Source organism: Anaerohalosphaeraceae bacterium, from assembly GCA_037479115.1.
Classification (GTDB): domain Bacteria; phylum Planctomycetota; class Phycisphaerae; order Sedimentisphaerales; family Anaerohalosphaeraceae; genus JAHDQI01.
Window position 1 is genome coordinate 1 of record JBBFLK010000005.1, and the last position, 57,671, is coordinate 57,671.

Consider the following 57,671-nt stretch of genomic DNA (forward strand, 5'->3'; position numbering starts at 1 on the left):
TGACCAAAGAAGAATATGCATTGCGGGGGTACGATCTACCATGGCTTCCCTAAAATGTTTTTTTAATATTTTTAAGAAATGCCCCCCACTAAAAACCGGCTTTAGGAAATATCCAAATTAACTTTTTAAGGACAACAAATCTGTCCTAAATTAACAACTTCAAAAACTAATTTGGATACAAAAATGTCTTTTTCCACTGACAAGCCAGGCCGGCCAAATCCGGAAGGGTGTATATGTCCAGCCAGAAGGAGGCAAACGCCGCCAAGTCATACAAATCCACCACACAATCCGGCACCCCCGCCGGACCCGTCAAATCATATTCCCCCGTATGACTCAACAGACAAACCCCCAGCCCCGTCATCGCATAATAAACCTGCGCAACCTCCTCTATACTCAACGCATAATTATAAATCCGCACATCATCCAGATGCCCTTCAAATACCTCCCCACCCTCTATCCCCACGCCCAGCGTCAGCTGAGCCGTCGTATCCATCGGCAAACCATACGCCCCTTCCGTCCGGAATACCCCATCCACATACACCCGGGCCGAGGTGCCCGTATAAACCACACAAATATGCCGCCAGCGATTCTCCAAAGGAAGTCCGCCCTCTACTGACAGCAGCGTCCCTTCCGGCCAGGTCTCCATCTGAACATCCAGACCCGATGCTCCGCCCGACGGCCGTTTGGCCCATAGACTGAGTGTCATCGCACCCGTCCCGCCCGTCAGGTCCAGCGGCTCCGTCACCGCCCAGCCCGAATCCGCTCCGATTTCGACCGCGCCCTGCGGCTGCCCGTCCGCCCCTTCCGCAAACACCGGAACCCCAAAAGCCGATGCCGGACGTCCGGATACAGCGTCCACATACACCCCGCCCACATAGTCCGAGGCGTCCAGCGTCCAGTGCGCCAGCAGCCCCTCCACGGTCAGACGGGCCGTCTGGGTATTCTGGAAAAAGCCGGATTCATTGCCCACTCGACAGTAGTACAAACCTGCATCGGAAACGGCAACACTATGCAGGGTCAATCGTGAGGTATATGTTTGCCCGTTTGCGAACAGCTCAACAGTCGTATTCGGCAAGGCGGCCTCTACAGGTTCATCCCCCTGAAGGCCTTTTTGAAACCATTGAACGACCGGGGCGGTTTCACTTGTAAAAGTTGTCTCAAAAACAGCCGGCTGTGCTTCCCGAACCTGTACGGGGCTCGGATGAATCAAAACAACAGGAAGGCCGGTATTCAGATACGGAAGCGTCAGGTTCGTTCCGGCCGAAACATAAATATCATCCACACGAACCGGGCCGTAGCCGGTGCCTCGGCCGTACACCTTAAACGACTGAAGCGGACCAGAGGTGCTGTTTCGAAAGACAAAATCATCGGCACGCCGGTCTGCAGCGGTTGCTGCATTCTGACCGGTCGTCACATACACATCATAGGTATTGTTCAGATTGTTGATGACCAGCCAGATGTTGTACCAAATCCCCGCCGAAAAGGGATTCAGAATCGCTGTATTGACAGTGCCGTTGCGGGCGCGAAGTTCTCCGCCGACTACCACCACATAACACTCAAAATCATTCCAATCTCCTGTCGGAGCCGCCAGGCGGCTTAAGCCTACCGAGCAGTCCGGCTCCGTGCCGGCCGGTTTATACAAACGGAAAAAAAGCGTCGTTTCCGTATCGGCGGCGGGAACGGCCAATTGCCCCAGCGTGCGGTAACTGCCGTAGCTTTCCATATACCGATTGCCGCTGCTTTCCTGTCCCACAACGGGGCTGCCGCCCGTCACGACCCAGGGAGAAGGCAGAGCTCCCGTTGGATAGCTTTCAAAATTATCGAACAAGAAGGCACCGCCGGCCGGCCATCCGATAAACAGGAAAAGAATCAGCAAGCATTTTGTTCGTCTCATTCTTAACAACCTTTAATCGCAGGTTGGGTACAATGTACAAACAAGCCACTGAGAGGCCAATCCGGCCAAGTCCGGAAGGGTGTATATGTCCAGCCAGAAGGAGGCAAACGCCGCCAAGTCATACAAATCCACCACACAATCCGGCACCCCCGCCGGACCCGTCAAATCATATTCCCCCGTATGACTCAACAGACAAACCCCCAGCCCCGTCATCGCATAATAAACCTGCGCAACCTCCTCTATACTCAACGCATAATTATAAATCCGCACATCATCCAGATGCCCTTCAAATACCTCCCCACCCTCTATCCCCACGCCCAGCGTCAGCTGAGCCGTCGTATCCATCGGCAAACCATACGCCCCTTCCGTCCGGAATACCCCATCCACATACACCCGGGCCGAGGTGCCCGTATAAACCACACAAATATGCCGCCAGCGATTCTCCAAAGGAAGTCCGCCCTCTACTGACAGCAGCGTCCCTTCCGGCCAGGTCTCCATCTGAACATCCAGACCCGATGCTCCGCCCGACGGCCGTTTGGCCCATAGACTGAGTGTCATCGCACCCGTCCCGCCCGTCAGGTCCAGCGGCTCCGTCACCGCCCAGCCCGAATCCGCTCCGATTTCGACCGCGCCCTGCGGCTGCCCGTCCGCCCCTTCCGCAAACACCGGAACCCCAAAAGCCGATGCCGGACGTCCGGATACAGCGTCCACATACACCCCGCCCACATAGTCCGAGGCGTCCAGCGTCCAGTGCGCCAGCAGCCCCTCCACGGTCAGACGGGCCGGAGAGCTGGAACGCTGGACATTGCTTGCATTCGAAAGGCGGCAATAATAAAAACCGGCATCCGAAATCCGGGTCTCCGTAAAGACCAACCGAGCCGAATACTGCTGCGTCTGACTGTTGTAAAGGACTTCGGAAAGAATGCGTCCGCCGGCCGTATCCACCGGAATCTCTCCGGACGGGTCCGTTTTGTACCAGACAGCCGTCGGTTCAGTTTGGCTTTCAAAAACCGCCTCCAGCCCCGCATTGTTCGGCGCCCGCACCTGTATATCCGCGGGCTGGCTGATAAAAACCGGCGGCGGAGTTCCCGGCATAAAAAGCATATCCTGCGGGCTGCGGGCGATGGAGCTGATGCGGACTTCATCGACCAACCCTTCGAAGTTTTCCCCGGAAAAATCCCGCCCCTCGTTGCCGACGGCAAAATCAATCTGCGCCGTCGGGGACAGGTCCGCCGACATCTGAAAAGAAGCCAGCAGGTTTGCCTCCGAAGCGCCGGAATCCAGCCGGGTCCAGTAAAATTTCAGGTTGCCGGCCGTGCCTTCCTGACCATTGTAGGTCACCGCGGCGTGAAACCATTGTCCCGGGGCCCAGGCATGTTCCCCGGTGGTCGGCAAAGCCGCGGTAAAATTCTCCTGCGTGCCGGTCAGTTTGATAAACTCCAGCTGCCCGCTGAGATTGACCCGAAACTGCCAGCCCCTGGCCGGCTGTCCGCTGTCATCCTCTCCGGAAATAATCTGCATGTGGTTGGGAATCGCCCCGACGGGCCGAACGATTGCTTCGAAGGTAAAAGCCCCGTCCGGGCCGACAAAATTGCTGATTGCCACTTCATCCGCATAAGCAATCGGCTGATTGGCGGAGGTATTTGAAGACCCCTCATACGTATTCAGAGCCGTCCCGAATCCTTCATATGACGGTTCCATAACCGTCGCTCCGTAAGCCAGTGTTAAATGAATGGGATTGTTCGAAACGGCATCATTGGCATTCCCGTCAAAATGATACAGATGCAGCGTATAGACATCCGGTGTATAAGGCCCTCGAACGGCCGCTGTACAGGGTAGGGTCAATGTCAGCCCGATTGTCAGAATATTCATCAGAATATGCTTCACAGAATTTCCCCCACAGAATCAATCAGCTGCTTAATTGTTAAGCTGAAAATCCAGAACCCGCAGTTTGGTCGCCGCTCCGATTGAGGCGGGCGATTCCTGCATCATCACAGACAGAACCCCCTGTTCAAAACGGGTCTTATCGCCGAGGGCTTCATTGAGAAAATAGCCGGGCTCGACATGGATGATCTGCCAATCCGTCCACTGACTGGCCGCCGTAGCCGCCTGAATCGTCAGGTCGCCGTCAATGAAGTATATGCCGGTATCCGTCGGGTTGACCGTCCGCCGGGACTGATAAATCACAAACGCATCGCCGTTGGAGCGAATAAACAGCTTGGGGCGGCTGCCGACCTGTCCGGGCAGCTCATTGCGATGCCAGATGCCCTGGGAATCCCGCCAATAGTGGTAATAACGTCGAGCCCCCTGCGGCCCCCAGGTACTCCAGGTATATCCCTGATAGGTTTCCGGCGTGCAGTGAAACATCACCGTGTGAATCCGGCCCTGCGGGTCAACGGCCTGGGCCTGCTGGTTCATCATTCCATAATAGCGGTCCAGTGTGACGACCCGAATTCCCGGCGAATCCAGCAGGATTAACTGCTGGGTAGCGGAATTGCCGGTGGAGCGTCCGACGATTTGGAGTCCCTCATTGACCCAGGTCAGGCCAAGCAGGGTCTGAATCGGCTGCGGCCCCGTGCCGATTCGAAGCCCTCGGGCCGGTTCATTGTTATACCAGGTGAACCCCCCGTCCCTGCTGCAGGTGTACAGAATATCGTGATTGGCCCCGCCGGCCGTCTCCCGCCAGGTCCACGTCAGATGCAGCGTGCCGTCCGGTCCATAGCCAATCGGACCGTTCAGGTAAGGATTGCGAACCGTGCTGCTGCCGAGAGAATCCGTATAGGTGCCGGTCCGTCCGATGACCGTTCGAGTATTTGTCCACTGCCCGGTCGCCGCATTGTAATCCACAATTGCCCAGTCCCCGTTGCCGGAGCTGCCGATGCGGTATCCGAACTGCAGGTTGCCGTCCGGCGTCGGCCAGAACCGAGGATACGTCACTGTAGAGTAGGATTGGCCGGACTCGAGCGTGTTTCGAACCGGTCCAAACAGCGACGCACTCCAGGTCACGGAAGCCGGGTTTGTCGCGACACCGGCTTGAGACACGCGATACCGCAGAGCCGAACTGTGATGGTCGAAGGAAAGGTGAATCGTGCCGTCGTTGGGACAGATGCCCATCGAGATGGTATTGTGGGCATTCCAGGTTGTGCTGAGCGTATAATCCGTCAGCGTCAGGACCTGCCAGGGACCGTTGGGCAGCTGGCGGCGTCCCACACAAACATATCGAGAGCTGTTGTAGTACGTGATGTACTGCCAGCCGTTGAAGGTCATCAGGGCTTCCTGCTGAAAGGAAAGGCCGTTGATGGCCTGGCCGTAGGTGGCCGGGCTGCTGAGCGTCATTGCATTGGATGCGACGGTTGTGTCGCCGATTTTGGTGACACTCGGGAACGCCATACACAGCGAGGCTAACCCCCCAAAAAGAGTCCCCCAGAGCATTACATTTTTGGTACTTGTGATTGTTCGACGGTACATCAATTCACCCCCAGTTTATCGTTCTGTGTGATCGAAAGTCCGCGTTTTTTCACTTATTGGGCAGCCGCGGCAGCGGACTGGGCACACGATAGCCCCGGCTCCAGGACAGTGTCCACAAGACCTCCAGCTTCACCGTATCGGCGTGCAGGTCCCGGAAAATCAGATTGATTTGTTTGCTGTGCCGGTCGATGCAGAACCGCCGCATATTCTCACTGTTGGCAGGCAGCTGGGCGGCGGTGGAACCCTGCAGCGTATCCGGCGGCAGGTCGCTGCCGCGCGGCCAGCCGATGGTCCAGACACAGTCGGCAAACAGCGGAACCGTCGGCGAGATGTCCATCCAGCTTTTAAAGAAGTACGGCGCATACAGCGGATCATTTTCGTAATAATAATCCAGCCCGGCCCATCCGTTGATGCCGTAGCTGCCGATGGTGGAAACCCCCGTCGTGCGTGCCCATGACCAGGGCATCGTCGCCGTGCCGTACTGACCGGACGGATTGGCATACGGACCGGTCGGGTCCGCCTGATACTTATTATACGGAGCGGACGGGCACAGGAGCATATCAATCTTTTTGCCCTCCTGATACTGCTCGGCATAATAGACATTATCCGAATAGGGGGCCAGCTTGCCCATCCAGTAATCGTTGGTTTCCGAAGCATCTTTCCGAATAACAAAACGCTTGTAGTTGTGCTGCATGGCGTACAGTTCCATCGCCTTGCCGATTTGAGACAAATTGTTCCTGCAGACAATTTTTCGGCCCTGTTCCCGGGCCATCTTGAGTGCCGGCATAACAATCGATAATAACAAACCGATAATGGCAATCACAACCAGCAGCTCAATAAGAGTAAATCCGCTCTTTCTCTTAATCGTCTTGTCTGCCACAATGCGCTCCTGAAAAGCCTGAACCCCTGATTCTCTGGATTCCCGCCTTCGCGGGAATGACAATCTCACGAAAAGACTGTTTCACACGAATTACGATTTCGCGGAAATGATCCTTAGGATACTGAACTAAACGGTTTTGGCTTTCTCACAAAGGGCTGCGGACCGGGCCGTTCCCGGCCCGCAGCTGAAATTCTCTCTCTTCTTATCTCTTTCCGACAGTCTTACGAACGCTTGCGAGCCGCCAGCAGGGCGCCCAGTCCCAGCAGAGCCATCGTCGCCGGCTCCGGAACAACAACCCGCAGATTGTCCAGACTGCCGACCACACCGACTCCCCGAATATCGGCATAGAAACCTACCACCGTGCCGGCATTCGCATAAGCAGGCGTACGGGTTACCAGAACATTCCGATTTCCCTGATAGTACCAGCCCGCCTCATACTTATTTTCTTCTACACGGGCGATAAACAGGGTATCAATCGGAATATTGTTGGTCCAGTTCCCGGCCAGCGTATATTCCGTCGTCCCGTCAAAGCCGCGGGAGAACAGTTGGCCTGTGTTGCGGCGATACATGGCAATATAATCCTTGCGAACACCGGTCTGCGGCACTGTACCGCCGACATAAAGGCCGATATCCTGTGTCCCCGTTGCACCAACCACCACATCAACCTGGAGTTCATGCCCGACACCAAGGGTCAGACCGTTGCGAATGAAGGCAATCTGTTCAATCCCGTCATAGGTCGTTGTTTGAATCTGAAGCGTTCCATTCACAATCTGCCAGCTGCTGACGTTGGAAGCGCCGCCGTTGGCATCCAGGATTACCGTACTGGTATAAGCGCTTAAATCGCCGCTGAAGTCGTCAATCAGAATGGTCGTGGCCTGAGCCGCAAGGCCGAGCAGGCCGATGAGAGCAAAAACCAATGCTTTTTTCATCTTTCACATCCTCCACAAATTGGGTTCACTGAAACTTGTTCCACACTCCAAAGACATCCAACACTTCACACACACACTTCACACACAACACACTTCACACTTTTTTTGCGGTAAGCAGGGCCTCCCTCCGCAGGAGACCCTGCCGGGAAAACTCGATTGTTTACTGAAGACCGCTGGCCAGCCACTTCTGAACAAAGACCGCCAGGTCCGCCAGGTCAATGCGGCAGTACGAGGAGGCCGAATTGTCAAAGTTGAACTGGCTGCCGTCGAAATTGGGGTTCACACAGGCCGGCTTTCCGGTTACCTGTGTATAGGCGGCGGCAATCTCCTCCGGTGTCCAGGCGTAGTTGTACACCCGCAGGTCATCTATCAGACCGCCGTAGAAATTCGTCAGCACGTTCCGGTCGGCCATCGTGCGGGTCGCCCCCAACAGAACTCCCCGCTGCCAGGCCGCATACAGAGCCGGCGTGCCGAGGATGGTATCCTCCGCCACAATTCCGCCGTCGACATAAACCCGGCCGATTGTTCCGGCTTTCCAGACCACGGTAATCATATGCCACTGATTGTCCGTGAGCATATCAAATCCGGTCATCGTCGGACGACCCTGCACCGTGACAATTTCTTCCGCTTCGCCGCGAACATTGATGCGGGCATCCGCCGTCGTGCCGCTGGGCTCCAGAGTCATCGCAAATCCGGTGGTAATGCCGTCATTGTAGTTGGTCAAAAGTCCGCCGGCTTTGGAGGCCTTCACCCAGCAGGTGATGGTGCCTTCATCCAGCCCTCCGCCGATGCCGCCGGCCAATGGCCCGGCCTTCGGATAGGCCGATGTGCCGAAATCCACATATTGGCTGACGCCGTTCAGCTGGAGGGCATAGCCTCCCTGAATGCGGTCGGTCGTAAAGACCGGAACGGCCTGGCTCGGATCCGGCAGCGACAGGTCAAATGCCTGACCGTGGTTGCCTTCGCCGCTGGAGTCATTGAGGTTGTTTTCAAAGCCGTACGCCGCCACCAGCCGTCCGACCGTCAGGGAAACCACATTTGAATAAACATCGGGCTTCGGACCGCCGCCGCTTTGAGTCGCCTCGTTCCAGATGCGGCAGTAATAATGCCCCTGATTGGATACGGAAGCATTCAGAATCGACAGGGTCGGGGAATTGCCGCCGACCGGCGTATCCGAAGCGTCAATCTGGGCATCCGCCGAATAGTACCACTGATAGCTCACAGGCGATACGCTGAACACGGAAACACTGAAGGCCGGAGACAGCGACTGGCCCAGACGCACCGAGGTCGAAACCGGCTGCGTCTGGATAATCGGCTCCATGCTGATGGTCTCAAAAGTCCACGTCGGACCGACGATATTGTTCGGGTCGCCCGGCGGATACACGCCTCCCTGTCCGTTGTCCAGCCCATGTTCAATCTTCCAGACGTATTTGCCGCTGGCCTTCAGAGGCGGCGTGGGCATATAGGAAGCTGTCAGGCTGCCGCCGACCTGCTCGACCGCCGCCGTGTAATACAGATTCGGGTCTGTGGATGTGTTCTGATTCTTAGACAGATACACATAATGCTTGCGAATCAGCGGGTTGACCTGGGACATGTTGTTCGGGTTGACACCCACATTCCACGAAAGCACCAGGTCCACATCCCCGGAGGTGCCGATGGGAATCCCAACCTGGGCTGCATTATGGGCCGGATTGGGATTGTGCGGAGAAAATTCCGCCCGTACAATCCGCAGATTGTCCACGCTGCCGACCACACCGGTGCTGCGAACATCGGCATAGATGCCCACGACCGTCGCGGCATTCGGCGTTGCGGGCGTCCGGGTCACCAGGATATTGCGAACTCCGCCGGAATACCAGCCGACTTCAAAGGTATTGACGGCGACGCGGGCGATAAAGAGCTGGTCAATCGCCGGGGAAGCACCGCCCACCAGATTGTACTCCGTTGTCCCGTCAAAACCGCGGGAAAACAGCTGGCCGTTGTTGCGGCGGTACACGGCAATATAATCCCGGCGGACAAACCGCTGCGGAGTGGTACCGCCTACATACAGGCCGATATCCTGCGTGCCTGTATATTCGGGAATAACATCGACCTGAAGTTCATCACCGATTTCCAGAGCCAGACCGCTGCGGATAAACGCATGCTGCTCAATGCCGTCATAGGTGGTCGTCTGAATCTGAAGCCGTCCGTTGACAATCTGCCAGCTGCTGACGTTGGAAGCTCCGCCGTTGTTGTCCAGAATCACCGTATGCGTCCAGGCCCCCAAGCCGCCGCTGAAGTCATCAATCAAACGGGAAGGGACATACGCGGATGCCGCAGCAGCCCACAATCCTGCCAGCAAAATTCCAATACTTCGCTTCATCATACATCCTCCATACAAACAAGGTTATAATTCTTTTGCTCTATTCCTGCAGTTCAAGATACGGTTCGGCAAACAGTGTCCAGTCGCCGTTATTGGTTTTGTCGCGGCCCTGCGTCGTCGCCAGCGTCAGGAACTGGTCTTCGGGCCCGATGTCCACGGCAATCGAACAGGCCGGCTCGCCGGGTGTCATATTCTCCTGCGCAAAGCGCACCCTGCCGTCCACCAGCACATAAAAGGAGGCGGTCGGCTCCGGCGGAAAATGCGGGTACTGCTTCATAATCTCCCAGTAATCGCGATAGGTCTCCGACAATCCGCACAGGGCTGTAAACCGCCGGATATCCATCTTTGTATAGCTGCGAATCGCCTGAAGATTAAACGTCACCCCCTGATTGCTGCTCAGATAGATGGCCGGCCTGTCCGGTGTGCCGTATTCTCTGCCGTTCAGCCGCAGCTGATGACGGGGCACTTTGACCGTCAGGGCAATCTGATGCCAGGCTCCGTTGAGCACACCCAGCCAGTAGCGGCCGTTGGTCGGTTCAAAGTCAAACGTCAGCCCGTTGGAGTTGATCTGCGAGCGGCCGTTCGGAATAAAAACGCCGTCCACAAAAAGACTGGAGCGGACCGGCACATACTGTTTGGGTCCCTCCGCCGATGTAAACGTCTCCAGCAAATCAATCTTGCCCTGATAATCGATGCCGGCATTCAACCGGCCGGTTCCAAACCCGTTGCCGCCGCCGACAATATCCGCCAGATTGACGCGCTGCCCTCTCCAGACAAACTGCGTCTGGGGCTGAAGCCGGCGGACAAATCCCTCTTTCCTGAAGGCAACATCCTGCACTGTTCCGGCGGTATTGACGGCTTTGGCGGAGCCCTCCCGAACCTCCACCTGTGTCTTGGTTGTCCCGGCGGTGCCGGAAATCAGCATCGTTTTGCCGGACATCACATGCACTTCCATCCCGTCTGAATCGGTTTTGACTCCGAATTCCGTCCCCAAATCGATAATTTTGGAAAATGGCGTACTGACCGTAAATCCAATCGCTGTCTTGGGGACGGAGGCAAACAGCCGGCCGTGACGGAGCTCAATCTGGTCATCCGTCAGAACCGTAAATTGAGCCGGGCCTTCCAGCACCACCCGGCTGCCGTTGTCAAACCGAATGACGGCAATGCCCTCCCGCAGCCACACAGGGTCCATCTGGGTGTTCAGCCGCATTCCCTCCCGGATGCCCCGTTCCGGCGAATCCCAGCGGGCGTTCATCGTCTCTATGATTGTGGCGACCTCTCTGCCTCTTCCGGCCGGGGACAAAAACGCATAAGCAATCAAAAACACCAGCGCCGCCGCGGACAGCAGCAAAGCGTACAGGGAAAACTTGCTGACCGCCGTCGGCGCAGAGGATGCCGGCCTTCGTTCCGGTTCCGGCAAAACGGGGGCCGGTCTTGCCACCTCCACCGCCTCGGCCTGCTGCTCGAAGGCCGACAGAGCCAGCCACAGCGACGTTTCCAGAACCGGCGAAACTGTCTGCTCCGGCAAATCCACAATCGCAATATCGCCCGGCTGCGTCAGGGCGGAATACTGCATCATATATTCGACATAGTACTCCCGTGCCTCCGGGTCTTCCCGAAGCCATCGGGCCAGACGCTCTTTCTGCTCCGGAGTACTGACCCCTTCGAGCATCAGCACAATCAGTTCACTGAGCTGATATTCCGCAGCAATATCTTTCTTCATCGGAAACCCCACTGATGAATCGTCTGGTTGACGCAGCGGTGGAGCACAGTATGAATGCGGGCCAGCGCTTTATAAAGTCCCTGCACCGGCCGTTCAATCCGTTCGGCCAGCTCGGTAATCTTCAGCCCCTGCTCATAGCGAATCTCAATCAGCTTTTTGTCCCGCTTGTCCAGTTTCTTCAGGCACTCCTGCAGGGCGCTGATGCGAACCTTCATCTCGTCCATTTTCTGATGATAACAGTCCGAAATCTGCGTCAGGAGTGATTCATCAAACAGTTCTTCATCCCGGCTTTTGGATTTGAAATAATTCAGAATCTTAAACCGGGCGATTTTAATCCCCCAGGCCCCGAAGTTGGTGCCGCGTTCGAACTCATCAAACCGTTCCCACATCAGGGTCATCGTTTCCTGCATAATATCGTCTGCATCAGGACAGTTGCGGACCATCGAAAGAATATAGGCATAAATCACCTTCTGGCTGTTCATCAGCAGCTTGAAAAATTCATCACTTCGAGATTGTTCTCGCCTTTCGAGGTCCATAAAGTCCCTTCAGAATGGTCAGACCCCACCGATTCCCTAAATTATTTCTTCATTTTAAAAAACTGGAGGGTCGAATTTGAAAAAAACTCGCTAGATAGGCTGTCCAAGGTCCGATAAACGCAAAAAGGGCTATAAAAATGGGTCTATTGACCTAAAAAACAAGGTTAGTCCGGAAAAGTACCGAGCCGGAATGAAACTTTTTTTGAACAGCTGCTAAAGAAAAACCCTGAAAAATTACAAACAGAAAGGATTAGCTGGGTCGCTGCAGTCCAACCATTGACGCACAAAGAGAGCTAAATCGTCCAGATTAATTACTCCATCTAACGTCAGGTCGGCCGGACGGGTCGGCTGCGGGATAACCTGATACGGTTGTCCTTGTGCCAGGAAAAGCAGTTGTGCCTCCGTGAGGGCTGTATCATAAATTCGGACTTCGTCGATATTGCCTATCCAGTTTCGTGTGGAGGTTGCATTCACGCGGCTGCCTATATAAACCGGGTCGCTGGAGGTATTCACCGGCCCTGCCGAAGATTCGGCTTCCAGCCGGCCGTCAATATACAATTGAATCCGGCTGCCGGTATAGACCCCCGCAATATGATGCCATTGCCCGTCCAGAACCGGCGTCGTTCCGTTGGCCTGATACTCTCCGCCGCCGGCCTGATTGAAATGAAATGAAACGGAATTGGTTTCATTATTGCGAATCAGCCGCCAGGCATTGACTCCCTTGGTCACCACAGAGGCCCATGGGTCGGTCATTCCGCTGCTTTTGACCCAGGCACAGACCGTCGCCCCCGCTGACAAATGAAGTCCCGCACTGTTCTGGCAATTCAAATAGCTGGTTCCGGCGGCCCCATTAAAATACACCGACTGCCCCGCCCGTCCGGCGTCAAAAACCGGGCTGCCTCCTGAAACGGCATTGTACCCGTTTCCTGTCACATCCTGAAATGTTCCTTCCATCGGCCAGTAAGCAATCAGCCCGCTGGTCCCCGGGTCCGTCGGCTGGATGGTCTGGCGGTAATCCTCCATCCATTGACGAGCCATTTCCTGCAAATCATACAAATCCACTCGGCAGTCAGGCTGCCCCTGCGGACCGTCAAAATCGCAAGAATAGCCGCAGTTGACGGAGCGCCAAAAGGCACAATCGGGCGACAGGTTTGTATAGAACTTGACTTCATAAAAACTCGTCCAGGTCGGATACGGGCCGGTGTTGCCGTATCCGTTGATTCGGATATAGCGGGCTGTCGTGTCCGGAATATCAAACTCCTCCAGGCCGCGCGTGGTTCCGCTGCTCTGAGCCGATGAAATCAGCGGAATCCATGTGCTCTGGTCATCCGAGGCCTCCACGCCGAACGTATAGCGCCGCTGCTCGCCCAGATAAAAAGCAATGGCAATCTTCTCAACGCTCTGCGGCGAGCCGAAATCAAACAGAATCCAGGGATAATTATTGCCCGCCCAACGGGTAGTCAGATTGCCGTCCACAGCATTCTGCGGCGGATTGGCCGTTTCATAATGGCTGGCCGAAACCGCCGCCACTGCCAGTGTATTGTCAATCTCAAACCGCCAAATGCAGGAATCTTCATATTCCTGACCGCCGGAGACCCCCACCGCCCGGATTTCATTCTCCCCGACTTTCAGATGAATCGTTTCCTCCCACAGGAAAATATGGTCGCTGCTCGTGCGGGAGCCGTACGAGCGGCCGTTGACGAACAGCTCCACCGACTCACAGTTGGAATAGACCTTGACATATTTCGGGCAGGTGGTGCGAGGCGTAAAGCGTCTTCCGGTGATATAGACCATCGGCTCCGTCGTCCAGTTGGCCTTGTACCAGTAAAAGGCATCCTTCTTCAGCGTCCGGTCGCGGGTCACCATCCCTTTGTCATTCAGGCCGGGCTGGCCGCCTTCATTGCGGCTGTCCACGGCAAAATCAAACCCGTTCCAAATGGTCTTGCACCACAGAAACGGCCGTTCTTTCATCGCCTTCCAATAGATTTCGTGAAACGTGCATTGATACTCCTCCGGATGCCACGGACCGCCGGGAGAAGGCCAGGCGGCGTATTCCTCATGCTGATAGGGATTGGCGCCGGCCCCATATTCCATAATCCCGATTTTGTCGCCTGAGCGGCTGGAATGGATGCTGTCCGCCCAAACAGCAATATAAGAAGCAGGCGTGCCGCCGTACCAGCCGAAATACCGGTTGTAGCCCAGTGTATCCGCGATATACGACCAGGCCGCCGTATCCGATGTGTTGTTGTGAGCCACGGAGGTCAGGCGGGTCGGGTCTTCCGCTCTGGCCAGATTGTGCAGCTGCTGGATAATACTCTCTGAACCGCTGGTTGTCAGTTCGTTATAAAGCAGCCAGAAACACACCGATGGATGATTGTAGTTCTGACGAATCAGCTCCCGCAGCTGGTCTTTACAATTTTCAATAAATGCCGTTGTAAAAACCACGCTGTCCACAATCGGAATTTCCGTTGAAAGAATGATTCCGAACTCATCGGCCAGCTCATAGACCTTTTTGGCGTGCTGGTAGTGGCTGAGCCGAATCCAGCTGCATCCCATCTCCGCCATCAGCTGCATATCCTCCAGCCGGTCTTCATCGCTGATGGCCCGTCCTTTGTTTGTACGGTCTTCGTGAATGGCGACACCGTGCAGGTCCAGATACTCTCCGTTCAAAAAGAACCCTTCATCGGCATCCACCCGAAAGAAGCGGAATCCGAGCGGCTGGCGGACGGCATCCGCAATCACCCCATCCGCTTCAATCTCCGTCAGGACGGAATACAAATACGGGTCTTTTCGCCCATTCCACAGACGGGGCTGGAGGATTTGGGTATTCATTACGACCGTCTGCGTGGTTCCCGCCGGAATCGTCTGGAGCGACTGAAGCGTAACGACAGGATTCTGCTCGGCATCATAAATCTTTGCCCGCACCGTTACCGTTCGGGCGGCAGCGGCGGCATTCCGGACCAGCACCTTCACCTGCAAATCCGCCGAAGCGGCGCTGACATTGGTCGGAGTCAGATAAACCCCCGGCGAGGCATAATCCAAAAGCGTGATATGAACCGGCTCCGTAACCACCAGCCGCACCGGCCGGCAGATTCCGCCGTACTGATTAAAATCGCCCGACAGCGGGGCAATCTGGATGGAACTCGAATTGTCCGCCCGTACGGCAATCACATTCTCCGCACCGAAAATCACCTGATTGGTGATGTCAAAGCAAAAAGCCGCATACGCCCCCAGATGCGTCCCGACCAGCGTGCCGTTGCAATAGACATCGGCCTTTTTGCCCACCGATTCGAAATACAGATACACCCGCCTGCCGGAATAGTCGGCGGGAATCGTCAGGCGTTTGCGGTACCAGGCCGGACCGCGGTAATAATTGCTGCCGCCGTCCTGCCCGTCGAGGGCATTATAGGTATGCGGAACCGTCACAACAGACCAGCCGGAATCGTCAAAACCCGGCTCGGCCGCTCCGGCGGCATCGGCTCGGTAAAAACGCCAGGAGTCATTGATTGGGATGTCAAGCCGGTCCGCCCAACTCTGTTGAACCAGACCGCCGGCCAACACCACAGCCCAGACCTGTACCCATTTTCTCACAGGAGATTTTCCTTTCCGGGGCTTTACTGGACAGAGGGCGGATAAAGCCCTTCCGACAGCCAGTAATCCATGATTCCGACGATATCGTTTAAATCCACCACACAGTCCCAATTCAAATCCATCTCTTCCGGATACGGATTCATACAGCGGGCCGTCTGCTGAAACAAAGCCAGGATTTCCGCATCGGTCAGGGCATAATCATAGATTCGGATTTCGTCCATCATTCCCTGATAATACGCATCTGCGGACCAGTTGCTCCGGCCGATGTAGTTTTTCGTCCGCCGTACTCCCCAGGGCCAGGTGGTCGTACCGGTCTGAATAACTTGCCCGTTCTTGTAAATCTTCGCAGCACCGGAGGGATTCACGGTTGCGGCAAAAAACTGCCAGCGGTTTAATTCGATGGCGTTGGAAGCCGTGACCGTACCGTCGGAGGTATCCCTGCCGTAGACCTTAAACATCAGGTTATTGCTGGTTCCAACCCGGGCGAAGATAATATTGTTGGCCGCCTCCCCGTTGCCCAGGTCAATAAAGCGGGCATAGTTTTTAACGGCGGTCGGCCTGGCCCACAGGGCCACGGTAAACCCATTGTCAAACTCATCAAATCCGGCCGGCAGCTCGATGTAATCATCCACCCCGTCGAACTTCAGAGCCGTCCCCAGATTGCCGTTGACACGTCCGCTGTCAAAAGTAAAACCGCCCCTGAGAGTCCCGTGCATTCCCTTGCCGCTGGAGTCAAAGGCCGTGGTTCCGCTCCCTTCATCCAGCGTCCAGCGTCCAATCATCTCTTTGACGGTATCCTGAATGCGCTGCCAGACCCGCACCCAGTCAATCTTCATCTGAACCAGCGAACTGGTCGGTGCCGGCCAGGTAGCCGGATTGGGATTGGCCCAGACCTGGCCGCTCCAGTCCCCGCCGACATAGTAATCCAGAATCAGATACATGCTGCCGAAATTGTTGGAGGGCTCAAAATCATTCAGACTGCGGACAAAACTGTTGTTGAAGTAATACGCCACATACCACGGACGCCAGTCCAGCGCATAAATATTATATCCGGAAGACAGGTCGCTGCTCCTCCAATGCGTGCCCATGCTCGACTGGTTTGACCCCCAGTGTATATTGGAAATATAGCGGTACCGCTGATTGTTGTCGCCTTCCACATCATCCAGCGGAAACTCGGCGATATCAATCTCCGGCGGCCAGCCGTCCGAGAGCATCCAGAAATTGGCCCAGGAGCCCCGGGCACCGGGCATTTTAATCCGCGCCTCCACATATCCGTATTTGAAACGGAACTTGCTGTAGCCGGTGGAAATTGCCCCTGACGTAAACGAATAGCCCTGATACGATTCCGCCTTGGCCGTTATCGTCAGCACTCCGTCGGCCACTGTGATATTCTCATCCCGGTTGTAGGCAAGCCCCTTAAAGGTCCGCCCCCACGGGTGCTGGCTGATCCATTTGGAACGGTCCAGGGCGATTCCGTCAAACTCATCATTGAAAACCAGTTTCCAGCTGTATCCCGGTCCGGGCGGCGGGTCTGCTGGAACAGACAAAGAAAGCATCCCCAGCCAGAAAGACAGCCCCAAAAGAACCTTCCTCATAACCACCCCATCAAAAAAAATAGTTATGGCCAATAGCTGCTGCGCAGCCAGCCCAGTACAAACGCCGCCAAATCCTCCATATCAATCAGCCCGTTCAGCACCAAATCCGCCGGACGGGGTTCCGGAATAATCCGCAAAGGGCCCAGCCCCGCCAAAAAGCGGATATGCTCTTCGGTCAGGGGAATCGTATAAAGGCGAACTTCATCAATCCATCCGGTCCAGTTTCGCTCAAAAGGGCGGTCCACTCGTCCTCCAATCCAGACCGGGTCCGCCGTCCCATTCACAGGATTCGGGGTCGGACAAAATGCCTCCAGAATCCCGTCCACATACAACGCAATTCGGCTGCCGTCATAGACCGCCGCCAGATGATGCCATTGATTATCGAGGATAGGAGTTGTTCCGTTGGCCTGATATTCTCCGCCGCCGGCGATATTAAAATGGAAGGAAACGGCTCCGCTGACATTGTTGCGAATCAGCCGCCAGGAATTGATGCCTTTGGTGACAACGGAAGCCCACGGGAAACTCAGCCCTCCGCTCCGGACCCAGGCGCTGATGCTGCCGCCCTGCTGGAAGGTAATCGACCCGCTGTTCTGACAGGCCAGATAGGAAGAGCCGTTGAAATAGACGGACTGTCCGCTTTTGCCGGCATCAAAGACCGGAGTCCCCCCCGCAACGGCATCAAAGCCGTGCTCGGTCACATCCTGAAAGCTTCCCTCCATCGGCCAGTAGGCCAGCAGATTGGCTGTACCGGGGTTGATCGGCGTGACCGTGACGGCATAATCCTCCATCCAGTCGGCCGCCAGCAGGGCCAAATCCTCCAAATCCACCTCACAGTTGCCCGTGAAATCCTCCGCCGCTCCGATGCATTGAAGCGGCATCAGACGGAGATTGTCGAACCGGACAGTTCCCTGCCCGCCGGCAGAGGAAGCAGACGGATTGCCGATACCGACAGTCAGTTTCACAATCTGCGTACGGTCAATCCCATCAAAGCCGGACAATGGAAAGCCGAGCTCCATCCACATCGCCGTCCGGACAGCATTTGGCTCCGAAAGGGTCTGAACAGCCGTACGCCCTTGTGCATCCTCAAGCCGAACATAAACCAAATCCGGGGCATTATCGGCCTTTCCCCGCATCAGAAGCGACAGATACGCCGAACCGTTCAGGGTAAAGTCTTTGGGGGCGGCAAAAGCCCTTTGAATCTCGGAACGATACGGCGTCCGGTCGTTGCGGTAGGTCAGCTGCAGAAATTTATCCCCAAAAGTTCCCAAAGCAATTTCGGAAGCCGTGCCGTTGGCCGAGCCGTCCTGCCAGACGGCCTTGAGCTGAGCATCCGTCTGATAGGTCTCGAACAAATCAATCGTCGTCGGGTCTTTCTGAAGAACATATTTCTGAATCTCACTGCCGGCCAGCAGGTAAGCCCCAACCCCGAACACATCCGTCGTGGTCGCTGTGGTCGCCGTGGGCCCCACTCCGACCGGCTGCACCCAGCCCAGCAGCCCGTTAGGCTGCACGGCTGTCTTCAGGGCTTCCCAGCCGGCCTGAACGGCAGGCCAATACGTCTGCTCATCCAGAAAACCGTTGTTGATCCCCCAGGCGATTCCATAGGTAAAGAAGCCCGTTCCGCTGCTTTCCGGATTGTTATAGCGTTCCGGGCTGAGCAGGTCCGAATGCCAGAAACCGCTGGGCTGCTGAAGCGTAATCAGCTTGGCCGACATCTCCTGCAGCAGGGTGATATACCGGGAGCGCAGAGGGTCATTCAGCGGCAGATACTGAAGCGTTCGGGCGATGCCGGCCAGCACCCAGCCGTTGCCTCGCGACCAGAAAACCTTTTTGTCATTATAGCGAACCGGAATGAACGTAATATCCCGGAAAAACAGCCGCTCCTCGGCATCATACAGACACGCCTGTGTTTCCCCCCACATCATATGCATTAAATCCGCATAGGAGGGGTTGTTCAGAATCCGCCCGAGCCGCACAAAGGCCGGAGGGGCCATAAACAGGGCATCGCACCACCACCAGACGCTGCTGCCGGAAGCGACATTGCAGTAAAAATGCCGCGGGTCATTGACCATGATATCCGCCACATACTTAAAATGCGCATACCGCACCGGGTCGGGCTCATCCAGCAGATACAGCTCCAGATACGTCTGAGCACAGGCGTGATTGTCCGCATGGCGGGAATCGGAAGCCATTCGCCAGTTGTACTGCTGAGCCCACTGACGGCTCTTGTCCAGATACTTTTCATCTTTTGTGGCCTCATAGCAGGCCATCATTCCGGCAAACAGCGCACCGCGTTCCCAGCTGACGGAACTGTTCCAGGTGCTCTGGGTCAGCTGCCAGTCGGCGACTTTTTTCATCCACTGGATATATGAATTGGACAATTGGGAGGCGGGCCGAACCTGGGGACCTTCGGCATAGACGGCTGACAAGGCGAAAAGCGTAAAGAAAACTCTGCAGAACAATTTCATCTTCCAGAATACCCCCGAAGCAAAAAGCATGACAGGAAAGAACCGGAGTCCTTCTGCTCAAGACGGACTCCGGTTCATCATCTACGATATCACTCCTGCAACCGACGGTTAGGGATACAGCCCTTCGGCCAGCCAGCTGCGTGCAAAGGCGGCAAAGTCCGCCAAATCAATCCGGCAGTACGATGTGCCGGTGTTGTCAAAGTTGTATGCACTGCCTTCAAAGGAAGGATTGATGCAGGGCTTGATGCCGGTGGCGTTGTAGTACTCGGCGGCAATCGATTCGGCATCCACCACATAGTTGTACACCCGCAGATTGTCCACAGCACCCGCCAGGAAGTTCAGCAGGTTGTCGCGGTTGGACGAATCCCGGCTGGCGCCCAGCAAGACGCCGCGCTGCCACGGCAGGAAACGAGCGGATGTGCCGGCTGCGGCAGAAGCTACCTGCTGACCGTCCACATAAATCCGCAGCGTGCCGCCCTGCGACCAGGTGGCCCCGACCAGATGCCACTGACCGTTGTACATCTCGAATTCCGGACGGTTCGGACGCCCTTCGGCCGTCGCAATTTCCTGATATTCGCCCGCCGGACCTTCACCGCGGACGTTCAGTCGAGCATTTGGCGCTGTGTTCAGAGACAGACCGAATCCGGTGGTCGCTCCGTCATTGTAGTTCAGCAGAATCGTCCCCGCCGCAGAGGGCTTTACCCAGCAGAGAATCGTGCCTTCGTCCAGACCGCCTCCAACACCGTTGGTCAGCGGGCCGGCCTTCGGATAGGCATTCACGCCGAAATCCACATACTGTCCGGCGCCGTCCAGCACCACATAGGAACCGTCAATTCCGTCCACATTGCTGAACGTCGGCAGCAGGCTCGGATTGTTGAAGTTCATCCCGACACCGTGGTTGTTTTCCACCGCATCATTGAAGTTGTTCTCAAAGCGATACTCCGCCACCTTCCGTCCGACCTTCAGCCAGACTACATTGCTGTACACATCCGGATTGGTGCCGCCGCCGGAAACCGTCGCATTGTTCCAAATCCGCACGTAGTAGTAGCCCTGATTGGCTACAGAGGCATTGGCAATGGTTAAATTCGGCGAATCGGTTCCGACCATGGTATCTCCGCCGATCTGGTCATCCTCGGAATAATACCACTGGTAATGTTCCGGCGTCGTGGACACAACATTGACGGAGAAGGCCGGAGAAGCGGTGGCTCCGAGCATGACCGTCTTATTGCTCGGCTGAGTCAGAATGACCGGCACACTCGGCACCGTTTCAAAAGTCCATGTGTACCCGATAATGTTATTCGGGTCGCCGGGGGCATACACTCCGCCCTGTCCGTTATCCAGGGCTTCTTCGACTCTCCAGAGATACCGCCCGCCGGAACTGAGTTTCGGATTGGGAACAAACTGAACATCCGTTACATAAGGGCTGGTCTGGTCCACGCTGCCGGCATAATACAGATTGGGGTCATCCGGATAAACGGTCTGGTCCTTGGAAATATACACATAATGCTTCTTAATGGCCGGATTGACCGGATAGGTGCCGGTCAAATCGACACCGGCCTTCCACGTGAGCACCAAATCCACCTGGCCGATGCCGCTGGGCACCCCAACCAGCGTCGCCCCATCCGCCGGAGTCGGGAAATGGGCCCGCTGTCTGGCAACCGGCGGAACAATAAGTGACTCGCCAGGCATAATCGCAATATCATCCACAAAAACCTTCAGCGCTGCATTGTTGCTCTGGGCTCTCCAGTAAAGCCGGTCGAGGGCCTCTGTGGTTGCCACACGGAAAGCAAAGGATGTTTGGGTCCCGACCGAAAGAATATCAGCGGCTGTTGCATCCGCAATATCTTCTTTCAAATACACTTTCACGGTATCGGTCGCATTGTTGATTACCATCCAAACACAATACCATTTATTGGGGGTAATCGGTCTTAAATCTCTCCAGGTGCCGCCGTCACGAACCCCCAGATTGCCCCCTGTCCATCGAATTTGAGGACGGAAATATCCCCAATCCGAGCCGCCTGTCGGCGGTTCATCCACATTCGTCATTCCAAACGACTGGTCCGTCGTTCCGTTCGTTCGAAAACGCAAAAACAGAGTTTTCGTCTCTCCCTCAGGAATAGAGGCCTCGGATGAAAGGATACAGTAAGCAGCCGACTGCTGAGTGGGGGCTTGCGAAATACTCATCACTTTATTGTCGGGATTGGCAGGGTCCAGCTCGATGATGGTATCGTTATCGGTCGTATTGCCTTTCCAGTTCGTTGTGACATTATCCACAGGCCCCAACTGATAACTTTCAAAATCATCTACTGTTACGGCCTTGCCCAGGCCCATAACCGCAAAGAAAGATAAAACAAGGACAAACTTCTTCATTTCGTTCTCCTTTCCAGATTAAAGATATATTTTGTATTGATGTTCGTGTCTTTTTGAAATCGCGTCTAATAAGAACCATCGGCCCATTTAAGGGTCATCTAAATACTTCTATCCGCTAAAACCCCTTTTTTACCTAAAATCACAGTTTTTTCGGAAAAAGATAAAAAACAGAAAGGACAAAAACCATATTCCCTTTTTTGACAGACAGTTATAGTTTTTTTGTCAGTCCCTCCAAAAAAAGTCCTTGAAAAATACCTTCGGATGTGTATTCTATGTCCATAAATGTCTAATGCTTTAGATTTTTGAGGAAATATGCAGCTCAGTGTCAAAGATGTTGCAAATTTACTGAAAGTAAACGAAAAAACCGTATATCGTTGGCTTTCTGAGGGAAAACTGCCTGCATACAAAATAGGCAGTCAATACCGATTTAACAGGTCAGAGCTTCTCGAATGGGTTACCTCACGACAGATGAATTTTTCGCCGGAATTGTTTCAGGACACAGAAAGCCGGGATAAAGCAGATATTTCACTTGAGTCTGCCCTACAAAGAGGCGGGATTTATTATCGAATTGACGGCTCAACAAAAGAAGCTGTTCTGCGAAATGTTATCAATTTGATGAGATTGCCGGAGTCAGTAGACCGAGAATATCTTCTTCAGATGATTCTTGCAAGGGAAGCCATGGCTTCGACAGCCATAGGCGATGGAATTGCGATACCACATGTCCGCAATCCAATTGTCCTGCATATTGATGAGCCGATTGTCTCCCTTTGTTTTCTCGAAACACCCGTTGATTTTCATGCATTAGACGGCAAACCCGTCTTTTGCCTGTTTACTCTTGTCAGTCCGACCGTCAAATGCCACCTCTCTCTCCTGTCTCGGCTGGCCTATGTCCTTCGGGACCGAGACTTTAAGACCGTCCTGGCTAATCAAGCCACCCGGGAACGCATCTATACGGAAATCGCTCGGATTGAATCGGGCCTGATGCAGCATTCTGATTCTCAAACCCAGACAGAAGGAAAAGCCGAATGAGCTTTTTTATCGTCGGTGCAGCTGTCATTTTTCTGAGCGGTGTATCCTCCCTTTTCTTCGGTCGAAAAGGGGATTGGGCTTCACGTGCGGGGGCTTGGGGAACCGTAATCGGCTCCGCCATTGCATTCATTGCCCCGCTGCAAGTCCTTTGGGGAGGGGCTGTTCTGTCTCTTCGAACAGAATGGTCCATTCCTTTTGGGGCTTTTTTTATTCAGATTGACCCGCTTTCCGCATTCTTTCTGCTGCCGATTCTGGGACTGTGTGCTTTGTCGGCTGTGTACGGCATAGAATACCTCAGGGCCTATCAATCCCAGCGGAATCTCGGACCGGTCTGGTTTTTTTACAACCTTCTTCTGGTATCCATGCTGCTGGTGGTTACGGCCCGAAACAGTCTGCTCTTCCTGATTGCCTGGGAAATCATGACGCTGGCCTCCTTCTTTCTGGTTACCTTTGAACACCACAGGCCGGCGGTTCGCCAGGCGGGTTTTCTTTATCTGCTTGCAGCCCATATCGGAACGGCTTTTCTGATTGTCTTTTTTGTGCTGCTGGGCAGCTGGGCGGGATCTGCCGACTTTGCTGCTGTCCCCCAAATCCCTCCGGCGGAAGCCAATCTTCTGTTTGTTCTGGCCGTGATTGGATTCGGCATCAAAGCGGGCTTTATGCCGCTTCATATCTGGCTGCCTCATGCTCATCCGGCTGCTCCCAGCCACGTCTCCGCTGTGATGAGCGGTGTGATGATTAAAACAGGCATTTACGGGCTGATCCGAACCCTTTGTCTGCTGGAAACCCCGCCCGCCTGGTGGGGCTGGACGCTGATTATCCTTGGAGCGGTTTCCGGTCTTTTGGGAGCCCTCTTTGCATCGGTTCAACAGGACCTCAAACGGCTGCTGGCCTATTGCAGTGTAGAAAACATCGGCATCATCGCACTGGGGCTCGGAACAGGTCTTTTGGGCATCCATCACCACTCTGCCGTCCTGGCCGTGCTGGGATTGGCCGGAGGGCTGCTCCATGTGCTGAACCATGCCGTTTTTAAAGGCCTGCTTTTCCTCAGTGCCGGTTCCGTCCTTCACAGCACCGGAACGGGACAAATCGACCGGCTCGGAGGCCTGTTCAAGCAGATGCCCTGGACGGCCGCTGCCTTTCTTATCGGAGCCGTTGCAGTTCCGGGCATTCCGCCTCTAAACGGGTTTTTCAGTGAATTTCTGATTTATCTGGGCTTCTTCAAAAATGGAATGAACAGCGGGCTGGAAACCGTGATTGCCGTCCTGCTGACTGTCGGAGGGCTGGCCCTGATCGGCGGTCTGGCTCTGGCGGCCTTCACCAAGGCATTCGGCATTATTTTTTTAGGCAGCCCGCGAAGTGCCGCTGCGCAGCACGGACACGAAGCCGGTCCGCTGATGAGGGCTTCATTCCTCATTCTGGCCGTGCTGTGTCTGCTGCTGGGGCTCTTTTCTCCCCGCTTGATTTTCGTTCTGCGGCCGATTCTTCTCTCTGTCACAGGGATGACCGAGGAATCGGTCCAAATCGAACTGGTTCAGGCCTCGTCCGTCTTGTCCCAAATTGTGAAAGCCGCCGTTCTTTTCGGCGTTTTGGCAGGCGGCCTGCTCCTGATGCGAATCCGTCTGCTGCTCGGACGCCGCGTGGACAGCACTGTGACCTGGGACTGCGGCTACGCCCGGCCGGATTCAAGAATGCAGTACACGGGGACTTCCTTCACGCAGTTTTTGGCCGATTTGTTCGGCTGGCTGCTGCCGACCTGCAAAAACATCACACCTCCGGCGGGATTCTTCCCGAACAGCGGACAATACAGGGAAGAAACAGATGACAGCAGTGAAAAGTACCTCTTCCGGCCGGCCGCCAGGCAGATTGTCCGTCTGTCGTCCAAACTCCAGTGGCTCCAGCACGGACGGCTTCAGGTTTATATCCTGTATATTGCGTTGGCTCTTTGGATTCTTCTGATATGGAAACTGATGTAGCATGCTGATTTTGGGAAAACTCATCAATCTGCTGCTGTGTTTGGCCGGCGCCCCGCTTTTGGGAGGAATCATCAATCGGACCAAAGCTTTCTTTGCGGGCAGAAAGGGCCCCTCTGTACTTCAGCCGTATTATGATTTGTTCAAGCTGTTCCGGAAGGGGGTCGTGTACAGCCAAACCACCACCGGGATTTTTCGAGCAGGCCCCGTTGTCGGTCTGGCTGCTGCGGCAGCTGCCGCCCTGCTGATGCCTCTGGGAGGGCTGCCCGCTGCGCTGTCTTTTGAAGGTGATTTGATTGTCTTTGTTTATCTGTTTGCTCTCCTGCGGTTCTTTCTGGTGGTCAGTGCACTGGACACCGGGTCGAGTTTTGAGGGAATGGGAGCCGCCCGTGAAGTCACCTTTTCCGCTTTGGCCGAACCGGCCTTTCTGATTGGACTGGCGGCGGTCGCCAAATACACAGGATATACTTCTCTTTCCCAGATCTTTTCTTCCCTGGATTTCACAGACTGGCCGGCGGCAGGTCCTACCCTCGTGCTGGTCGGGATTTCCACAGGGATTGTTTTTCTGTCTGAAAACTGCCGAATCCCGGTCGATGACCCCAATACGCATCTGGAACTGACCATGATTCATGAAGTCATGGTGCTGGACCACAGCGGACCGGATTTCGGAATGATTCTGTACACCGCCGCCCTGAAACTGTGGCTTCTGGGAGCGGTTCTGGCGGGCATTCTGGTTCCGGTTCACACCGGAAATCTGTGGCTGGATACGACGGCTGCCCTGCTGTTTCTGGGCTTGCTGGCCGTTCTGGTCGGCGTGATAGAATCCTCCATGGCTCGTCTTCGCCTGCTCCATGTTCCCTCGCTCCTGATCGGGGCCGCCGCCCTATCCATCGTCGCCCTGATGCTCGTTTGCGGAGGTCTGCTATGAATTCAGCCGTTGACCTGATTCTGATTTTTTTGATTCTTTCCAATTTGGCCCTGCTGGGATTGAGCCGGCTGGGTGCCTGTATTCGAGTGGCCGCCCTTCAGGGGGTTGCCCTCGGACTGCTGCCGCTCTTTCTGGTTGAATCAGGGCCCGCCGCTCATCAGCTGTTTTTCTCCGCCCTTCTGATTGGTCTGAAAGGCATCGTTTTCCCCTGGCTTCTGACGATTGTCCTTCGGGAAATTCAGGTTCAGCGGGAAATTGAGCCGTTTATCGGATACGGCAGTTCGCTGGCATTCGGCACCGTCTTTTTAATTGTTTCGTTATGGCTGGGCAGCCGCCTTCCGCTGCCGATCTCGATGCAGTCCGGTCTGATTGTTCCTTCGGCCTTTTTTACCATTATGTCCGGATTCTTTCTGATTATCGCCCGCAAAAAAGCCCTCACCCAGGTGCTCGGTTATCTGGTTCTGGAAAACGGAATTTACGCCTTCGGAGCGGCCCTGTCGGAAAATCAGCCGGTTCTGATTGAATTGGGAATCCTGCTGGATTTATTTGCGGCGGCCTTTGTGATGGGCATTGCCGTCTTTCATATCAACCGGGAATTTGAACACATTGACACGGATAAATTATCCGGCCTGAGGACCTGAACGTATGATTTATGCGTTGATTGTCATCCCTGCCGCAGCGGCGATTTTGTCGCTGATGATTCAAAACGACAGGATACGACGCGGCCTTTTAGTCGGGGCCGCCGCCGCCCATACGCTGCTGGTGCTGGCGGCCTGGCATACGGGGGCCGCCCCTCGGATCAACGGATGGCTCGTGCTGGACCAGCCCGCTCTTTTGTTCCTGACCATTACGAGCATTCTGTTCTCCGCCTGTTCAGTCTATGCCGCCGGCTACCTGGCCGGAGAATCCGGCCGAACCATACGGGATTTCGAAGAGGGGCTGTTTTTCCGCAACGCTCCGGAGGCCGTCTTTTGTGCCTGTCTTCTTGCATTCCTGGCCACCATGACGCTCACAGCGCTCAGCCAGCACCTGGCTTTGCTGTGGGTAGCCATGGAAGCCACCACGCTGGCCAGCGCCCCGCTGATTTATTTCCATCGGCACCACCGGTCGCTGGAGGCCGCCTGGAAATATCTTTTGATTTGTTCCGTCGGCATCGCTTTGGCCCTGCTGGGAACCTTCTTTATCGGCATCGCCGTTTCCCATACCTCCGTGGAAGACAAATCGCTCGTCCTGAGCAATCTGATTCAGCAGGGAAACCGGCTGAACCTGACCTGGCTGAAAGCCGCGATGCTGCTGACCCTGGTGGGGTACGGAACGAAAATGGGCCTGGCTCCTCTGCATACCTGGCTGCCGGACGCTCACAGCGAATCGCCCTCGGTGATTTCCGCCCTGCTTTCCGGGGCTTTGCTCAATTGTGCTTTTTTGGGGATTTTGCGGATTGTACAAGTCTGCCGGGCGGCTGGGTTAGAAGATTTTTATCAGCCCCTGCTGATTTTGTTCGGCCTGCTTTCGATGGGCTGGGCCGCCGTGTTTATCCTTGGGCAGGCGGATTTCAAACGAATGCTGGCCTATTCGAGTGTCGAACATGTCGGGATTCTGGCATTGGGCATCGGAATCGGAGCCGGAGCCGTCTTTGGTTCGATGCTTCACGCCGTCAACCACTCGCTCACCAAAGCCATGCTGTTTCTGGCCGCCGGCAACATCCTCGGCGCCTTCAAAACCAAAACCATTTCGCAGGTCAGCGGGGTTCTGGAGCGGCTGCCTTTGACGGGAATCCTCTGGCTTGCCGGCTTTCTGGCAATTACCGGCATGCCTCCCTTCGGCCTTTTCCTGAGCGAGTTTGCCATCGTCAAAGCCATGATTGAACAGGGCCGGTTCGGTGCCGCAGCGGCCTTTCTGGGGGTGCTGACTCTGATTTTTGCCGGCATGGCTTCGGCATTTCTGAAAATGGCTCAGGGACCTGCTCCTCAGGGGAAGGCGGAAACGCCTCATCCGGAGTCGTTTACGCATGTGCTGCCGCCGCTGGCCTTAGGCGTTTTGACGCTGCTGCTTGGAGTGTATGTGCCCCCTGTCGTAAGCCGACTGCTCCATGAGGCGGCCGCTGCTTTTGGAGGATTTTGAGCATGGCTGCGCTGACTTATCCATGGTTTCACAATAATCAGCCGCTGGAAGCCGCACAGATACCGGTAGTCTCTCTGGAGGAATTCACCAACGCCGTGCGAAACGCCGCGGCGGCCGGAATGCGGATTGCTTCTTTTTTTGCCGCCGCTTCCGGGCCTCATTTGGTTTGCCTGTACGCCGTGATAGCCGACGAAAACATCGGACGATTGTCCGTTCTGTCCGCTGCAGCACAGGACAGCTATCCGTCGCTGACCCCGGACTGCCCGCAGGTGCACCTCTTTGAACGGGAAATCGCCGAACAATGGGGCATCCTTCCTCAAGGGCATCCATGGCTCAAACCCGTCCGTTTCCATCCCTGCTGCCGAAGCGGAAAGGAGATATGGAAACAGCAGAACATCCTGCCTTCGGTTATGAACTTTTACCGGCTCGAAGGAGAACAGATTCACGAGGTGGCCGTCGGTCCGGTTCACGCCGGAATCATTGAGCCGGGGCATTTTCGGTTTCAATGCCTGGGGGAACAGGTTTTCCATCTGGAGATATCGCTGGGGTATCAGCACCGCGGCATCGAACGCCGTCTTATCGGCGGCCCGACTCCCCGCACCTATGCCCTGATTCAGACGGCCGCCGGGGATACCACCATCGGCCATACCACGGCGTACTGTCAGCTGCTTGAATCGACGGCGGATATCCAGGCGCCTCCGCGTGCCCAGGCCATCCGCGGGATTGCTCTGGAACTGGAACGGCTGGCCAATCACACCGGCGACCTCGGGGCGCTGGCCAATGATGTCGGCTATCTGCCGACCGCCTCGTTCTGCGGACGCATCCGCGGCGATTTTCTGAATCTGACCGCTCTGCTGTGCGGCAATCGATTTGGCCGAAATCTCGTCTGTCCGGGCGGTGTGCAGTTTGATTTAACCGCCGAGAAGGCAGACCAGATGCGCCGCCGTCTTCACGAATTGAAAAAAGACCTCACGGTCGCCGTGGAACTGCTGTGGAACACCCCATCGGTTCTGGCCCGATTTGAAGAAACAGGCAAAATCGATGAACAAACCTGCCGGCAGCTGGGGCTGGTCGGCGTGGCGGCAAGGGCCTGCGGCCTTGAAACGGATGTGCGGTTCCGCTTCCCCGCCGGCGTTTATCAATTTGCCCAGGTCCCCGTATCCACCTGGCATACCGGTGATGTCTTCGCCCGGGCCTATGTTCGCTGGCTTGAGATTCAGCGGTCGCTGGCCTTTCTGCTGGAACTGCTGGACAATTGTCCCGGCGGTCCCATTCGGGCCGATTGGGACGGCCCCGCCGCCAACCGCTTCTGTGTGAGTCTGACGGAAGGGTGGCGGGGAGAAATTTGCCATGCCGCCGCGACAGACGCCCAGGGACGCCTGGCCTTTTACAAAATCACAGACCCGTCTTTCCATAACTGGACGGGGCTGGCGATGGCCCTTCGCGGCCAGCAGATTTCCGATTTTCCGCTGTGCAACAAAAGTTTCAACCTGTCCTACTGCGGACATGACTTATAAGAGGATAAACGGATGATTCGTGCACTTCTGGCCCGCATTCAGCAGAAACACCGAACCGTCGGGTTCCCGAAAACCGAACCGACCCTGCCGCCGGATTTTCTCGGTCGTCCGGAGCTTTTCCCTCAGCGATGTTCCGCCGACTGCCGGCGCTGTATTGAGGTCTGCCCCACCAGTGCCGTTCAGAAAAAGGACGCTGTAACGCTGGACATGGGCCGATGCCTCTTCTGCGGACAATGTGCCCGGGAATGTCCTTCCGGAGCAATACGGTTCTCGCGGGATTATCGGCTGGCGGCTTCGGCGAAAGCTGACCTGCTTTTAAAGGGAGAAGAATACAAACGAGCCGCAACATTGGGAAAAGAGCTGAAACGGCTCTTCGGCCGCTCCCTGAAACTCCGGCAGGTTTCCGCAGGCGGCTGCAACGCCTGCGAGGCCGACACAAACGTGCTGACAACCGTCGTTTTCGACTTGAGCCGCTTCGGCATTCAGTTTGTGGCCTCGCCGCGGCATGCAGACGGCCTGCTGATAACAGGCCCGGTGCCCGAAAATATGAAGCTGGCCCTCGAGAAAACCTACCAGGCCGTCCCAGCTCCAAAACTTGTGATTGCCGTCGGCTCCTGCGCGATTTCCGGCGGTCCCTTTGCCGGACATCCCGAAGTGCATAACGGTGCTGACGGGATTGTCCCCGTGGATTTGTATATCCCCGGCTGCCCCCCTCATCCGATTACGATTCTGGACGGTCTGCTTCGGCTGCTGGGCCGGATTGATTAATCCGCTCGGCTGGTAAAGGAAGCACTGCCGGACGTCAGACCGGAGGCGGAAGCCGTCACGATAATCAGGCCCGGCGTTTCGAGAACCCGAATCAGACCGGTCGCAATCCCCGCCTCTGCTCTGACTGAAGCCGGGGAAACCAATTCCGCCGGACCCGAGACAGACAGCGTAACTGTGGTATTCGACGCCGTCGGAACCAGTGTACCATTGGCATCCAGAATGGAAACATAGACAAATACCAGCTCCGAACCATTGGCCGGCACATCTGTCGTATCAAAGGCCGGCGACAAAGACCGGGCCGTGCCGGGGGTTCGGACCTGATGCTGGGCGACTACCTGTCCATCGATGAGCCCCTCGGCTCGCAGGACGCCCGAAGTCCACGTCAGTCCGCTGAACGTAAACGGCGGATGCGGCAGATTCGTCCCCGTGTCCGGAGAACGTTCCTCAATCAGCACATCATTCAAATACAGCCGCACCCGCTGACAATTGCTGTACACTGTCACCGTCGTCGGCGAAGCAGACCGCCAGTAATTGGCGATAAAGACCATCGGCCCGCCCTCAACCCCCTCGATTTGCACATCCGGGTCCCGCTGGCTCTTCCAGAAATAATATGAAAATTTCGGCAGCCGATAGATATCCAGTACGCCGGACGGATACGGACCGTAATCGATGCCCGCCCACAGTCCGTCGCCGCACAGATAGATCATCCCGAGATTCTGTCCGTAGCTGTCCATATGATTAGCGACCTGCGCCAGCATCGCGGTTTCGCCGTAGGCATATTTGTCGCCTACAGAACCTCTTCGCACATCGCTGGCACAGCCGTCGCCGCCGTATTCCCAGTGGCCGTATTCGCTGATGACCAAGGGTTTGGAACCGCTGTAGGTCCGTGCACCAGCCGTTGGAGTGGCAATAAAAATGTCGTAAATCCAGTCATACAGCCAGCCGCTGATATACGCTCCCGGATACTCCGCCCGTCCGATATTGACAGCCGTCGAAGCAAACGTCGTATTAAAGTTCGTTTCGTTCAGCGACAGCTCCCAGGCAATCACCGAAGGCCGATTGCGGTCCCGTCGAATCATATCCCGCATCATCTGATAGGAATGATTGCGGAACGTCGTGCCCCCGATGTACTGGAAGCCCGGAACGGCATTCATCACCAGAATCCCCAGTTCATCGCAGGCGTCCATAAACGCCGGGTCCTGCGGATAATGCGCCGTGCGGACATAGTCAAACCCTGCTTCCTTAAGCTTGAGGGCATCCCGCCGCTGTCCGACATTGCCCATCGCATAGCCGACAAACGGATAATCCTGCAGCCGGTTGGCCCCCCGGAACTTGAACGGCTGGCCGTTAATTCGAAATCCGTCGGCCTTGCTGAAGGAAATGCTGCGGATGCCGATTCGCGTCTTCTGCCAGTCCGCCGGTCGCTCTCCGTCGAACACTTCCGTATAAAGCGTATAGAGATACGGATTGTGCGGATGCCACAAATTCGGCTGCTGGACGGTCATTGTCTGTGTAAAGGTAAAGGCGGCACCGGCGGCAATGGTTTGAGAAGAAAAGGCCTGGGCAACAATCCGCTGCTGCCTGTCTGCAAGATACGTTCGAACCGTGCAGCTGCGGGCGGTTCCGTAGTCATTTTTCACCTGGGTTTTGACCTGCACCTGTGCCGAGGAGCTGCTCACCGACGGATACGTCACAAAAATCCCGCCGCCGGCGGGCGTATTGGCGTACACGGCATCCGTCACGTAAAGCTTGTCCATAGAATGCAGCCACACATCCCGATACAGCCCGCCCCAGTTAAACCAGTCGGCATTGCCGATCGGCACATCCGGATTGTCCGTATTGTCCACTTTGACGGCGATGACATTCTCCCCGCCGTAAATCAGATACCCGCTCAGGTCATACAGAAACGGCAGATACCCTCCGTAATGCGTGGCCAGTTTTGTGCCGTTAATCCAGACGTCTGTAACGGTATTGGCCCCTTCAAATTCAAGAAAGACCTTGCCGTCCGCCGCCGCAGAGTCTATCCAAAACCGCTTTCGATACCAGCTGACCCCCTCATAACTGTAGTTCGGCCAGGTCGGACGCAGCGGGTCCGGACCCGTCTGGCCGCTGATGGGCGGATTGTGCGGCAGACGCACGGATACCCAGCCGCTGTCATCATAGGAGGGGGCAGAAGCCGCATCGCCCGTGACGGCTCCCTTGTAAAACTTCCAGCCGAGATTGAAGGACACTTTCTGCCGTCGGGTTGAGATGGGAACATAGTAAACATCGGCCGGGTCATCCAGCCATTGAAAGGCAAAGACCGCCAAATCCCCCATCCCCACCTGACCATCGCGGTCTAAATCAAACCGGGCGTCAAACTCCGCCTGTCCGCTTGCCGTCTGCCAGACACAGGCCATCCGGCCGAGGTCGGCAATGCTGATTCTCCCATCTCCGTCAAAATCCGCCGTCAGCGGCCCGGCACAAACTTCACTCAGCAGCCAAGCGGCCAGCAGAATCATCCACCCTGTCTGTCTTTTCATCGGCACACCCCCAAATGAAAAATTCGAAATTCTAAATCCGAAATCCGAAACTAAAAACAACAAAGAATTATTGTTCCTTTCGGGAAGAATGGACAAGAAAAATCCGTTCAATTTCGAGGGCATGCGGCTCGTTAGCGGCCTCCGGAAACAGCCGGGCCCCGAAGGAGACCTGCACGGCCTCCAGCCGGCTCCAGTCGACCGGCCCGCCGCCGCTTCGGTCCGGCTGGTCCCAATAATCCAGCCCTACCGTCGGATAAGGACGCGGCAGCCAGCTGGCCGTCGTCGGCTCCAGCCGGCTCAAGGGGATTTCGTGCTCTTTCCAGTCTCCGGTCAGCGGAATCCGCACCCCCCGCACCCAGCCGTCCCGCCCGATGAAAAGCAGTTCCATCTGCCGCGTCCTGGGCTGGGCCGCCCGGGCCCGCACACGAATGGCATCCAGCCGCCTTAAATCTTCCCGTCGAGGTTCTATTCTCTCATCCAACATCAGACGAAACGACACATCCTGCGGCGCCGGACGAAACGTCGGCACATCGACCCGCAGCGCTGCGTCCTCCGCCGTCATCCCGCGAGTCAAGCGCCGTGCAAAAGAAACCCGATGCTCTGAATTGGGGAAAATCAGTCGCTCGCCGTCCGCCGACGCCTCAAACAGGACAAACTCTGAATCCGCCGCAACCACCGGCACGCGCCAAAGAAGCGGCGAAGGCCGTACGGCAATCTCCTCCATTTCAAATCCGTGAGCCTGCCCTTCGGACTTCGGAAACAGCCACGCCCCGAAAGTCAGACGAACCGTTTTCAGATTTGCAATACAGACATCTTTCAGCAGAATCTCTGTGCGCCCTTTTCGTGCGTCCAGCCGCAGCAGATGCTTGTCCTGCATCCCGTAGCGGTCAATCAGCATAAGCTCCAGCCTGTCAGTCTGTTCGTTAAGCGGCCGTCCCTGGAAAATCAAAACGGCATCTTCATAGGTTTCCTTCTCAAAAACGTCGGGACCTGCAGACGGGGACGGACTGTTCAGGGCCAGGTCGATGCTGACGGCTCCGTTGGAATCAAATCCGGCCGTCTGCACACGAAGCCGGCGCCGTCCGCCTTCGTCCGCCAGCGAAACAGATGCCTGACGGGCGGACCACTGCTTCAGGTCAGGCGTCTGGGAAAACGCCGCCGCATCAAACAGCACCAGCGGGGCCGCTTCGGTTATTGAAGAACTTGGCGGCCCGACGATTCGCGCCGGAAAGGTGAGCATCTGTCCGCCCTGAATCACACTTACGGCATATTCGATGGTTTGACCGGCTCGGCCCTCTATGGGGACCTCATACTCAAACAAGGAAACCGGCTTCATCGGAATCTTTTCAAACTCCGCCCCCGCCTGTTTTCGCACCCAGAAGACAACCTCCTGCGGCTGTTCGCCCCATACGCCTTTGACTCGAACCGCAAACGGTCTTCCCTCCGCAATCTGTCGAGGCGGAATATGACGAACAACAATCGGATTTTTCTGTCGGGCCGGCACAATATACTCGCGGCTCAAGACAGCCGCCGCTGAAACGGAAGGGTCTCTTTTGAGACGATACACCCCCGGCTGGATTTCCAGAGTTCCCTGGGCAGCCCTGCCGGCGAGAGAATTGCCTTCATTGATTCCCTCATACGCAAAAGAGGTCCCCAAATCCGGCACGGCAATTGTCATCCGCCTTGTCCCCCAAGTCAGATAGGCCGCCTGACGGCCCCGGCTGGGCCGGCCGAAGGGGTCGCGAATCCACACAACATCCGGATAAACCTCCAGCCGCCAGAATCCTTCGGCCTGCTTTTCCAGAAAATACGCCCCGGTTCCTTCATACTCGAGCACCGGTGAGCGGCCGCAGCCGATTAACCGCTCCAGCTGTTCCGGTTTTGGAGGCACCGTCTTTGTCGTATTGGAATAGAAGAACTCCCGCTCCGTAACCAGCTCGCTCAAATCCTCCTCAAAACTGACCCGCACCGGTCCGAACCGGTCGGCTTCCGAAGCGGCAAACCCCCTCGGCAGACGGCGGAAGGCCTCAGCCGCAATCAGCAGACTGACCGCTTTGCCGGGCGTATAGACCAGATTCAGACAATGCGTCTGGTACTCCAGATTTCTCGAGGCCAGCGGCAGCGGGTCATACGAAAACATCGCGGCAAACTGGACCCCGCCGCTGCGGAACGTGCGGGCCATCGCCGGATACAGATACGAGCCCGCCACATCCGCCGTATCAAATTCGTAAACGACTTTGGGTTTGTTCTTTAAGGCCGGGTCAAACAAAAGCCGATACGATTCCACCCGCGGCAGAAAATTGCTCGTGAGGGTAAAGCCGCTGACCAGACCCGTCGGATACCAGCCGAACGTCGCTCCGTCGGCCCGGGAATCCCGCACAGCCGGCGCAATCGCCATATCCTGACTGACGTTGAAAACGATCGGCTTCGTCCACCCTGCATCCCGAATCGCCTGAACCAGGGCATTAATGTACTCCACGGGCTTCTGTCCCGGGTGATGATGCGGCTCATTGACCGGTTCGAGCATCACAATCGCCGGTTCATCTTTATAGGCACGGCCCGTATAGCGATTGACATGCTGAACAATCTGTGAAAGATACCGCTGCTGGACGGCAATCGCCTCCGGATTGATGCCCAGTTCGCGCTTGGGGAAAAACCGCGGGAACCCCTGGCAGGTGTTCATTTCCTCCGGCTCCGGCCAGACCGGACTGTACAGAGTAATCGGCGTCAGAAGGATAGATATCCCCCTTTTCTCGGCCTGGGCAATCACATAATCCAGCAAATCCAGATGCTCATTGTCAACAAGATTGCCCTGCCGGTCGCTGTTTTCCCAATCCCCCCAAAAACTGAGCCGAAGCCCGTCCAGCCCCAGCCGAGCCAGATGGGCCATATCCGCCTCCACCGTCTTTTTGCGGTCCGCTCCGACATAGCCGGCGGCCCGGAAACTGTACCCAGACGGCAGACAATAATTCACCCCAAACAGGGCGGTCTCCTGCTGCGTATCCTGCCAGCGCAGCACGCCTTCCGCATCGATAGAAAGAGCCCCTTGGGTTTCACCCCGTCCCGCTCCTTCGGCATCCAGGACACAGATCGCCGCCATCCAAAGCAGTGCCGTGATTGTTTGAAATGCTTTCTTCATCCGCATCGATTGTACCGTTTTCGCCTGAGCTGTTCATCCGAAAAAAAGTCCCTGTCTGCTTGTTAGACAGGGACACTGTTTTTCAAAAGAAGACCGCCCCCATCTCGGAAAAACTGCGATTAATAATCCGGATAGCGTTTCATCCAGTCCGGCCACTGGCGGCTTTGACTGCTGTTCCAGCGCGTGTTCCACTTCAGCCTCCACAATTCCTTCAGGCCCACCTTTCGGCTCTGCCCATCCACAAACAGCCAGTTGGGACCGCCGTTGTGCCGGTCCAGACAATACGTGCTCACTCCGCCGCTGTTGTAGGCGTTCTTGCCGGCTTCGACACCCCGCGAAGGCGGCGGCGAATCCGTATCGAGGGCGTTGGCCCCCTCCCACATCCCGCCGCCCATCAGCGGCACGGCGGACGGCACACGGATTCGGCTGACCTTCCGCCAGTAATAGTCCCGCCAGGCCGGAGCAATATTGTACGTGCCCGGCACCCCGACATCCAGCGGGTTGTGCGCCCAGCCGTTCACGGAATAACTGCCGTACTGGCCGTGCTCGCCCCAATACGGAATCGGAATCCCGTTGTAGCCGTATCGGCCCCAGGCCGTCAATTCTCCCGGAACCTGACCCGGCACTGTATCCAGAAAACGCGTCGCCCGCGGACAGAGCCGCAGGTCATCCGTATTCTGATAATACGACAGCAAATCCGTCATCCACATTTTTCCGCCGTTCCAGCCGATCGGCAGACTCGAGTCATTATCCTGCGCATAGAGGGTATAAAGAATCCCCCACTGCTTCAGATTGGAAAGACAAATCACCCCCTGCGACTGCTCTCGGGCCTTGCGAAGGCTGGGCACCAGCACCGACAGCAGAACCGAAATAATCGCAATCACCACCAGCAGTTCAATCAGGGTAAACGCCTGCCGCTTTCGCTGTTTTCGGACTTTCATTCTTTCACCTTTCTTCTTTTATCTGCCTGTTCCGATAAAGGGAGGAGCTGTTTGAACAGCCCCTCCCTTCCGGTTTTTAATCAGGGAAAACAGCGGCCTGAAGCCACAATCGCGCCAGTTCCGCCGCATCCTCTAAATCAATGCGGTTATCGCCGTTGACATCCGCCGGCTCAATCAGCGGCTGAAGCATCGGGCTGGAGGCTGCACCGCCTTCCTGAGCCAGCCAGAGCACCTCTTCCGGCGAAAGGGCGTAATCATACACGCGGAAGTCATCAATCCAGCCGTCCACGAAACCGCCCGCACCGCCCGACCAGCGCCAGGCCCCGATGGAAAAGAACCCGTTCGTATCATCCACCGTCGGTGAATACGTGCTGAATGCCGGCATCTGAACAACCAGCCGGCCGTTTTGATAAATCCGCATCTGACCGGCGGAGGCACTCTTGACAAAGGCATAATGCACCCATTCGTCCTGCGGATGAGACGGATTGCTGTACAAATCCGTAGCGGAATAATAGCGGCTGCCTGTCCAGATCAGCGTATCGCCGCCCGCTTCATATTCAAACTTGCCTGTGGCATTCAGCCAATTGCCCAGCACCGCGCCGTCCTGACCGATTTGGAACAATTCGCTGTCGGCATCGCTCTGTCCGGGGTCCTTCATCCAGAGCGAAATCGTGGATTCAGCCCCCAGCGCCGGCGGAGCAGCATTCGGGTCGCCGACGTTGGCCGCCGCCGCAGGCACCTGCACATAGGCACTGTTGTTCAGATACAGACTGTTGGACCCGCCGATGCCGCTGCCGGGACCGCCCCAGACCGCATTGGGGTCCGCCCCCGGGACTATCGTGCCGTGATAGCCGAAGCCCGACAGGTCGCTGACGGCTGTGCCGGTCCCTTCCTCAAAGGCATACCAGAGCACCGGCCCTCGCGAAGGTGCCCGGGCAGTTACCCAGCTGCCCTCCCTGAGCCAGTTGGCGGCCAGTTCCACAAAATCATAAATATCCGCCACACAGTCCTGATTGATATCCGCCGGCACATACCCCCGCAGACACATCGGACTGCTCAGCCGCAGATTGTTGATTTGAACCGAACCGGCGCCGCCGGGGGTCGGAGAGGCCTTCGTTCCGATGCCGATGATGACCCGGCTCACGGCCGTCAGGTCCACCCCCTGCGCCGCAAATTCCTGCAAATTGATGGGCCAGAAATGGAACCACTCGTATTCCGACTGCTGATTGAGTTCTCTCACATCGCGATACTGAACGGTGCCGCTCTGGGCGCCGCCGTTGGATTCGAGCGTCACATAAATGGAATCGACCATGTTATCGTGGCCCTTGACATCCAGCGTCAGCAGCCCATTGCCGCCGCGCGTCCAGTCGGTCGAACAGCTCAGCAAATCCGCATCCGCCGCAACTTCCGTCAGATACGGAGCGGCGGTGTGGTCATAGGCAATCTCCATCGCCCCATTGTTCAACACCGCCCCGCTGCCCCAAACCGCCTGCAGAGCAGCCGTCGAAGCATAGTCAAACAAATCCAAATCCGTAAACGGACTGATGGTAAACCGCCAGACACCCGCCGCCTTGACGACCCCGCTCGATGTGGTTTCATCCACACGCCAATAATACGTTTGCCCTTTGACTACCTGACTGAGCGAAAGGACATAATTCGGGTCCGTCAGCGGCACCGTCCCCAGAAACTCCGGGGATGAGGTTGTGGCGTTCGCCACCGCCTCGGCGCTGGTTCCCAAATACACATAATGAACGCCGGTCGCCTCCTGAGCCGCTTTCCACCGCAGCGTAGGCCCATAGCCGCACCGGGCCGGGTCCTCCCAGGGAACCGTGCTGTTGTTGGCCGGAGAAAGCCACTCCGCCTGTGTGGTTCCGGAGTAGCTGAGCGAAATATTGTCCCAATAAATGCCTTTGAGCCAGTCGGAGCCGCGCAGCACCAACGTAACCTGTCCGGCACCCGGCGGGACAAGAAAATCATGATTATAGACCGTCCACACTGTCGGCACCGGATACTGATTATTTGCAAAAAGAATGAATTCATCATAGGCCACAAACGTTCCGTTCGGCTCGCGGTAGGTCATTTCGACCGTAGCATCCCCCCAGTTGTTTGAGCTGTACCAGCGTGTAACGACCACACAGCTGAAATGGAGAACCGAAATCGTATTCGGCTCAAAATAAACCGTTTGTCCCAGCTCCACCCCCGGCCATTCCTCCTGGCTTGGATACATCACCGCACAGGGGCTTCCGTCATAAGTAAAAGACGTTTCCATGGCAAACCAGGCATTATTGGGGTTGGCGATGTACACATACCAGCCGTCCGGGACGCCGTCCGTCCAGCTGTTCAGATTCCCGTTGACCAGCAGTTCCACCGCTCCGGCCTGCGCCGCCAGCATCACCGCCAGAACAGCCAGCCCCGTCTGTATTCTTCGCCTCATAACACGCACCTCCTAAAACCGAATTGCTCTTTATCCTGCCGGAAAACAGGACTCTGCATCCACAGACTCTCCCTTTCCGAGTGTCTATCTGTCTGCAAACCGCGTTTTTGAAAGACCGGCTGCGGCTTTTTCTGCACACCGCAGCCGGTTCTTCCCATCGTTCGCTTACCGGCGGCGTACCAGCGCAAAACCGCCCAGTCCCAGCAAGACCAGACTGGCCGGTTCGGGCACGACCCTCACATTGTCCACATACAGCGTGCCCCATCCGCCCATCGCAAACTTCACCTCGGCATAAGCCGCACCCGCCGGCGTCGTAAAGGTCTGGACAAACGAAGTCCACTGACCCGAATTCGGCGGCGTCAGCAGCGTAATCCACTGATAGCCCACATAACTCCAGCTCGAATCCCAGTACTTCAGATTGATGCCCGCATTGGCCCAATCCGTCGCACTGTACACCAGACTGAGCACATACTCCGCTTCGGCCGCCACGGCAAAGGTCTGTCCCATCTCCTGCCAGGCCCCGTCCGTCGCCGACCACATCTTCGCATTCGGAGTTGCGTCATAGGTATAGCCGGTTTCAATCGAAATGGACTGATTGACCGTATCCGGCACCCATGTCCACCAGCCGCTCAAATCACCTGTGTTGAAATCTCCGTTGGTCAGCAGATTGGCCCAAACGGAGCCGCCCAGCATCAGTCCTGCCGCCAGCAAACACATCATTCGTTTCTGCATCGTTCACACCTCCTCAAATTGGGTTCTTGCTTTCCATCCATTCCGCTCACACTACACACTTCACACATTTCATCGGGACAATTCGGCCTTTCAGCCGTTTTTTCGTTCAGTTTTCCAACATCAGCTCCAGAACCGGTTCGACAAAAACCGCCCAGTCTGCACCCAGACTGTCGCCGCTGTCCATCACGACCAGCGTCAGAAACCGCTGTGAGGAATCGAACGGAATTTCAATCGATTCCGGCTCGGAAAATCTCGAGATGGACCGCTTTTCAAAGACAACCCGACCGTCCAGAAGCACAAAGACATCCGCCAGCGTATTGCCGACCGCCGGGCGGGAACTTTCATCCGGCGACAAACCAAAAACGGCCTGAAATGTTCGGACCTGACAGCCCGGAACCGCCCGCCGAACCGCTTCCAAATCAACCGTAAGCCCGGCATTGCCGTAAAAGCAGAGTGCCGGCCGGCTTCTGCCTGAAGAGCCCTCCTCCCATATAAGCCGGAAATATTCCTCCCGTCGGGTCTGTTCGACCCGCCCGCCGTACACCCCGCCAAACCCTGCCCCGCTGGAAAACGGAATGTCTTGAAAACGAAGACCTGTTGAACTGATGACCCCGCCGCCGGAGGTCGGACGGCCCGGCACAAAGACTCCGTCAATGAACGGATGCTCCGGGGTTCTTACAAACACCGCCGGCCGGTTCCTCTCAAGTCGGGCATCCTGGAGCATCGACGCCCGTCCCGTCTGAACACTTAACCCCCATCCCGGCCGACCGCCGCCGAAGCCCGTCCCTCCGGAGACCGCATCCGCCAAATCAAAACGCTGTCCTCGCCAGACTACACCGGCCCGCGAGGAAATCTGACGGGCAAACAAATCCTGCCGAAGACGAATGTCCTGAATCGCCCCCTCCGGCCCCGCCTGTTTGGCCTGTCCCTCCTGCACAAGAACGCTCTGACGCGGTCCTCCTTTCGTTCCGCCGACAATCACCGATGCCTTGCCCTTGAGCATATGCACCTGAGCGCTGCCGACCCCGCTGACCTTCACGCCGAACTCCGTGCCCAAATCAATTACCTTCATCGAAGGCGTAGAAACCGTAAAACCGGTTGCGGACACCGGGCAGCGCACATAAACCTGCCCATAGGAAAGCCCCAGTTCCTCCCGGCCTTTAATCTGAAAGCGGGCCGGCCCCTCAATCACGGTTTCAGCACCGTCTTCATACGTAAGCCGAACATACCCTTCCTTCAGTACAAACGGTCCGCTGCCGGCATACAAGAGCCCTTCCGGTTCTCGAGCGGTTCCTGTCTCCGCCGCCCAAACGGCTCCGAGTGTATCCGCAATCCGTGCCGCCGGTTCATCCGCGGCCCCCGGGCGAAGTTCCAGCCAGACCAGCAGAAGCACCATCGCCGCCAGGGCCGCTCCCGCCGCAGCCAGTGAAAACCGGCTCGTCCGCTTTTGGACCCGAACAGGGGGCCTCGTTTCAGCGGGAATCGGTTTTTCCTCCGGCTCTATCTCCACCGCCGGAGCGGTTTTTTCATATTCTCCCAACGCCGCCAGAAACTGGGGATCTTCGCCCGATTCGCTCTGCATCGCCTCGGCATACAGCGATTGTGCCCGCCACATCAGGGCCGCAGCGTTCATCACCTCTTCCAGATACTGCTCAGCGGCCGAGGGGTCCGACTGGAGCCGCTTTTCCAGCACCGAAAACCGCTCCGGGGTAATCTCCCCTTCCAGCGCTTCCACAATCAAAAGCCCCAGTTCAAATTCATCGCGGCTGAAGGCCTTCATCGTTCCCCTCCTTCCGCCTGCAGATGGGCATTCACACACTGCCTCAGGAAAAGATGAATCCGGTTGAACCCTCTGTATAAACTGTACACAGACCGCCCCAACTGCTGAGCAATGTCTTTGATAGCCATCCCCTGCTCATACCGCCGATAGACCAGTGCCCGGTCGGACGGCTCCAGCCGCTTCAGACACTCTTCCAGCCATTGAACCCGCTGGTCAATCCGGGAAATCTGCCGGCAGGTCTGCTCAAAAAGCATTTCCATCGTCTCGCTGGAAAACTGGACCCGGCTTCGCCGCTGGGTCTTGCGGATATTGTTCAATTCATAGCGGGCTATCTGAAGAGCCCAGGCCAGAAAACTGGTTCCCGGCTCAAACTCCCCGAATCGCCGGCACATAATCATCACAACCTGCTGGAAAAGGTCCTCCGCATCCGCATAGTTGGGCACCATCGCCAAAATAAACCCGTAAATCCGCTTCTGATAAACCAAAAGAAGACGGACAAACTCTTCATTCTGCGACGAGCTGTTTTGTGCCTGAGGCGAAGAATCCATATCACTTTCCGTACCTTATCTAAATAGGATAACGTACAGTCGGAGTTTTTTTTGCGGTTTATTTTTGGAATGGGCCAAAGAAGAGGCTTTTAGTCCCCTTTTGCCTGTTTATGGTCAATGAAAAGGTCTTTCGGCTTGTTCCAGCTGGCTCGGCAAAGCCGGTCATTGATCGTCCGGCCGATGCCTTCATTGGGAACCGCAACAGCCATGATTTCCTCCAGCCCGCAGCGGTCAAGCCGGCGCATCGCTGCATACAAATTGCGGGCCGCCTCTTCTAAATTCCCCGATTCCGAAAGAACTTCCGCCGCGGCAAAATCCCCTGCCTCCGCCGCAGGCCGAAGCGTCAGCAGCCCCACCCGACGCCCTTTCGGGGGACCTATCAGCTCCGGCGTCAGAAACAAAGGCGTCCGCGGCGCATAATGATGCTCCAGACGGCCCGGCGCCTGCGGGGTATGCTCCGTAAACCCCACACGCTGCACCGGGCCGATCAGTTCTTCAATCTGTTCAACGGAAATCCCCCCGTACCGCAGCAAGAGAGGCGGCCGCACGGCCAGCGAAAGAATCGTGGACTCCACTCCTACCGAACAGGGCCCTCCATCCAAAAGAAAATCCACTGAATCTCCCAGCTGCTCGCGTACATGTTCGGCACAGGTTGGACTGACATGCCCGAACAGGTTGGCACTCGGAGCCGCCACCGGCACATCCGCCCGGCACAGCAGGGCCAGCGCCGCCGGATGCGCCGGCATTCGAATCGCCGCCGTCGGCAGCCCGGCCGTCACAATATCCGGCACCATCGGCTCCTTGGGCAGCACCAGTGTCAGCGGTCCGGGCCAGAACCGTTCCGCCAGCAGCTCCGCCTCCTTCGGAAAATCCCGCACCAGCCGCCGGGCCTGTTCAATCGTGCCCACATGCACAATCAGCGGGTCAAAACTCGGACGCCGTTTGACTTCGAAAATCCGCCGAACCGCCTCTTCATTCAGCGCATCGGCCCCCAGGCCATAAACAGTTTCCGTCGGAAAGGCAACCAGTCCGCCCCGACGAAGACAGTTCGCCGCCTGTGCAATTTCCTCCTCATTCGGCAATCCCCCCTTCGAAGCGTTTTTCCGGAGAATCCACTCGGCCGCTTCCCCAATATGCCGAACAATCGGGGTCCCCGCCGGCACTTCCTGACGGTGCTGCTGTCCATGGCCGGTGAGTACATAGACTCCTTCGGCACCGGCATTTTGAGCCAGTTCAATATCATGAGGATGGTCGCCGATGCAGAACGAACGGCGCAGGTCTATCGAATAATCGTCGGCGGCCTGCTGCAGATAAAACGGACGCGGCTTGATGCATTTACATCCTTCCTGCCGCTGATGCGGACAGACATAGACCTGCGTGATGACAATTCCCGCCTCCCGCAGCGTTTCCGTCACAAAACGGTTGACGCTCTCGACCTCCTCGGCACGGAGGATTTGCTGGGATATCCCTGGCTGATTGGTCACGATAAACAGAATGAAATGCTCCTGCAGACGCCGAAGCGCCTCGAAGGTTTCGGGGAAAAAAACAACCTCGGACGGTTGACGCACATACCCGATGTCTTCAATCAGGGTCCCGTCTCTGTCCAAAAAAACCGCCGGACGACGTGTTTGACTCATTTCGGATTCCGTGCTGGCTGTCTGACCACTGCGAGCGAGAGGAGTCGAACCCCCACGTCCTTACGGACACAAGGACCTAAACCTTGCGCGTCTGCCAATTCCGCCACGCTCGCCTGTTTATCCTTTCATCCAATCGCTGTCTTCCTCATCCTCAGGGCCGATTTCTTCCTCCTCCTCTCCATCAATTTCCCTTGCAAGGGCCTCCAGTTGGGCCTCATCCGGACGAGCCGGGGTCTTCGGTCCTGCCTGCACTTCTTCAATCTGGGCAATTCGCTTCTCGGCCTCCTGAAGAATCTTTCGGCAATGCGCAATCAGCTGCATTCCCTTTTCATACTGTTCCAGACTTTCCTGCAGAGGCACCTGCCCGCCTTCGATTGTTTCGACAATCTGGGAAAGAGCGCGAATCGCCTCTTCAAAACTCAGTTTCGACAGGTCATTTTGATTCCCGTCGGTTGTCTTTTTGGCCATGGGTTACTTCTCCTGCTTTGCCTGGCCGCGGGCCTCCACCCGGCTCGTAAACTGCTGCCTTTGGGCCAGTTCCGTCAAAATAATATCGCCGACATCAACTTCCTCCAGCCGGCGAATAACTTGTCCAGTCCGCATGTTGATTGTAATGGTATACCCGCGGCGGAGCACGGCCCGCGGGTCCATCGCCGTCAGTTTATTCTCCGCCGCCGACAATTGCAACCGCTTTTGCTCAAGCACCTTAGACAGCCCCTGCCGGGCCGCCGCCTCCATCCGCTCCAGACGAATCCGCTGGCCGGCAATCAGCCGCACTGGTTCCAGACGTCGTACGATATCTTTGGCCTGCTCCAGCCGTCGCCGCAGCCACTCGAACCGCTCCCGCATCACCCTGGCCAGTTGGAGCCCGGCCATATCTACCCGCTGCCAGGCCCGTTCCACCATTCCCTGCGGTTCACGGAAGACCCAGCTGGCCAGAATCGTCCGCAGCTGCTCGCGGGCTGTCCGAACCGTCGAATGCACCGAATGTACCAGCCGACGCTGAATCATCGCCAGCTGTTTGTGGACCTCCCGCTGGTCCGGTACGGCAATCATCCCCGCTTTGGTCGGTGTGGAGGCGCGGGCGTCTGCAACCAAATCCGCAATGGTCGTATCAATCTCGTGTCCGACCGCACTGATAATCGGAATTTTTGAACGGAAAATCGCTCGGGCTAAAACCTCTTCATTAAAAGCCCACAAATCCTCCATTGAGCCCCCGCCGCGTCCGACAATGAGCAAATCCAGCTGCAGTTGCTTATTATTGCGATTTATCCAATCCAGTTTCCGGGCAATTTCCTCGGCCGCCCCCTCTCCCTGAACCGGCACATCAAACAAAAACAGCCGCACAATCGGCCAGCGATGCCAAATGCTGTCGGCTATATCATGAACGGCCGCACCGCTTTTGCTGGTGACGATTCCAATCCGTTGCGGAAATTGCGGAATCGGCTTTTTGTACCGTTCCTCAAAAAGGCCTTCCGCCTTGAGTTTTTCATACATCTGCTGAAAGGCAATCTGCAGGGCCCCAATCCCCGCCGGCTGCAAGTCTTCGGCGTAAAATTGATATTTTCCTTGTGGAGAATAGACCTCGATATGACCGGTCGCCAATATCTCCATTCCGTTTTCCGGCTGAAATTTGATTTTTTGATATCGATTGGCCCACAAAACACAGGAAATCTGAGATTCTGTATCTTTTAATATAAAATAACAGTGCCCGCTTTGGTGTCGTTTCCAGTCGCTTATTTCCCCTTTGAGGATAAAACGCGAAGGCAAATGCCTCCGGATGGCTTCATTGACCATCGCATTTACCTGAGAAACGGACAAAATGATTAATTTATCTCGGGCCATAATCAATCTATTATATCCGATGTCGGATTTCGAACAATCTCTATCTCTGAAGAAGGAACATTTGTGTTCCACGAATGTTAAAATGGGAAAAATCTGAAATCTTTTTCAAATTCATGGAGATTTTCCCTTTTTTCTATCAATGGACCCTATGTCAGAAACGACTTATCTACAGAAGGTCCACGCCTACCAAGCGCATGTGCCAAACCTTCACAAGGCCGAAACAATCCTCACGATTGTTTCGGTTTTTTATTGGTTTCTGCCTGCTTTGTTCAAAATCAAAACGACCCGATGAGTGTTCCTGCTTCCACATCTCCATCAAAAACCCGCTTTTTTACGCGAAAAATTCGGTTTTTGCCGCAAAAAACCGGATTGCTGCTTCTCTGGCACATTCCTTGCACATCCTCCCTTCGACTGATAGTGCCTTTTGGGAGAACCTTCGATGATTCAGGACAAAACTATGATGAATCTGCTGGAAGCGGGAATGAAAGCCGAATGGCTTCGCCAGCAGACTATTGCCAATAATATTGCCAATATTAACACCCCCGGCTTTCGCCGCTCGGATGTTAAATTTGAAGAGGTTCTCAACGAGATGCTCCGGAAAAAAGGGTCTCTGGAGCCGGATTCGATAAAACCGGAGATTTATCAGCCGCAGAACACGCCGCTGAATGAATTCGACAATGACGTTTCGCTGGATACAGAAATCGGCGAAATGATCAAAAACTCCGTCAAACACAAGGCTTATATGCTGATTTTGAAGAAAAAATATCAGCAGATGGATGCGGCCATCAAAGTATCCGGCTGATTCGGAAGGGCTGAAGGATGAAAATCGATCAAACCAGCGTGTTTAATCCGATTGACATCGCCACATCGGGTCTGCGGGCCTACAACAAGCAGATGGAGGTCATCGGCTCTAACCTAGCCAACATCCAGACCACCGATGCGGGTGACGGGAAGCCCTATCGTCGGCTGGTGGCGGAATTCAAAGCCAAAGTGCAAGACAATCTGGCGGGCGTGGAACTGAGCGACATCATCCAGGACCCAAATGCCTTTCAGCGGGTCCTGATGCCGGGGCATCCGCAGGCGGACAAAGACGGCTACGTCCTGATGCCCAACATCAGCTGGTCCACAGAAATGGTCAATCTGAACCTGGCCAGCCGGGCTTATCAGGCCAACGCCGCTGTGTTAAGACGCTATAAACAAATGGTGGAAACCAGCCTCGAATTATTAAGATAAAAAGGATATCGTATGGCTGTACAATTTAATCCGAACATTCATTCCCCCAATCCGGCGATTCCCGCCGCCCTTCAATCTCCTCTGCTGCAGGAATCCAAAGCACCGTCGTTTACCGACAAGATTCTCGAATCGCTCCATAAGGTTAATGACCAGCAGAATCAGGCCAATCTGTCGATTCTGGACCTGATGGCGGGCAAGCAGCAGGACATCAACACGGTTGTCGCCGAGGTGGCCAAGGCAGACATGAGCTTCAAACTTCTTGTCGGCGTGCGCAACAAACTGGTTGAGGCCTATAAGGAAACCATGCGGATGCAGGTGTAAGGGCTTTGGGCAGACTTCCTTTATGACGGAACGCTATGGGGCTATTCGATAAAATCAATGCAGTCTGGCAGAAAGTCGGGCTGGTGCAGCGGGCACTTCTGGCGGCGCTGGTTCTGACGTGCGTCCTGACGGCGGTGCTGCTGACCCGCTGGGCCGCGCGGCCCGAGATGCGTCTGCTCTTCGGCAACCTGTCTCTCGAACAGGCCTCCAAAATTGCCGACAAAATCAGTGAACAGAACATTCCCTATGAAATCCGCGGCGGGGGCAGCAGCATCTTTGTTCCGGCCGAAAAGGTGCATGAACTGCGGGCTCTGGCCGCCCGGGAGGGTCTGCTGCCCCGAAACGGCGAGCCCGGCTATGAAATCTTCGACAACGAAAAACTCGGCGTCAGCCCTCTGGTTCAGAAGATGAATTACAATCGGGCCCTGCAGGGAGAGCTGGCCCGCACGATTCAGGTCTTCGACGGCGTTCAGTATGCCCGCGTGCACATCGTTCGGCCTGAACAAACCCTGTTTACCGGCAGCGAACAGAAGGCCTCCGCCTCGGTAATGCTCCAGCTCAAACCCGGCTGGCAGATCAGCCAATCAACCGTTGCCGCCATTGCTAATCTGGTTGCCGGAGCCGTCGAAGGGCTCACACCCGACCAGGTCACCGTCGCCGACAGTCAGGGACGCATCCTCACGCAGGCGGGCAAACTGGACAGCTACGCTGCCGGCGCCAATACCTATCTCGAATATCAAAACGCCGTGGAAATTGAGATGGCCAACCGGCTGCAGCGGGCCCTCGAACGCGTGCTCGGACCGAACCGCTCCACCGTGATGGTCAAGGCCACCGTGGATATGAACAGCGAATCGATCGTCCGAAAAACATACGAAAAGGGCATTCCGAAAGAAGAAACCATCGACGAAACCTCCACCATCAAGCAGTCCGCCAAAAGCTCAGAAGAGGGAGACAATACCCCCTCCTCCACTGAAAAGAAGGGCACCACCACTACGCAATATCAGCTGCCGGAAACCATCACAACCCAGACGAAAATTCCCGGACGCGTTACAGCCTGGTCGGTCTCGGTAATTGTGGACCTGTCCAAACCGTCCTCCGAGAATCCGGCAGGGGGAAACGAACAGAACCAGCAAACCACACCCGGAAACGAAAACAACCTGCTGATGTCTCTGGAAGACGTCAAAGAAATTATCCGCACGGCCATCGGACCGGATTTGCTCAGCGAGCAGAATCTGACCGTCAAACATGTGCCGTTTTACCGTCCGCCGGCCGAGCCCGTTCAGGCAGGCCCCAACTGGGACAGTCTGATTGAAATCGCCCGGCAGCTTTCGATGGGCATTTTGGCCGTCAGCGCTCTGCTGGTGCTGCGCATTTTTACCCGGGCCGCCGCCAAAACCGCCGCCCAGCCGGCGTCGGGCACTGAAATGATGCTCGGCGGTGCAGGGATGCCGATGCTGCCGGCCGGAATGGATACACCGGCGGCTATGCGGCGAATGATTGCCGCCCAGCTTCAGCAGAATCCGGAACAGGTGCGGACGCTCTTCAGTACATGGCTTGCGGAGGACCAGTAATCCATGCGGTTGAAGGGAATCCAGAAAGCGGCTCTCCTTCTGACCAGTCTGGATGCGGCTACAGCCCGAGAACTGCTCAAGGGCCAGCCCCAGGAGGTCATCCAGAGAATTGCGATGGAACTGTCGCAGCTGGACGCACAGGGAAAGCAAAACAGCGAACAGGCCCTTCAGGTGGCCCGCGAATTCTGCGGACATCTTCAGCAGGCCCAGGCGGGCACCCTGCATATCAAAAGTTTCGTCAATTCGCTCATCCACGGTACGGCCAGCAAAGAGAAAGCCGCCGAACTGCAGGCCCGAATGCAGCAGGCCGTCCGGGAGAAGGACCCCTTCCTCGTCATCGCCTCCGCTTCTCCCGCCCACATTGCCGCCGCACTCGAAAACGAACCGCCGCAGGCAGTCGCCCTGGTCTTGTCGGCCCTGCCCCCGAAAATCAGCACGGAGGTGCTCAATCGGCTTGCGCCCGAAAAAAGCCAGCAGGTCATCTGGCGGATGACGCAGGCCATTGAGGTATCGCCCAAGACGCTGCGGCGAATCGGAGAAATTCTCTGCAAACGCATTATGGACTTAAACCGGGAGGAATCTCCCGTCGTCAAGGAAACTGTTCCCAAAGAGGTCCTGCGCAAAGTCGCCTTGGTTCTGAGCGGACTGGAAAAAGAAAAACGGGACACTCTTTTAAAGGAAATTGAAGCAAGGGACAAAGAAACCGCCAAAACCGTCAAGGCCCTGATGGTGACCTGGGAAGACATTGTTAAAATTGAAGACCGCTCGCTGCAGCAGGTGCTGCGCAATGTCGAGCCGACAGTCCTGGCCAAGGCCCTCCACGGAGCCGACCCGGCGATTGTCGCCAAAATCCGCTCCAATATTTCCGAACGGGCCTCCCAAATGGTCGATGAAGAAATCTCCCTGATGGGCGAACCGCGCAAGAAAGACGTTCTGGCGGCGCGGGAAGAGGTGGTCAAGCCCCTCCGCGAAGCCAATGAAAGTGAAGAGCTGCTCTTTATTGAGGAGGAAGGATGAAAAAGACCGTGGTTCATCTGCCCTCCGGGGCGCCGATTTCCTCCGCCTGCGTCGTGGACAGGCCGCCGCGGACCGCCGCACCGGCCCCGCGCCCCCAGAATCCGCCGAATCGGCAGATTCAGCAGGCCCTGGCCGCCCTTCAAAAGGCCGCCGAACAGATGCAGGAAACCGCCCAGCGGCTTTTTGCCTCTCATCGCGAGCAGCTCATTCGGCTCAGTATTGAAATTGCCTCCAAAATCCTGGCCAAAGAGATTCAGGACCAAAACTATCAAATCGAGGCAATTCTTCGGCAGGCCCTGGAGGGAATCGAACAGGACCGGCCGATGACCGTTCGGCTCCATCCGCAGGACCTCCAGACCATCCAGCAAACCGCCGCAAAATCTGACGGAACGGATACACCGCTGATTCGCTGGATTCCGGACCCGACGATTCAGCCGGCCGAATGCGTCATTGAAACCGAAGAAGGAATTATTGAGTGGATTATTGAAGAACATTTACGGCGAATTTCCGACGCCCTGCTGAGCGGGGTTCCAACGCATGATAAAAACGGAAATGAAAACCTGCTCGATTGACTTGGAGCCGCTCTGTCAAACGGTGCGGACGCTGCGTCTGGCCGAACCGAAAGGCGTGCTGGTTCGCATCTCCGGCCTGATTCTCGAAAGCAGCGGCCCGTCCGTCGGTCTGGGCAGACTGTGCCAAATTCGGATGCGGTGCGGACGCACCATCGAGGCCGAGGTCGTCGGATTCCGGGACGGCCATGTCATCCTGCTCCCGCTGGATACCCTCGACGGAGCAGCCCCGGGTGATGTCGTCATCGCTCTGGACAAACCGCGGATGATTCCCGTCAGCCGGGCTCTGCAGGGCCGCGTCCTGGACGGGCTCGGACGGCCCATTGACCACAACGGTCCGATTCCGGCCGAGGAGTTTCGTCCCCTGCAGAGCACAAGCCCCGACCCCCTGCAGCGAAAGATGATTGACCAGCCCCTGCCGCTGGGCATCCGTGCCATCGACGGACTGCTGACCTGCGGGAAGGGACAGCGCATCGGCGTCTTTGCCGGCAGCGGCGTCGGCAAGAGCGTGCTGCTGGGAGAGATTGCCAACGGCAGTGCCGCCGACATCAATGTCGTTGCTCTCGTCGGGGAACGCGGACGCGAAGTGCGGGAATTTCTCGAGAAAGACCTCGGCCCGGAGGGTCGGGCCCGCAGTGTGATTGTCGTGGCGACCTCCGATTCGGCGCCCATCCAGCGGGTCAAGGCCGCCTTCACCGCCGTCACAATCGCCGAATACTTCCGCGACCGGGGCTGCAGCGTCCTGTTTATGATGGATTCCCTGACCCGGTTTGCCCAGGCGCAGCGGGAAATCGGTCTGGCCGCCGGCGAGCCCCCGACCACCAAAGGATACTGTCCGAGCGTTTTTGCAATGATGCCTCGGCTGATTGAGCGGCTCGGATGCTGTCCGCACGGAAGCATCACCGGCATCCTGACGGTTCTGGCGGAAGCCGATGACCTCAACGACCCGGTGGCCGACAGCGCTCGTTCGCTTCTGGACGGACATATCGTCTTAAGCCGAAAACTGGCGGACCGCGGACATTATCCGGCGATTGACATTCTCCAAAGCATCAGCCGGCTGATGCCGTCGGTGGCATCAGACGAACACAAAAAGGCCGCCTTGAAACTTCGGGAAATTTATGCCACCTATACGGACGCAGAAGATTTGATACAAATCGGCGCTTTTGCTCCCGGGAGCAACCGCCGCATTGACGGTTCGATTGCCCTGATAGACCGCATCCGCAATTTCCTCATTCAGCCCATCCGCCAACGGTGCCCCTTTGAGCAGACCATCCAGCAGATGAAGGAGATTGCGGACGCCTGGGACCGGCTTCTGTCTGACGGAGCCGCCGAGAAAACCGCCGCCAGGCCCAAAGGCCGCCTGAATCCGCCTGCGGCAGGAGGTCCGAAATGAAAAAGTTTGTCTGGAAGCTTCAGCAGCTGCTGACCCTGAAGGAAAAGCAGGAAAATGCCCTGCGGGCCGACATTGTCACCCTGACCGAACAGACAATGGTTGTCAAAGGCCGCATTCGGGCGATGCAGATGAGACTGCGGGCTCATCAGCAGGAAATCCGGTCTCTGCCGGAAGAGCAGCGGATTGCCGCTCAGTCCCTTTATGCCCAGCAGGCCCCTGTGGCGGACACCGTGATTCGGCAGCTGACCGAACAGGCACGGGCCCTCGAACAGCAGCGACGGCGAAAACTGGATGATTACCTGCAGGTCCGCAAATTCCGCAAGGGGCTGGAGCGGCTTCGGGAAAAGGCGCGGCAGCGCTACCAGTATGAAATGCTTTTGGAAGAACAGAAACAAGCGGATGATTATACCCATCTGAACTGGAACCGTCCGGCGGCGGCCACGGCATAACCCCAATCCGCCTGCGGACAGGAGACAAAAACTATGAAAAAAATGCAATTGCTGATTCTGATTGCGGCCGGCATCGTGTGCTTCGCGACGGCGTTCGGCGTCAGCTGGCATCTGAAAAAAAAGCGTGCCGCTCTGCCGCAGCCGCCTGCGGCGGCATCTGCGGAAGCCCCCGCGGCGGCGGCACCGAACCCGGGACCTTCGTACCTGCTGGCGGCCTCTGAGGACTATTCGCCCGGTTTATCCGAACGGCAGCTGCAGAATCTGATGGAAGAACTTCGCGCCCGCATGCAGGATTATCGAACCAAGGAAAAACAGCTCGCTCAGGAGGAACAGCGGATTCAGATGGCGCATCAAACCATCCAGGAGGAAATCGACCGGCTCAATCAGCTGCGGGCCAAACTGGCTGTGCTGGCGCAGGAAATTGAGCAGAAACAGCAGCAGCTTCAGAACAGCATCGTCCGGATTGACGCGCTTGAGCAGGCCAATTTTCAGCGTTTGGCCGCCACCTATGACAAGATGGATACCACTCAGGCCGCCCGCATCCTGGCGGCGATGGCCGCCGGACCGCAGGCCGCCGACGCCGTCAAAATCCTCTACTATATGTCGGAGCGTACCACCGCCAAGGTGCTCGGAGAAATCGGGGCTGTCCAGCCCGAGCTGGCTTCCGCCATCAATCTGAAACTGAAACGAGTTGAGGAGATTCGCTGAACCCCTATGGATCTTGCAACGATTATCGGTTTGATTCTCGGCTTTTCCGTCATTATCGTCTCGATTGCCATGGGAGGCGGGGCAATGGCCTTCGTCCACATCCCCTCCATGTGCATCGTCGTGGGAGGAATGCTCTGTGCCACCATGATTCACTTCTCGCTGCCGCAGTTTCTGGGCATTTTCTCCGTCATCAAAAAGGCTATCCTGGTAAAAGTCCCTTCTCCGAATGAACTGATTCAGCAAATGGTCAATTATGCGGCCATCAGCCGACGCGACGGCGCCCTGGCCCTGGAAGAACACATTCGAAAAACCGACATTCCCTTCCTGGCTAAAGGGCTCCAGATGCTCGTGGACGGTCAGGACGAAGAAAAAATGCGGGAGATGCTTTCGCTGGAAATCGATGCCCTGCAGGAACGGCACGCCCGCGGCAAAAAAATCCTCGAGTTTATGGGGGCCTCCGCACCGGCCTTCGGAATGCTCGGCACCCTCATCGGCCTGGTGCAGATGCTCCGCAACCTCACTTCGCCCGACCAGATCGGGGCCGGAATGGCCGTCGCCCTGATTACCACCTTTTACGGGGCGATTCTGGCCAATCTGATTTTCATCCCGCTGGCCGGCAAACTCGGGCTGTATTCCCAGGCGGAAATCACCGCCATGCAGATGATTCTTGAGGGCATCTGCACCATCAGCCGCGGCGAAAACCCCACCATCGTCCGGGAAAAAATGCAGGCGTTTCTGGCTCCCAATCACCGGGAGGAAATCAAAGCCAATATCTAACGTATGGCAGGCACGAAAAGGAAAATCGAAGACGAACAGCCGGGGGCGCCCGAATGGCTGGTTACCTTCAGCGACTGTATGACGCTGCTGCTGACTTTTTTTGTCCTGCTGATCAGCTTTGCCACCTTTGAAAAAGAAACGTTCGTATCGCTGGCCCAGTCCTTCGCCCAATCCCTGCCTTCAATCGGATGGTCTCGAGTCACCGACCGTGACTCGTTCCAGAAAAAACAGCAGACCAATGACCAGGTGGACCAAATCAAAGGAACCGAAACCCGGACCAATATCACGCGGATGACCAGCAACTTTATGAAGGAAAAAAAGCCGCTGGATTTCCGCAACCTGAAAGTCTTTACGGTCCCTTCGGACCAGTTCTTCTGGGGACAGGGCGCCGCTATTTCTCAATCCGGACGGGAAGTCCTGACGGCACTGGCCAAGTTTCTGGGCTCTGTCACAGGACGCATCGTTATTGCGGAAACCGGTCCGGAAGACAAAATGGAGCTGTCGCTGGCCCGCTGCATGGCCGTGCTGGACTATCTGACTCAGGAGGGGGGGCTGACTCCGGAACGCTTCAGCATCTCGCCGACTACCACTCAGCGCACCGCTCCGACGGTGCGGCAGCTGGAAATCACCCTGCTGGAACGGAGCATCTACGAATGAGCCGAAAAAAAAACCAACCGAGTTCCAGCGGCGGGGCCCCCGCCTGGATTGTCACTTATTCAGATATGGTTACCCTGCTGCTGACTTTTTTCGTGATGCTGCTCAGCATGGCCAGTTATCAGGTGGAACAGCATAAATTCCTGGCCGGAACCAACTCGTTCCGCCGTGCCCTGACCGATTTGGGCTTAAGCGGCTTTCTGATTGAAAACAAAAGCAGTCAGGAATTTGAACACCCCAAGCCCACCTACAACATCGATGAAGGAAAAGATGAAGAAAAAGACCGTTCCATCGACGCCCGCACAGAAATCCTTCGGCGAATCCTGTTCGAAATTGAACGCAAAATGAAAATTTCCCCTTCGCAAATCGACGGGGTTTCCAAAACGTTTCTTCCCATGAAAATCCGGTTTGCTCCCGGCAGCGCCGCCCTGGATGACAAAGCCAAAAAAGACCTTCAGACGGCCTGGAATCAAATCTGTATCTCCGTCACCGGACGTGAGGCGATGCTTTATATCCTCGGATTAGCCGCCGATGAAAAGACCCCGGCCGCGCAATTCACCCTTTCCGCCCGGCGGGCCAAAGCCGTCAAAGACTATCTGGAAACCCTGAATCCTTCCGACAAAAAAATTCCTATTTTCTGCTGGGGGGCCGGGCGCGGCGGGGAATGGACCAGCCGGAACGGCTTAATTACACCCCAAACCCAGATTCTAATAACCCTGATTCTTGAAAAATAACTCGTAAAACCCTTGTACAATTCTGTTCGTTTTCCTGACGCTGGACCTTCCCAATCGCACGGGAACAGCGAAAAAAGCCCTTTTGTCCCGTCGGCACAGATTTTGCACACTCTCTCCTGCAGCAAACACGTTTTTTCCCTGCAGGAGACGGTTGAATGCTGAAAAAAAGGCTCATAGGGCTCGGGTTGGTCTTTGCCGTATGTCTGGCTGGACAATGGGGCTTGTCCGCCCACCTGAGCGAAGCGTCCGGACCCGCTCAAACCGCTCCGCCGAACTGGCTGGAGTCCCAAGCGCCCGCTCAATCCCAAAATCTGGACAATCTGCATCAAAATCTTGTCCGACAACTCTTAGTGATGACCTTCATCGTCGCCCTGTTCGGCGGGGCGCTCTGGTGGTTTGTCCGTAAATACAGCAAAGGACTGCTGGTCGGCAAGGGACGATTCATTACAATTCTCGAAACCATCCCTCTGGGGCCTCGAAAAACGGTTCATCTGCTCGAGGTCGGCCATAAAAAACTTCTGATCGGCAGTACGCCGGACAGCATTCGCCTTCTGGCGGACCTCACAGAGCCCGACCAGCCGAGTTCTTCTCAAAAGGATGCCTCGCAATGAGACGCATCGGATTCCTCCTCTGTCTGCTGGTGTGGGTTCAAACGGTCTGGGCGGCACAAAGCCCTGCCCCGCAGCCCGCTGCTGCGGCCGGTCAGAGCGCCATGCCTACCCTCGAAGACCTGCTGAACCTGATTGACAAGGCCTCGACCGACCCCCAGCAGCAGACACCGACGCCCTGGAGCGGACCGATTCGCCTGGTGTTTCTGTTTACGCTGCTGGCCCTGCTGCCCAGCATTCTGGCGATGATGACCTCCTTTACACGCATTGCCATCGTGCTCGGCTTTGTTCGGCGGGCCTTAGGCACCCAAAACATCCCCCCCAATACCGCCCTGCTGGGGCTGGCGCTTTTTCTGACCCTCTTTACGATGGCCCCCACCTTTTCCAAAATTCATCAGGAAGCCATCCTGCCGTATCTGAATAATCAAATGGAGCTCCCGCAGAGCACCGAAATCGCCAGTGCCGCCCTGAAAGAGTTTATGCTGCGCCAGACGCGAACCTCCGATCTGGCGGTGTTTGTCAACATGGCCCGCATCAGCCCGCCCTCTCAGGCATCGGACCTGCCTTTGCATATCGTCACACCGGCCTTTGTCATCAGCGAGTTTCGAACCGCCTTCGAAATCGGATGCCTGATGTTTGTCCCCTTCCTCCTGCTGGACCTGGTGATTTCCAGCGTCCTGCTCAGCGCGGGGATGATGATGCTGCCGCCGGTGATGATTTCACTGCCATTTAAACTGATTCTGTTTATTCTCGTGGACGGCTGGGGAATCCTGGCCCAGGGATTAAGTTTAAGCTTCAAATAAAGGAACAGACAGATGACAGCGGACTATATCCTCTACCTCGGACGTCATACAATGGAAACCGCCCTGCTGGTCTCGGCACCGATTCTGATTGTCTGTGCCGGTCTGGGCATCCTGATTTCTCTGTTTCAAACCGTCACCTCCATTCGCGATATGACTCTGGCTACAGCCCCGAAGCTCATCGGCGTGGGCATTACCACGCTGTTCTTCGGACACTGGATGCTGCAGATTCTGATGAAGTTCACCTACGAAATCTTTACCCAAATACAGACCTACGGACAGTAGCCTATGGACCTGTTCGGCGGAAAACTTTTTGGTTTTTTCCTCATCCTGACCCGTCTGGGGGCCTTTTTTGCCGCCGCCCCCATGTTCAGCTGGGAGGTGCTTTCGGTTCAGCTGAAGATTGCTGTGGCAGTCGTATTGAGCCTGTTTTTCACCCTGCTGGCGCCGGCACCGGCACCGGCCGCAGCGGCTCCCATCGAAATGGTCCTGCTGCTCGGCCAGGAAGCCCTCTACGGGCTGGCGATGGGAATTGCCGCCTATTGCCTCTTCAGCGTTATCCACATGGCCGGTCAATACATCGAACAGGAAATGGGCCTGAGCATGGCCCAGGTCTTTGACCCGTTCACCGGTGAAGAAGGGCACCCGCTGGCCCTGCTGCTGGAGGTTCTTTTTATCCTGCTTTTGTTTGCCACGAACAGTCATCTGCTGCTTGTGCAGATTCTCTCCCGCAGTTTTGAAAGATATCCGCCGACCAGCACGCCCCATCTGGGCCGGCTGACTGAAAGCATCCTCCAGGCCGGCTCAGCGATGTTTCTGCTGGCCCTGCAGATGGCCGCACCGCTTTTGGCGGCCTTTATGCTCCTGATGGTCGTTCTGGCCTTTATGGCGCGGGTCGCTCCCGAATCCAATGTCCTGTTTCTCAGCTTTCCCCTGCGAATCGGAATGGGTCTGATTCTGCTCGGATTTTTCGTTCCCTATATCCATAGTTACCTGCAGCACTTTGCCCGCTGGCTCGAGCGCCTGCTGCCCCTCTAAAACCCTATGCCCGAACCGAACCGTACAGAACACCCAACCCCGCGGCGCCTCGAGAAGGCCAGAGAGGAAGGA

General features: G+C 56.3%; 46 protein-coding genes and 1 tRNA gene (1 of these 47 running past the window's edge). 24 read left to right on the forward strand and 23 right to left on the reverse strand.

Annotated features, from left to right (window positions below; translation table 11 throughout):
• Window positions 1–166: 166 nt before the first annotated feature.
• From WHS88_03485 to WHS88_03540, 12 genes are all read right to left on the reverse strand, one after another.
• Window positions 167–1,894 carry a LamG-like jellyroll fold domain-containing protein gene (locus tag WHS88_03485; GenBank protein MEJ5259233.1) on the reverse strand — a complete coding sequence of 576 codons (1,728 nt, stop codon included), beginning with the start codon at window positions 1,892–1,894 and terminating at the stop codon, window positions 167–169.
• 12 nt (window positions 1,895–1,906) lie between these two features.
• Complete coding sequence (locus WHS88_03490; protein ID MEJ5259234.1) at window positions 1,907–3,781, reverse strand: LamG-like jellyroll fold domain-containing protein; 1,875 nt, start codon at window positions 3,779–3,781, stop codon at window positions 1,907–1,909.
• A gap of 30 nt (window positions 3,782–3,811) precedes the next feature.
• A complete protein-coding gene (locus tag WHS88_03495) occupies window positions 3,812–5,284 on the reverse strand; it encodes a BNR repeat-containing protein (protein ID MEJ5259235.1) in 1,473 nt (490 codons plus the stop codon).
• A 127-nt stretch (window positions 5,285–5,411) separates the two neighbouring features.
• Entirely contained in the window at window positions 5,412–6,242 is an 831-nt protein-coding gene (locus WHS88_03500; protein MEJ5259236.1) for a type II secretion system protein, read from the reverse strand.
• 221 nt (window positions 6,243–6,463) lie between these two features.
• The gene (locus WHS88_03505; protein MEJ5259237.1) at window positions 6,464–7,171 is read right to left on the reverse strand and encodes a PEP-CTERM sorting domain-containing protein; all 708 of its coding nucleotides are present in this window, start codon (window positions 7,169–7,171) and stop codon (window positions 6,464–6,466) included.
• A 160-nt stretch (window positions 7,172–7,331) separates the two neighbouring features.
• A complete protein-coding gene (locus WHS88_03510; GenBank protein ID MEJ5259238.1) occupies window positions 7,332–9,533 on the reverse strand; it encodes a LamG-like jellyroll fold domain-containing protein in 2,202 nt (733 codons plus the stop codon).
• Window positions 9,534–9,570: 37 nt separating this feature from the next.
• Window positions 9,571–11,253: a FecR domain-containing protein gene (locus tag WHS88_03515; GenBank protein MEJ5259239.1), complete on the reverse strand. Its 1,683-nt coding sequence runs from the start codon at window positions 11,251–11,253 to the stop codon at window positions 9,571–9,573.
• The gene (locus WHS88_03520; GenBank protein ID MEJ5259240.1) at window positions 11,250–11,789 is read right to left on the reverse strand and encodes a sigma-70 family RNA polymerase sigma factor; all 540 of its coding nucleotides are present in this window, start codon (window positions 11,787–11,789) and stop codon (window positions 11,250–11,252) included. Before WHS88_03520 ends, WHS88_03515 begins: the two co-directional genes overlap by 4 nt.
• Before the next feature lie 234 nt (window positions 11,790–12,023).
• Complete coding sequence (locus WHS88_03525) at window positions 12,024–15,380, reverse strand: glycoside hydrolase family 2 TIM barrel-domain containing protein (protein MEJ5259241.1); 3,357 nt, start codon at window positions 15,378–15,380, stop codon at window positions 12,024–12,026.
• A gap of 23 nt (window positions 15,381–15,403) precedes the next feature.
• Window positions 15,404–16,975, reverse strand: a complete 1,572-nt coding sequence (locus tag WHS88_03530) for a LamG-like jellyroll fold domain-containing protein (protein MEJ5259242.1) — start codon at window positions 16,973–16,975, stop codon at window positions 15,404–15,406.
• Between the two features lie 23 nt (window positions 16,976–16,998).
• Complete coding sequence (locus WHS88_03535) at window positions 16,999–19,443, reverse strand: glycoside hydrolase family 88 protein (protein ID MEJ5259243.1); 2,445 nt, start codon at window positions 19,441–19,443, stop codon at window positions 16,999–17,001.
• A gap of 108 nt (window positions 19,444–19,551) precedes the next feature.
• A complete protein-coding gene (locus WHS88_03540) occupies window positions 19,552–21,813 on the reverse strand; it encodes a LamG-like jellyroll fold domain-containing protein (GenBank protein MEJ5259244.1) in 2,262 nt (753 codons plus the stop codon).
• A gap of 312 nt (window positions 21,814–22,125) precedes the next feature.
• Here WHS88_03540 and WHS88_03545 point away from each other — a divergent pair, with 312 nt between their 5' ends.
• Genes WHS88_03545 through nuoB form a run of 7 tightly spaced genes read left to right on the forward strand, consistent with a single transcriptional unit; the run spans window position 22,126 to window position 30,149 of the window.
• Complete coding sequence (locus WHS88_03545; protein MEJ5259245.1) at window positions 22,126–22,842, forward strand: PTS sugar transporter subunit IIA; 717 nt, start codon at window positions 22,126–22,128, stop codon at window positions 22,840–22,842.
• The gene (locus tag WHS88_03550; protein ID MEJ5259246.1) at window positions 22,839–24,818 is read left to right on the forward strand and encodes a proton-conducting transporter membrane subunit; all 1,980 of its coding nucleotides are present in this window, start codon (window positions 22,839–22,841) and stop codon (window positions 24,816–24,818) included. The genes WHS88_03545 and WHS88_03550 overlap by 4 nt, the downstream gene beginning before the upstream one ends.
• 1 nt (window position 24,819) lies before the next feature.
• Entirely contained in the window at window positions 24,820–25,743 is a 924-nt protein-coding gene (locus WHS88_03555; GenBank protein MEJ5259247.1) for an NADH-quinone oxidoreductase subunit H, read from the forward strand.
• Window positions 25,740–26,384, forward strand: a complete 645-nt coding sequence (locus WHS88_03560) for an NADH-quinone oxidoreductase subunit K (GenBank protein MEJ5259248.1) — start codon at window positions 25,740–25,742, stop codon at window positions 26,382–26,384. The genes WHS88_03555 and WHS88_03560 overlap by 4 nt, the downstream gene beginning before the upstream one ends.
• Before the next feature lie 4 nt (window positions 26,385–26,388).
• Window positions 26,389–27,864 carry a proton-conducting transporter membrane subunit gene (locus WHS88_03565; protein MEJ5259249.1) on the forward strand — a complete coding sequence of 492 codons (1,476 nt, stop codon included), beginning with the start codon at window positions 26,389–26,391 and terminating at the stop codon, window positions 27,862–27,864.
• 2 nt (window positions 27,865–27,866) lie between these two features.
• Window positions 27,867–29,381: an NADH-quinone oxidoreductase subunit C gene (locus WHS88_03570; protein ID MEJ5259250.1), complete on the forward strand. Its 1,515-nt coding sequence runs from the start codon at window positions 27,867–27,869 to the stop codon at window positions 29,379–29,381.
• 12 nt (window positions 29,382–29,393) lie between these two features.
• Complete coding sequence (nuoB, locus tag WHS88_03575; GenBank protein ID MEJ5259251.1) at window positions 29,394–30,149, forward strand: NADH-quinone oxidoreductase subunit NuoB; 756 nt, start codon at window positions 29,394–29,396, stop codon at window positions 30,147–30,149.
• Here nuoB and WHS88_03580 read toward each other — a convergent pair.
• The 11 genes from WHS88_03580 to xseA all read right to left on the reverse strand — a co-directional run bounded on the left by WHS88_03580 (window position 30,146) and on the right by xseA (window position 45,727).
• Entirely contained in the window at window positions 30,146–32,671 is a 2,526-nt protein-coding gene (locus WHS88_03580) for a glycoside hydrolase family 2 TIM barrel-domain containing protein (GenBank protein MEJ5259252.1), read from the reverse strand. The genes nuoB and WHS88_03580 overlap by 4 nt on opposite strands.
• Window positions 32,672–32,738: 67 nt before the next feature.
• The gene (locus tag WHS88_03585; GenBank protein ID MEJ5259253.1) at window positions 32,739–35,810 is read right to left on the reverse strand and encodes a hypothetical protein; all 3,072 of its coding nucleotides are present in this window, start codon (window positions 35,808–35,810) and stop codon (window positions 32,739–32,741) included.
• Between the two features lie 119 nt (window positions 35,811–35,929).
• The gene (locus WHS88_03590; GenBank protein ID MEJ5259254.1) at window positions 35,930–36,751 is read right to left on the reverse strand and encodes a type II secretion system protein; all 822 of its coding nucleotides are present in this window, start codon (window positions 36,749–36,751) and stop codon (window positions 35,930–35,932) included.
• Between the two features lie 76 nt (window positions 36,752–36,827).
• Window positions 36,828–39,185, reverse strand: a complete 2,358-nt coding sequence (locus WHS88_03595; protein MEJ5259255.1) for a LamG domain-containing protein — start codon at window positions 39,183–39,185, stop codon at window positions 36,828–36,830.
• Between the two features lie 165 nt (window positions 39,186–39,350).
• Complete coding sequence (locus tag WHS88_03600; GenBank protein ID MEJ5259256.1) at window positions 39,351–39,917, reverse strand: carbohydrate binding domain-containing protein; 567 nt, start codon at window positions 39,915–39,917, stop codon at window positions 39,351–39,353.
• A 106-nt stretch (window positions 39,918–40,023) separates the two neighbouring features.
• Window positions 40,024–41,697 (reverse strand): FecR domain-containing protein, encoded by a 1,674-nt coding sequence (locus WHS88_03605; GenBank protein ID MEJ5259257.1) that lies wholly within the window; start codon window positions 41,695–41,697, stop codon window positions 40,024–40,026.
• Complete coding sequence (locus WHS88_03610) at window positions 41,694–42,245, reverse strand: sigma-70 family RNA polymerase sigma factor (protein MEJ5259258.1); 552 nt, start codon at window positions 42,243–42,245, stop codon at window positions 41,694–41,696. Before WHS88_03610 ends, WHS88_03605 begins: the two co-directional genes overlap by 4 nt.
• A gap of 89 nt (window positions 42,246–42,334) precedes the next feature.
• On the reverse strand, window positions 42,335–43,882 hold the full coding sequence (locus WHS88_03615; GenBank protein ID MEJ5259259.1) for an L-threonylcarbamoyladenylate synthase: 1,548 nt from the start codon (window positions 43,880–43,882) through the stop codon (window positions 42,335–42,337).
• A gap of 29 nt (window positions 43,883–43,911) precedes the next feature.
• Window positions 43,912–43,995, reverse strand: a tRNA-Leu gene (locus WHS88_03620).
• Window positions 43,996–43,999: 4 nt separating this feature from the next.
• Window positions 44,000–44,350 (reverse strand): exodeoxyribonuclease VII small subunit, encoded by a 351-nt coding sequence (locus WHS88_03625; GenBank protein MEJ5259260.1) that lies wholly within the window; start codon window positions 44,348–44,350, stop codon window positions 44,000–44,002.
• 3 nt (window positions 44,351–44,353) lie between these two features.
• Window positions 44,354–45,727: an exodeoxyribonuclease VII large subunit gene (gene xseA, locus WHS88_03630; GenBank protein ID MEJ5259261.1), complete on the reverse strand. Its 1,374-nt coding sequence runs from the start codon at window positions 45,725–45,727 to the stop codon at window positions 44,354–44,356.
• Window positions 45,728–46,166: 439 nt separating this feature from the next.
• Here xseA and flgB point away from each other — a divergent pair, with 439 nt between their 5' ends.
• From flgB to flhB, 17 genes are all read left to right on the forward strand, one after another.
• Complete coding sequence (flgB, locus tag WHS88_03635; GenBank protein ID MEJ5259262.1) at window positions 46,167–46,529, forward strand: flagellar basal body rod protein FlgB; 363 nt, start codon at window positions 46,167–46,169, stop codon at window positions 46,527–46,529.
• Window positions 46,530–46,546: 17 nt separating this feature from the next.
• Window positions 46,547–46,960 carry a flagellar basal body rod protein FlgC gene (gene flgC / locus WHS88_03640; protein MEJ5259263.1) on the forward strand — a complete coding sequence of 138 codons (414 nt, stop codon included), beginning with the start codon at window positions 46,547–46,549 and terminating at the stop codon, window positions 46,958–46,960.
• Between the two features lie 12 nt (window positions 46,961–46,972).
• Entirely contained in the window at window positions 46,973–47,281 is a 309-nt protein-coding gene (gene fliE, locus WHS88_03645) for a flagellar hook-basal body complex protein FliE (GenBank protein MEJ5259264.1), read from the forward strand.
• A gap of 35 nt (window positions 47,282–47,316) precedes the next feature.
• Complete coding sequence (gene fliF, locus WHS88_03650) at window positions 47,317–48,852, forward strand: flagellar basal-body MS-ring/collar protein FliF (GenBank protein MEJ5259265.1); 1,536 nt, start codon at window positions 47,317–47,319, stop codon at window positions 48,850–48,852.
• Between the two features lie 3 nt (window positions 48,853–48,855).
• A complete protein-coding gene (locus WHS88_03655; GenBank protein MEJ5259266.1) occupies window positions 48,856–49,869 on the forward strand; it encodes a FliG C-terminal domain-containing protein in 1,014 nt (337 codons plus the stop codon).
• Window positions 49,866–50,441, forward strand: coding sequence for a FliH/SctL family protein (locus WHS88_03660; GenBank protein ID MEJ5259267.1), 576 nt, complete (start codon window positions 49,866–49,868; stop codon window positions 50,439–50,441). The genes WHS88_03655 and WHS88_03660 overlap by 4 nt, the downstream gene beginning before the upstream one ends.
• Entirely contained in the window at window positions 50,422–51,831 is a 1,410-nt protein-coding gene (locus WHS88_03665) for a FliI/YscN family ATPase (protein MEJ5259268.1), read from the forward strand. Before WHS88_03660 ends, WHS88_03665 begins: the two co-directional genes overlap by 20 nt.
• The gene (locus WHS88_03670) at window positions 51,828–52,280 is read left to right on the forward strand and encodes a hypothetical protein (protein MEJ5259269.1); all 453 of its coding nucleotides are present in this window, start codon (window positions 51,828–51,830) and stop codon (window positions 52,278–52,280) included. Before WHS88_03665 ends, WHS88_03670 begins: the two co-directional genes overlap by 4 nt.
• 33 nt (window positions 52,281–52,313) lie before the next feature.
• Entirely contained in the window at window positions 52,314–52,988 is a 675-nt protein-coding gene (locus WHS88_03675) for a hypothetical protein (GenBank protein MEJ5259270.1), read from the forward strand.
• A 6-nt stretch (window positions 52,989–52,994) separates the two neighbouring features.
• Complete coding sequence (locus WHS88_03680; GenBank protein MEJ5259271.1) at window positions 52,995–53,765, forward strand: MotA/TolQ/ExbB proton channel family protein; 771 nt, start codon at window positions 52,995–52,997, stop codon at window positions 53,763–53,765.
• A gap of 3 nt (window positions 53,766–53,768) precedes the next feature.
• Window positions 53,769–54,422 (forward strand): flagellar motor protein MotB, encoded by a 654-nt coding sequence (locus tag WHS88_03685; GenBank protein ID MEJ5259272.1) that lies wholly within the window; start codon window positions 53,769–53,771, stop codon window positions 54,420–54,422.
• Window positions 54,419–55,153: a flagellar motor protein MotB gene (locus WHS88_03690; GenBank protein ID MEJ5259273.1), complete on the forward strand. Its 735-nt coding sequence runs from the start codon at window positions 54,419–54,421 to the stop codon at window positions 55,151–55,153. Before WHS88_03685 ends, WHS88_03690 begins: the two co-directional genes overlap by 4 nt.
• A 155-nt stretch (window positions 55,154–55,308) precedes the next feature.
• Complete coding sequence (locus WHS88_03695) at window positions 55,309–55,764, forward strand: flagellar biosynthetic protein FliO (protein MEJ5259274.1); 456 nt, start codon at window positions 55,309–55,311, stop codon at window positions 55,762–55,764.
• Complete coding sequence (gene fliP, locus WHS88_03700; GenBank protein MEJ5259275.1) at window positions 55,761–56,564, forward strand: flagellar type III secretion system pore protein FliP; 804 nt, start codon at window positions 55,761–55,763, stop codon at window positions 56,562–56,564. Before WHS88_03695 ends, fliP begins: the two co-directional genes overlap by 4 nt.
• Window positions 56,565–56,576: 12 nt before the next feature.
• Complete coding sequence (locus tag WHS88_03705; GenBank protein MEJ5259276.1) at window positions 56,577–56,846, forward strand: flagellar biosynthetic protein FliQ; 270 nt, start codon at window positions 56,577–56,579, stop codon at window positions 56,844–56,846.
• A gap of 3 nt (window positions 56,847–56,849) precedes the next feature.
• Complete coding sequence (fliR, locus tag WHS88_03710; protein MEJ5259277.1) at window positions 56,850–57,599, forward strand: flagellar biosynthetic protein FliR; 750 nt, start codon at window positions 56,850–56,852, stop codon at window positions 57,597–57,599.
• A gap of 6 nt (window positions 57,600–57,605) precedes the next feature.
• Window positions 57,606–57,671 carry the start of a flagellar biosynthesis protein FlhB gene (gene flhB / locus WHS88_03715; protein ID MEJ5259278.1) on the forward strand. The gene runs 990 nt beyond the window's last position, so 66 of the gene's 1,056 nt are visible here — the first part of the coding sequence; it begins with the start codon at window positions 57,606–57,608; its stop codon lies off the right edge, out of view.

Bases quoted from the DNA above. Each gene is read 5' to 3' on its own strand.
- WHS88_03485 (MEJ5259233.1), bottom strand. From the start codon at position 1,894: ATGAGACGAACAAAATGCTTGCTGATTCTTTTCCTGTTTATCGGATGG.
- WHS88_03495 (MEJ5259235.1), bottom strand. From the start codon at position 5,284: ATGGCGTTCCCGAGTGTCACCAAAATCGGCGACACAACCGTCGCATCC.
- WHS88_03505 (MEJ5259237.1), bottom strand. From the start codon at position 7,171: ATGAAAAAAGCATTGGTTTTTGCTCTCATCGGCCTGCTCGGCCTTGCG.
- WHS88_03510 (MEJ5259238.1), bottom strand. From the start codon at position 9,533: ATGATGAAGCGAAGTATTGGAATTTTGCTGGCAGGATTGTGGGCTGCT.
- WHS88_03515 (MEJ5259239.1), bottom strand. From the start codon at position 11,253: ATGAAGAAAGATATTGCTGCGGAATATCAGCTCAGTGAACTGATTGTG.
- WHS88_03520 (MEJ5259240.1), bottom strand. From the start codon at position 11,789: ATGGACCTCGAAAGGCGAGAACAATCTCGAAGTGATGAATTTTTCAAG.
- WHS88_03530 (MEJ5259242.1), bottom strand. From the start codon at position 16,975: ATGAGGAAGGTTCTTTTGGGGCTGTCTTTCTGGCTGGGGATGCTTTCT.
- WHS88_03535 (MEJ5259243.1), bottom strand. From the start codon at position 19,443: ATGAAATTGTTCTGCAGAGTTTTCTTTACGCTTTTCGCCTTGTCAGCC.
- WHS88_03540 (MEJ5259244.1), bottom strand. From the start codon at position 21,813: ATGAAGAAGTTTGTCCTTGTTTTATCTTTCTTTGCGGTTATGGGCCTG.
- WHS88_03545 (MEJ5259245.1), top strand. From the start codon at position 22,126: ATGCAGCTCAGTGTCAAAGATGTTGCAAATTTACTGAAAGTAAACGAA.
- WHS88_03550 (MEJ5259246.1), top strand. From the start codon at position 22,839: ATGAGCTTTTTTATCGTCGGTGCAGCTGTCATTTTTCTGAGCGGTGTA.
- WHS88_03555 (MEJ5259247.1), top strand. From the start codon at position 24,820: ATGCTGATTTTGGGAAAACTCATCAATCTGCTGCTGTGTTTGGCCGGC.
- WHS88_03560 (MEJ5259248.1), top strand. From the start codon at position 25,740: ATGAATTCAGCCGTTGACCTGATTCTGATTTTTTTGATTCTTTCCAAT.
- WHS88_03565 (MEJ5259249.1), top strand. From the start codon at position 26,389: ATGATTTATGCGTTGATTGTCATCCCTGCCGCAGCGGCGATTTTGTCG.
- WHS88_03570 (MEJ5259250.1), top strand. From the start codon at position 27,867: ATGGCTGCGCTGACTTATCCATGGTTTCACAATAATCAGCCGCTGGAA.
- nuoB (MEJ5259251.1), top strand. From the start codon at position 29,394: ATGATTCGTGCACTTCTGGCCCGCATTCAGCAGAAACACCGAACCGTC.
- WHS88_03580 (MEJ5259252.1), bottom strand. From the start codon at position 32,671: ATGAAAAGACAGACAGGGTGGATGATTCTGCTGGCCGCTTGGCTGCTG.
- WHS88_03585 (MEJ5259253.1), bottom strand. From the start codon at position 35,810: ATGAAGAAAGCATTTCAAACAATCACGGCACTGCTTTGGATGGCGGCG.
- WHS88_03590 (MEJ5259254.1), bottom strand. From the start codon at position 36,751: ATGAAAGTCCGAAAACAGCGAAAGCGGCAGGCGTTTACCCTGATTGAA.
- WHS88_03595 (MEJ5259255.1), bottom strand. From the start codon at position 39,185: ATGAGGCGAAGAATACAGACGGGGCTGGCTGTTCTGGCGGTGATGCTG.
- WHS88_03600 (MEJ5259256.1), bottom strand. From the start codon at position 39,917: ATGCAGAAACGAATGATGTGTTTGCTGGCGGCAGGACTGATGCTGGGC.
- WHS88_03605 (MEJ5259257.1), bottom strand. From the start codon at position 41,697: ATGAAGGCCTTCAGCCGCGATGAATTTGAACTGGGGCTTTTGATTGTG.
- WHS88_03610 (MEJ5259258.1), bottom strand. From the start codon at position 42,245: ATGGATTCTTCGCCTCAGGCACAAAACAGCTCGTCGCAGAATGAAGAG.
- WHS88_03615 (MEJ5259259.1), bottom strand. From the start codon at position 43,882: ATGAGTCAAACACGTCGTCCGGCGGTTTTTTTGGACAGAGACGGGACC.
- WHS88_03625 (MEJ5259260.1), bottom strand. From the start codon at position 44,350: ATGGCCAAAAAGACAACCGACGGGAATCAAAATGACCTGTCGAAACTG.
- xseA (MEJ5259261.1), bottom strand. From the start codon at position 45,727: ATGGCCCGAGATAAATTAATCATTTTGTCCGTTTCTCAGGTAAATGCG.
- flgB (MEJ5259262.1), top strand. From the start codon at position 46,167: ATGATTCAGGACAAAACTATGATGAATCTGCTGGAAGCGGGAATGAAA.
- flgC (MEJ5259263.1), top strand. From the start codon at position 46,547: ATGAAAATCGATCAAACCAGCGTGTTTAATCCGATTGACATCGCCACA.
- fliE (MEJ5259264.1), top strand. From the start codon at position 46,973: ATGGCTGTACAATTTAATCCGAACATTCATTCCCCCAATCCGGCGATT.
- fliF (MEJ5259265.1), top strand. From the start codon at position 47,317: ATGGGGCTATTCGATAAAATCAATGCAGTCTGGCAGAAAGTCGGGCTG.
- WHS88_03655 (MEJ5259266.1), top strand. From the start codon at position 48,856: ATGCGGTTGAAGGGAATCCAGAAAGCGGCTCTCCTTCTGACCAGTCTG.
- WHS88_03660 (MEJ5259267.1), top strand. From the start codon at position 49,866: ATGAAAAAGACCGTGGTTCATCTGCCCTCCGGGGCGCCGATTTCCTCC.
- WHS88_03665 (MEJ5259268.1), top strand. From the start codon at position 50,422: ATGAAAACCTGCTCGATTGACTTGGAGCCGCTCTGTCAAACGGTGCGG.
- WHS88_03670 (MEJ5259269.1), top strand. From the start codon at position 51,828: ATGAAAAAGTTTGTCTGGAAGCTTCAGCAGCTGCTGACCCTGAAGGAA.
- WHS88_03675 (MEJ5259270.1), top strand. From the start codon at position 52,314: ATGAAAAAAATGCAATTGCTGATTCTGATTGCGGCCGGCATCGTGTGC.
- WHS88_03680 (MEJ5259271.1), top strand. From the start codon at position 52,995: ATGGATCTTGCAACGATTATCGGTTTGATTCTCGGCTTTTCCGTCATT.
- WHS88_03685 (MEJ5259272.1), top strand. From the start codon at position 53,769: ATGGCAGGCACGAAAAGGAAAATCGAAGACGAACAGCCGGGGGCGCCC.
- WHS88_03690 (MEJ5259273.1), top strand. From the start codon at position 54,419: ATGAGCCGAAAAAAAAACCAACCGAGTTCCAGCGGCGGGGCCCCCGCC.
- WHS88_03695 (MEJ5259274.1), top strand. From the start codon at position 55,309: ATGCTGAAAAAAAGGCTCATAGGGCTCGGGTTGGTCTTTGCCGTATGT.
- fliP (MEJ5259275.1), top strand. From the start codon at position 55,761: ATGAGACGCATCGGATTCCTCCTCTGTCTGCTGGTGTGGGTTCAAACG.
- WHS88_03705 (MEJ5259276.1), top strand. From the start codon at position 56,577: ATGACAGCGGACTATATCCTCTACCTCGGACGTCATACAATGGAAACC.
- fliR (MEJ5259277.1), top strand. From the start codon at position 56,850: ATGGACCTGTTCGGCGGAAAACTTTTTGGTTTTTTCCTCATCCTGACC.